This is a genomic window from Agrobacterium salinitolerans, from assembly GCF_002008225.1.
Classification (GTDB): Bacteria; Pseudomonadota; Alphaproteobacteria; order Rhizobiales; family Rhizobiaceae; genus Agrobacterium; species Agrobacterium salinitolerans.
This window is the reverse complement of the sequence record NZ_MRDH01000016.1, coordinates 114,431-156,131: the sequence shown is the minus strand read 5'-3', so window position 1 is coordinate 156,131 and position 41,701 is coordinate 114,431. Positions and strand designations below refer to the sequence as shown.

General features: G+C 57.8%; 37 protein-coding genes, 1 tRNA gene and 4 pseudogenes (1 of these 42 only partly in view). 21 read left to right on the top strand and 21 right to left on the bottom strand.

Annotated features, from left to right (window positions below; all coding sequences use genetic code 11):
• Window positions 1-120 precede the first annotated feature (120 nt).
• Entirely contained in the window at window positions 121-603 is a 483-nt protein-coding gene (hspL, locus tag BS627_RS12865) for a heat shock protein HspL (protein WP_003519731.1), read from the bottom strand.
• Between the two features lie 378 nt (window positions 604-981).
• On the opposite strand from hspL, the gene BS627_RS12855 reads away from it, so the two are divergent.
• Window positions 982-1,923: an alpha/beta fold hydrolase gene (locus BS627_RS12855; protein ID WP_077983611.1), complete on the top strand. Its 942-nt coding sequence runs from the start codon at window positions 982-984 to the stop codon at window positions 1,921-1,923.
• 20 nt (window positions 1,924-1,943) lie between these two features.
• Here BS627_RS12855 and hisN read toward each other — a convergent pair whose 3' ends face one another.
• Both hisN and BS627_RS12845 read right to left on the bottom strand, forming a co-directional pair.
• Window positions 1,944-2,720, bottom strand: coding sequence for a histidinol-phosphatase (hisN, locus tag BS627_RS12850; RefSeq protein WP_077983610.1), 777 nt, complete (start codon window positions 2,718-2,720; stop codon window positions 1,944-1,946).
• Between the two features lie 318 nt (window positions 2,721-3,038).
• A complete protein-coding gene (locus BS627_RS12845; protein ID WP_003519728.1) occupies window positions 3,039-3,923 on the bottom strand; it encodes an N-formylglutamate amidohydrolase in 885 nt (294 codons plus the stop codon).
• Window positions 3,924-4,105: 182 nt separating this feature from the next.
• Here BS627_RS12845 and cpdR point away from each other — a divergent pair, with 182 nt between their 5' ends.
• Window positions 4,106-4,468 carry a cell cycle two-component system response regulator CpdR gene (gene cpdR, locus BS627_RS12840; RefSeq protein ID WP_003497910.1) on the top strand — a complete coding sequence of 121 codons (363 nt, stop codon included), beginning with the start codon at window positions 4,106-4,108 and terminating at the stop codon, window positions 4,466-4,468.
• An 81-nt stretch (window positions 4,469-4,549) separates the two neighbouring features.
• Window positions 4,550-4,624 (top strand) — tRNA-Val (locus tag BS627_RS12835).
• A 166-nt stretch (window positions 4,625-4,790) separates the two neighbouring features.
• Here BS627_RS12835 and BS627_RS23920 read toward each other — a convergent pair.
• A pseudogene (locus BS627_RS23920) lies at window positions 4,791-5,192 on the bottom strand (transposase); the annotation flags it as partial.
• Between the two features lie 771 nt (window positions 5,193-5,963).
• Window positions 5,964-7,010, bottom strand: coding sequence for a LacI family DNA-binding transcriptional regulator (locus tag BS627_RS12825; protein WP_077983608.1), 1,047 nt, complete (start codon window positions 7,008-7,010; stop codon window positions 5,964-5,966).
• A 150-nt stretch (window positions 7,011-7,160) separates the two neighbouring features.
• On the opposite strand from BS627_RS12825, the gene BS627_RS12820 reads away from it, so the two are divergent.
• A complete protein-coding gene (locus tag BS627_RS12820; RefSeq protein ID WP_165691241.1) occupies window positions 7,161-8,108 on the top strand; it encodes a dihydrodipicolinate synthase family protein in 948 nt (315 codons plus the stop codon).
• A gap of 132 nt (window positions 8,109-8,240) precedes the next feature.
• Entirely contained in the window at window positions 8,241-9,548 is a 1,308-nt protein-coding gene (locus BS627_RS12815) for an Nramp family divalent metal transporter (RefSeq protein ID WP_205635500.1), read from the top strand.
• 417 nt (window positions 9,549-9,965) lie between these two features.
• Here the strand turns inward: BS627_RS12815 and BS627_RS25000 are convergent.
• From BS627_RS25000 to BS627_RS12800, 3 genes and pseudogenes are all read right to left on the bottom strand, one after another.
• Window positions 9,966-10,614, bottom strand: a pseudogene (locus BS627_RS25000) (hypothetical protein); the annotation flags it as partial.
• Window positions 10,605-10,948 (bottom strand): annotated as a pseudogene (locus BS627_RS24835) (helix-turn-helix domain-containing protein); the annotation flags it as partial. The pseudogenes BS627_RS24835 and BS627_RS25000, both read right to left, overlap by 10 nt.
• 130 nt (window positions 10,949-11,078) lie before the next feature.
• Window positions 11,079-11,825, bottom strand: coding sequence for a potassium channel family protein (locus BS627_RS12800; protein ID WP_420836197.1), 747 nt, complete (start codon window positions 11,823-11,825; stop codon window positions 11,079-11,081).
• Between the two features lie 289 nt (window positions 11,826-12,114).
• Between BS627_RS12800 and BS627_RS12795 the strand changes: the two genes are divergently transcribed.
• The 3 genes from BS627_RS12795 to BS627_RS24560 all read left to right on the top strand — a co-directional run bounded on the left by BS627_RS12795 (window position 12,115) and on the right by BS627_RS24560 (window position 15,634).
• Window positions 12,115-14,097, top strand: coding sequence for a BCCT family transporter (locus BS627_RS12795; protein WP_077983606.1), 1,983 nt, complete (start codon window positions 12,115-12,117; stop codon window positions 14,095-14,097).
• Window positions 14,098-14,175: 78 nt separating this feature from the next.
• A complete protein-coding gene (locus tag BS627_RS12790) occupies window positions 14,176-15,438 on the top strand; it encodes a DUF2254 domain-containing protein (RefSeq protein WP_077983605.1) in 1,263 nt (420 codons plus the stop codon).
• 55 nt (window positions 15,439-15,493) lie between these two features.
• The gene (locus BS627_RS24560) at window positions 15,494-15,634 is read left to right on the top strand and encodes a hypothetical protein (protein WP_165691239.1); all 141 of its coding nucleotides are present in this window, start codon (window positions 15,494-15,496) and stop codon (window positions 15,632-15,634) included.
• 84 nt (window positions 15,635-15,718) lie between these two features.
• Here the strand turns inward: BS627_RS24560 and BS627_RS12785 are convergent, their stop codons facing one another.
• Window positions 15,719-16,507 (bottom strand): DUF4394 domain-containing protein, encoded by a 789-nt coding sequence (locus BS627_RS12785; RefSeq protein ID WP_077983604.1) that lies wholly within the window; start codon window positions 16,505-16,507, stop codon window positions 15,719-15,721.
• Window positions 16,508-16,691: 184 nt separating this feature from the next.
• Here BS627_RS12785 and BS627_RS12780 point away from each other — a divergent pair, with 184 nt between their 5' ends.
• Together BS627_RS12780 and BS627_RS12775 are read left to right on the top strand one after the other, a co-directional pair.
• Window positions 16,692-17,243, top strand: a complete 552-nt coding sequence (locus BS627_RS12780; protein WP_077983603.1) for a sigma-70 family RNA polymerase sigma factor — start codon at window positions 16,692-16,694, stop codon at window positions 17,241-17,243.
• The gene (locus tag BS627_RS12775; protein WP_077983602.1) at window positions 17,240-17,944 is read left to right on the top strand and encodes an anti-sigma factor; all 705 of its coding nucleotides are present in this window, start codon (window positions 17,240-17,242) and stop codon (window positions 17,942-17,944) included. Before BS627_RS12780 ends, BS627_RS12775 begins: the two co-directional genes overlap by 4 nt.
• Before the next feature lie 6 nt (window positions 17,945-17,950).
• Here BS627_RS12775 and ggt read toward each other — a convergent pair whose 3' ends face one another.
• From ggt to BS627_RS12735, 8 genes are all read right to left on the bottom strand, one after another.
• Window positions 17,951-19,708: a gamma-glutamyltransferase gene (gene ggt, locus BS627_RS12770; protein WP_077983601.1), complete on the bottom strand. Its 1,758-nt coding sequence runs from the start codon at window positions 19,706-19,708 to the stop codon at window positions 17,951-17,953.
• A gap of 307 nt (window positions 19,709-20,015) precedes the next feature.
• The gene (locus BS627_RS12765) at window positions 20,016-20,897 is read right to left on the bottom strand and encodes a carbohydrate ABC transporter permease (RefSeq protein WP_077983600.1); all 882 of its coding nucleotides are present in this window, start codon (window positions 20,895-20,897) and stop codon (window positions 20,016-20,018) included.
• Window positions 20,894-21,982, bottom strand: coding sequence for a carbohydrate ABC transporter permease (locus BS627_RS12760; RefSeq protein ID WP_077983599.1), 1,089 nt, complete (start codon window positions 21,980-21,982; stop codon window positions 20,894-20,896). The genes BS627_RS12765 and BS627_RS12760 overlap by 4 nt, the downstream gene beginning before the upstream one ends.
• Window positions 21,983-21,995: 13 nt before the next feature.
• On the bottom strand, window positions 21,996-23,264 hold the full coding sequence (locus BS627_RS12755) for a sugar ABC transporter substrate-binding protein (protein WP_077983598.1): 1,269 nt from the start codon (window positions 23,262-23,264) through the stop codon (window positions 21,996-21,998).
• 227 nt (window positions 23,265-23,491) lie between these two features.
• Window positions 23,492-23,989 (bottom strand): DoxX family protein, encoded by a 498-nt coding sequence (locus BS627_RS12750; protein WP_077983597.1) that lies wholly within the window; start codon window positions 23,987-23,989, stop codon window positions 23,492-23,494.
• A complete protein-coding gene (locus tag BS627_RS12745; RefSeq protein WP_193600483.1) occupies window positions 23,986-24,768 on the bottom strand; it encodes an HvfC/BufC N-terminal domain-containing protein in 783 nt (260 codons plus the stop codon). Before BS627_RS12745 ends, BS627_RS12750 begins: the two co-directional genes overlap by 4 nt.
• The gene (bufB, locus tag BS627_RS12740; protein WP_077983595.1) at window positions 24,765-25,646 is read right to left on the bottom strand and encodes an MNIO family bufferin maturase; all 882 of its coding nucleotides are present in this window, start codon (window positions 25,644-25,646) and stop codon (window positions 24,765-24,767) included. The genes BS627_RS12745 and bufB overlap by 4 nt, the downstream gene beginning before the upstream one ends.
• A gap of 64 nt (window positions 25,647-25,710) precedes the next feature.
• On the bottom strand, window positions 25,711-25,998 hold the full coding sequence (locus tag BS627_RS12735) for a BufA1 family periplasmic bufferin-type metallophore (RefSeq protein WP_077983594.1): 288 nt from the start codon (window positions 25,996-25,998) through the stop codon (window positions 25,711-25,713).
• 306 nt (window positions 25,999-26,304) lie between these two features.
• Here BS627_RS12735 and BS627_RS12730 point away from each other — a divergent pair, with 306 nt between their 5' ends.
• Window positions 26,305-26,607 (top strand): hypothetical protein, encoded by a 303-nt coding sequence (locus BS627_RS12730; RefSeq protein WP_077983593.1) that lies wholly within the window; start codon window positions 26,305-26,307, stop codon window positions 26,605-26,607.
• A gap of 592 nt (window positions 26,608-27,199) precedes the next feature.
• The gene (locus tag BS627_RS12720) at window positions 27,200-27,655 is read left to right on the top strand and encodes a hypothetical protein (RefSeq protein ID WP_131829418.1); all 456 of its coding nucleotides are present in this window, start codon (window positions 27,200-27,202) and stop codon (window positions 27,653-27,655) included.
• Here BS627_RS12720 and BS627_RS12715 read toward each other — a convergent pair.
• Window positions 27,647-28,093, bottom strand: coding sequence for a MarR family winged helix-turn-helix transcriptional regulator (locus BS627_RS12715; RefSeq protein WP_077983590.1), 447 nt, complete (start codon window positions 28,091-28,093; stop codon window positions 27,647-27,649). The genes BS627_RS12720 and BS627_RS12715 overlap by 9 nt on opposite strands.
• 222 nt (window positions 28,094-28,315) lie before the next feature.
• Here BS627_RS12715 and BS627_RS24995 point away from each other — a divergent pair.
• Window positions 28,316-28,547 (top strand): annotated as a pseudogene (locus BS627_RS24995) (2-oxoadipate dioxygenase/decarboxylase family protein); the annotation flags it as partial.
• 455 nt (window positions 28,548-29,002) lie between these two features.
• Window positions 29,003-30,946 (top strand): methyl-accepting chemotaxis protein, encoded by a 1,944-nt coding sequence (locus tag BS627_RS12700; RefSeq protein ID WP_077983588.1) that lies wholly within the window; start codon window positions 29,003-29,005, stop codon window positions 30,944-30,946.
• Window positions 30,947-31,128: 182 nt separating this feature from the next.
• Here BS627_RS12700 and BS627_RS12695 read toward each other — a convergent pair whose 3' ends face one another.
• Window positions 31,129-32,028: a LysR family transcriptional regulator gene (locus tag BS627_RS12695; protein WP_077983587.1), complete on the bottom strand. Its 900-nt coding sequence runs from the start codon at window positions 32,026-32,028 to the stop codon at window positions 31,129-31,131.
• A gap of 119 nt (window positions 32,029-32,147) precedes the next feature.
• On the opposite strand from BS627_RS12695, the gene BS627_RS12690 reads away from it, so the two are divergent.
• The 6 genes from BS627_RS12690 (at window position 32,148) to BS627_RS12665 (ending at window position 38,494) form a co-directional block, all read left to right on the top strand.
• Window positions 32,148-33,080: a VOC family protein gene (locus BS627_RS12690; protein WP_077983586.1), complete on the top strand. Its 933-nt coding sequence runs from the start codon at window positions 32,148-32,150 to the stop codon at window positions 33,078-33,080.
• 141 nt (window positions 33,081-33,221) lie between these two features.
• Window positions 33,222-33,914 (top strand): hydrolase, encoded by a 693-nt coding sequence (locus BS627_RS12685; protein WP_077983585.1) that lies wholly within the window; start codon window positions 33,222-33,224, stop codon window positions 33,912-33,914.
• A 72-nt stretch (window positions 33,915-33,986) separates the two neighbouring features.
• Window positions 33,987-34,277, top strand: a complete 291-nt coding sequence (locus tag BS627_RS12680; RefSeq protein WP_077983584.1) for a XapX domain-containing protein — start codon at window positions 33,987-33,989, stop codon at window positions 34,275-34,277.
• A complete protein-coding gene (locus BS627_RS12675; protein WP_077983583.1) occupies window positions 34,277-36,259 on the top strand; it encodes an amidohydrolase in 1,983 nt (660 codons plus the stop codon). The genes BS627_RS12680 and BS627_RS12675 overlap by 1 nt, the downstream gene beginning before the upstream one ends.
• Window positions 36,260-36,458: 199 nt before the next feature.
• Window positions 36,459-36,899: a DoxX family protein gene (locus BS627_RS12670; protein WP_077983582.1), complete on the top strand. Its 441-nt coding sequence runs from the start codon at window positions 36,459-36,461 to the stop codon at window positions 36,897-36,899.
• Window positions 36,896-38,494, top strand: coding sequence for an MFS transporter (locus tag BS627_RS12665; RefSeq protein WP_077983581.1), 1,599 nt, complete (start codon window positions 36,896-36,898; stop codon window positions 38,492-38,494). Before BS627_RS12670 ends, BS627_RS12665 begins: the two co-directional genes overlap by 4 nt.
• A gap of 54 nt (window positions 38,495-38,548) precedes the next feature.
• On the opposite strand, the gene BS627_RS12660 is transcribed toward BS627_RS12665, so the two are convergent.
• Both BS627_RS12660 and BS627_RS12655 read right to left on the bottom strand, forming a co-directional pair.
• Entirely contained in the window at window positions 38,549-39,331 is a 783-nt protein-coding gene (locus tag BS627_RS12660; protein ID WP_077983580.1) for a pyrroline-5-carboxylate reductase, read from the bottom strand.
• 123 nt (window positions 39,332-39,454) lie between these two features.
• Complete coding sequence (locus tag BS627_RS12655) at window positions 39,455-40,306, bottom strand: LysR family transcriptional regulator (protein ID WP_165691238.1); 852 nt, start codon at window positions 40,304-40,306, stop codon at window positions 39,455-39,457.
• 130 nt (window positions 40,307-40,436) lie between these two features.
• Between BS627_RS12655 and BS627_RS12650 the strand changes: the two genes are divergently transcribed.
• Window positions 40,437-41,701 carry the 5' portion of an MFS transporter gene (locus BS627_RS12650; RefSeq protein WP_077983578.1) on the top strand. Its footprint extends 256 nt past the window's final position, so only the first 1,265 of its 1,521 coding nucleotides appear in the window; its start codon is at window positions 40,437-40,439; its stop codon lies beyond the right edge, outside the window.

The window sequence follows — 41,701 nt, the reverse complement described above, 5'->3', positions numbered from 1 at the left end:
TGTTCAGGAGCAGGTTTCTTCAACATGTCCCAATGAATCATAAACCCCCAGCTCACGCCAGGGGTTTGTCAGCAGTCTGACGGCCCCATGAAGGGGCCGTTCGTTTTGCATGAAGGAGGCTTAGTTGACCTGAGCCGGCGAAATCTGGGCTTCTATGGTCTTCGGCGCATCTGCGCTGTCGGACGAGATCGCAATGCGGCGCGGCTTCATGGCTTCCGGAATATTGCGGACGAGGTCGATGTGGAGCAGGCCGTTCTTCAGGGAAGCGGTCTGGACTTCGACGTGGTCGGCAAGCTGGAAGCGACGCTCGAAAGCGCGCGTGGCGATACCGCGATAAAGAAACTCGCCTTCCGTGGATTTCTCATCCGCGGATTTCTCGGCTTTTACAGTCAGCGCATTGGCGCGGGATTCGATGCTGAGTTCGTTCTCATCGAAACCAGCGACGGCCATGGTGATGCGATAGGTGTTCTCGCCGGTCCGCTCGATATTGTAGGGCGGATAGGACTGGGCCTGCTCGGGCTGGCCGAGGCCGTCAAGCATCGAGAAAAGACGGTCGAAGCCGACGGTGGAACGATAGAGCGGGGAAAAATCAACGTGACGCATGGTGTCCTCCTTAAGAAGCGACTGTTTGCGGTTAAGCCCGGCATCCCGTTCTGGCGACGGCCGGACATTTGGCGCGGTCCCGTTCTGGCGACCGCATGAATGAGATGGGAATGGCTTGCCGCCGCGTCAAGGGGCGTGAAAAGGCGAAAGCAACATGAACCATGGCTGAACGTCAGGTTCCGGCATCGTTCAGTTTGAGAGCCATAAAACATCGGTCATCGGAGACATTCTCCGTGGACAGAAGCAATAACGTCCCTTCTTCTTCTGTCTTATTCGCCGGAACCGCGACTGCTTTAACTGACGGTTCCGGCAATTTTTTCTTTGACCTTCCCGCGCCGCCGACCTATCCCGAAGAGGCAGAAAAGCCGGAAAAGACCGATGATCGAAGCCACATTGCGCGCCAGCGAAGACAACCCGGTTCCCGACAACCATACCGTCGGATATTTTACCGGCTATCGCGGCAAACAGCTTCGCTATGCGATCTTTCGCGCCAGCCGCCAGGTGGCCCGCGGAACCGTGGTTCTGCTGCATGGCAGGAACGAATGTATCGAGAAATATTTCGAAACGGTGAGCGATCTCACCGCCATGGGTTTCTGGGTTGCGACCTTCGATACGCGCGGGCAGGGCGGTTCCGAAAGATTGCTGAAAAAACCGGGCGCCGGGCATGTGCGAAGGTTCTCCGACTACCAGCGTGATATCGGCCTTTTTCTCGAACAGGTGGTGTTGCCGGATACGCGGCTGCCGTTCTTCATGATCGCGCATTCCACCGGCGCGCTTGCAGCGCTTGCCGCCGCGCCCGGCCTGTCGAACCGGATCGACCGTCTGGCGCTTTGCTCGCCCTTCATCGAGCTGGACAGCCAGCAATCCGTCCCCTCATCCGTCATTCGGGTGGTGGCGACGGCTCTAAGTCTCGTTGGCCTCGGGCGGGTTCAGCTCGGCAAGGATCAGCGCGAGCGGGATTTTGACGGCAATCCGCTCACCTCGGACTCCAGACGTTTTGCAAGAAATCTCTCGCTGCACAGGCAGTTTCCGGAGCTTTTCATCGGTGCGCCGACGGCGCGCTGGGTCTATGAGGCGCTGAAGACCATGGGACGGGTGGTCACTCAGGACCATCTGACGAATATCACCATTCCGACCCTCATTCTGGCGCCGATGCTGGATACCATTACGCCCTACAAGGCACAGGAAGAACTCTCACGCAATTTCCGGGCAGCGCAGCTTCTTCCGATCACCGGTGCGCGCCACGAATTGCTGCATGAGCGCGATGTTTTCCGCAAACAGGCGCTGGCGGCCATCGACGCCTTTTTCGCGCCGGAGTGATGGCCGCTTAAGCGGGCTGCCTAGAGTTTCGAGAGAATGGCAAGAGCTTCTTCGTGCACGGCCTTGGAGCCGGCCGCCAGAATGCGCCCGCCATTTTCCGGACGCCCGCCATCCCAGGTCGTCATGATGCCGCCGGCCTGCTCGATCACAGGGATCAACGCGCCGACATCATAGGGCTTCAAGCCGGATTCGATCACCAAATCGACGTGGCCGGCCGCAAGCAGGCAATAGGCGTAACAATCCACGCCGTAGCGGAAAAGGCGGACCTGATCCTGTACTTTTTCATAGAAGGGCTTTTCTTCCGCAGTAAAGATGTGGGGTGTCGTAGTGAACAGCACGGCGTCCGATAGCGACGCACAGTCGCGCGTGTGGATTTTCCGCTCGCCATCCGGCCCGAAATACCAGGCCGCTTCGCCATCGGCGAAATAACGCTCCTTCGTGAAAGGCTGGTCCATCATGCCCATGGTGGCGCGGCCGGCGGACTGGAAACCGATCAGCGTGCCCCAGACAGGCACGCCGGAAATGAAGGCGCGTGTGCCGTCAATCGGGTCTATGACCCAGATGTGATCGCGGTCGAGACCAATATTGCCGTGTTCTTCGCCCAGAATGCCATGCTGCGGAAAACGCTGTTCGATAAGCGCGCGAATAGCTGTTTCTGCCGCCTGATCGCCTTCTGTCACCGGATCATAGCCGCCATCCTGCTTGTTGGTGACGGCAATGCCCGTGCGAAAGCGGGGGAGCGTTTCTGCGCTGGCGGCATCGGCAAGTTTGAAGAAGAAATCCCGGTCGGGCAGCATGCGAAACCTCATTGCCTGGATATTTGGTCTGAATTTTGTGGGGCAATGCATAGACCGGAATCACATCCGCCGTCCACTCATACGAATGGCGGTGCCGGTGTTTCCATATTTTCAGCATAAGCCTAAAAAATATGCATATAAAAAAATGATTGACAATTGTGCAATTACTGCGTAGCGTGATCCTGCAGTCTTTGACTGTAAATACCCTCCTTGGGTGTTTCCTCCCTAGACTTGACCGCGCCAAGGCGCGGTTTTTTTTGTCCGGCGGGCCGCCAGACGATACGGGATAAAAATTGAAATAGCGGATGATTCGCGCTGCTATTCGGCAGCGAGCGACGTTTCTATCGCGTATTCGGAAACGAAGGCGCCGAGCTGGCGCATGAAGATTTCAAGCGACGCCTGAATGGCGGGAAAATCGGCTTTTTTCAAAAGCGTCTTTTCGTCCACGTAAAGCGCCCGGTTGACTTCGATCTGCAGCGCATGGAGAGAGCGGATGGGTCGGCCATAATGTTCGGTGATGAAGCCGCCGGCATAGGGTTTGTTGCAGACCGCGACGAAACCCAGTTCTTCAAGAAAATGCAGCGCGGCGCGGGAGACTTCCTGGGATGCGCTGGTGCCGTAGCGATCGCCTATGATTACATCCGGCCTTAGATTCGAGCCGGCAACGCGGATATTGCCCGGCATGGAATGGCAGTCGATTAGCACCGCCATTCCGAAATTGGCGTGGGTGCGAGACAGCAGGCGGCGCAGGCAGGCATGATAGGGCTTGTAGATCGTCTCGATCCGCGAAAGCGCCTCGTCGACCGGCAGGCGGTGGGCATAAATATCCATATTCTCGGCGACGATGCGCGGCACCGTTCCCAGGCCACCTGCGACCCGCATGGAGCCGATATTGGCATAAGGCGGAAGCGTGCCTTCGAACATGCGGGGATCGAGTTCGTAGGGCTCGCGATTGACGTCCAGATAGGCGCGCGGGAAATTCGCTTTGAGAAGCGGCGCGCCGATCTCCGGTGCCGCCGCGAACAGCTCGTCGACGAAGTGATCTTCGGAGCGGCGGATCTCGTGCGAATCGAGCCTTGCCGACTCCAGGAAGGAAATCGGGTAGCAGCGGCCGCTATGGGGGGAATTATAGACGAATGGCAGGGTTTGAACGGCAGGTTCCGTTACTTCAAACAGCTCATATTCACCCGTTATCCAGTCCATTCAGGGTCATTTACCATGTCGCAAAACTATCAGGATGTTCATGTTGCCAGTTACGGCGCGGCAAGTCCATACTATCGCCCAATCAGCGCTATACCGATTCACGCGTTCACAGGATATTTACCGTGAAAATCCTATAATCGGGCTAGGGTATTCCAAACATTGAGTAGTTACGGTCACTTATGATGAATCAGAAAATTCTTCTCGCTGAAGACGACAACGATATGCGCCGCTTCCTCGTCAAGGCGCTGGAAAAAGCCGGTTACAAGGTTTCTTCCTTCGACAATGGCGCCAGCGCCTATGACCGGCTTCGCGAAGAGCCCTTTTCGCTTCTGCTGACCGATATCGTCATGCCCGAGATGGACGGCATCGAGCTTGCGCGGCGCGCGACCGAACTCGACCCGGACCTGAAAGTCATGTTCATTACCGGCTTTGCAGCCGTTGCGCTGAATGCCGATTCGAAGGCTCCGAAGGACGCCAAGGTGCTTTCCAAGCCGTTCCATCTGCGCGATCTGGTGGATGAGGTCAACAAACTCCTTGTGGCGTAAGGCCTCTCAAAAAACCTTCACAAAACCGAAAAAAAGCAGTTGACGCATGAACCGGTTTTGTGGTCTATCCGCCGCCACGGAGGGCGTGTAGCTCAGCGGGAGAGCACTACGTTGACATCGTAGGGGTCACAGGTTCAATCCCTGTCACGCCCACCATCCGAATTTTGATATCATTGAGAAATCCCCTTCTGGGGATTTTTCATTTTTAGCGACTGACACGCTTCTGACACGTGAACTAGCCTTGGAACAGTGTAGGTCACAAGCCAAGCGACTCGAAATAAGCGTCTATGGCCATTCGACCTGCGCTCGAGTAATCCGGCGCGAGAAGCTTTGTCTGGCGTGCGACCGACAATTTGTGCCCGCGGTCGATCATTTCTTTGCGCCCAGCAATCCTGCCTTGCCGAGCGCACCGGATAAAAATCGTTCTCCAGTGTCAGTTCGCCGATCTCCGTGCAAACGCAGTTTGTCACATGGCGTGCAGCGTTTTGACGTCGACGGTTGGACCCGCCGGTTCCGCTTTGGCTTCATCGCCGAAAACGCCTGTCGCCCCCTCGAGGAGCTGGTCTTTCCACTGTTTGATCTGGTTGGCGTGCACGTCAAACTGCTGCGATAATTCCACCAGAGTCTGCTCGCCGCGGATCGTAGCGAGCGCCACCTTTGCCTTGAGAGCCAGGCTTTGGTTCCGGCGCGGTCGTCTCCTCGTGGTATCTCCTGTTCCTGGCATCTAAGCCGAAGTCAGGCAGAAATTCCACTTATTCTAGCGGTGCAGATTTCCCGAGCCATGTGTGGACGGCCCCGTTTTTGTAAGTGGAAAAAGTAAGTTTCGATGCGGTCGGGTGCAGCCATGTGTCAGGCCTCGACCTGCGGAGCACATGTGGCCGCGGGCCTTGATGAAGTCCGCAGATTGGATCCCAATCACCTCTATGCGCACGAAGCGCTTGGCTCGGAAGGGTTGTCCCAATCCCCGGCTCGACCGGTGCGTCATCAATACTCAGTCCTCATGCAAACCACTTCGAGAAGATATGCCTCGAATGTGGATAGGTATTACGCAACCGCCGCTGCGTAGGATTGCTTCCGGATCAGCAAGGCCCAGACGATGCTCGAGGCGCCCCGAGTGGAATAGCAACATTTGCTCCTCGGGATTTGCGGGGCCGGTCCTTGTCAACCTCAGCACGCATTTCATCAGCTGTGGTCTTGTGTCCCTGTCGGCCTCGGATGCGATCGCGCGATGAAAGCTACAATATTTTCCTAATCAGCGCGGCTCAGTGAAATAGCGCCGGCGATCCGTCATCGAATTCCAGGCGTCTAACAACGTCCCCGCCGTCCAGCCTGGAACATATTGGGAACATACGCCTGTTCGCAAGTTAAGTTTTTCATCATTGAAATCAAGGGCTCCACTTACAGATGTGATGGTCGCGGGTTCGATTCCAATCAAGACCGCTTACCTCGTAATCGCTCCGCCGTCGTTAACACTCACGGAATACACGTGTGTTGATCAGCGTCGAAGTCCGACGAGGGAGGTTGATTTACGTGGGATGAGGGTCGGAGCTGACAAGCGAATGCGGTCATCTGCAGATGCGGCACCGTGTGTCAGCAAGTCGAGTGCATTAGAGGCGATTTGTTCGAAAGGTACACGCACCGTTGTCAGTGGGGTCGGCAGATGACTGACGATTGGAATGTCGTTATAGCCGACTATTGACACATCATCCGGAACTGAAAGACCCAGGCGCGATAAGCTTGATAGGGCGCCAATTGCCGTATTGTCGTTGACGGCAAAAATCGCCGATGGCCTGTCTTTCAGCCGCATCAACGTTTCGCCTGCGTGCGCTCCTGCATCTATTCCGAAGGTTGAGGGTACGATCCAATCCGGGTGCACGGCGAGGCCAGCCTCGTCAAAGGCCTGGCGATAACCTTCGAGGCGCCGGCGGGCACTGGAGGCATAGGACGGGCCGGCAATCACTCCGATCTTACGATGCCCAAGATCGAGCAAATGTCGTGTCGCCAGATAGCCCCCTAGCCGATCGTCACCTATGGCCGAGAGATTTCTGCCATCGGTACGCAAGGCCAGTACAAAGGGAATGCCCCTCTCCACCAACGTATCTGCAAAATCGTCGCCCTCCCGCGCCGTCGAAAGGATCAGGCCGTCTACGCCCCGCTTCAAAAGCGATTCGGCGGCGAGACGATCTGCACCGGGCTGGTCGTCTGTCGTCGCTACGATAGCAAAACGGCCATTTCGGCTGCATGCTTTGGTCAGCGCTTCGTAAAGCATGGCCATGACGGTATCCGTCAGTCGCGGCACGATGACCCCGATTGTCTGCGTGCTCCCACGCCGCAAACTTGCGGCGGACACATCGCGTACGTAGCCCATGTCTTCTGCAATTTTTCGCACCCGGCGCGCTGTGTCGTTGTCCGAGCGCGGCAGCCGTTCGTCGAGTATGCGCGATACTGTGGACTTCGATACCCCCGCGGCCAATGCGACATCGATTATTGTCACCCGCGTCTGTCGGCTCGTCTCGTCCGTCTTTGTCTCAAAGTCGCTCATTACTGGCACCAATCAATATTCTGCACCGTGATCATGCACCAAAATGGGGATTGACTCCAACATATTCGGAAACGATAGTGGGAACGTTCCCGATAACGATCCCAACGCTGCTTTAGTAGTGGCAGCGAGCACAACAGGAGGAGATGTTCGATGCAAGCAATGGATTTGAGAGGTCTGAGCCCCGCTCCGGTAACCGTTTTCACCCGCGACGGTGAAGTCGACTACGCGGCCAATGCTCGCCTGGCCAAGTGGTTGGTCAGCATGGATGGCGTGAAGAGCCTAGTCATTCTTGGTCACGCTGGGGAGGGCACTTTCCTGACCGAGGAAGAGCGCCTGAAGCTCGTCAGAACCTACGTCGAAGCCGTCGATGGCGCGGTTCCGATTATCGCCGGCATTACTGGCGAAGGCACGAAGGTTGCAGCCGAAGAGGCAAAGAAGTGCAAGGCTGCTGGGGCAACCGGCGCGCTGGTCTATCCCAATCACGGTTGGCTGCGCTTCGGCTTCCAGAAAGGCGCGCCGCAGGATCGCTATAAGGCGATCTGGCAGGAATCCGGGCTTCAGTGCATCCTGTTCCAGTATCCGGATGCGACCAGGGCAAGCTACGACCTGGATACTCAGCTTGCGATCGCTACGCAGGATGGCGTTGTCGCGACCAAAAACGGCGTGCGCAATATGAAACGGTGGTACGTCGAGATTCCTGAGCTCAAGAAGGCAAATTCGAACCTTCAGATCCTCAGCTGCCATGACGAGTGGCTGCTTCCCACTATGTTCGATGTCGACGGTCTGCTTGTTGGATATGGCAACATCGCTCCAGAGCTTCTCATCGACCTGATTGCAGCCGGCAAGGCACAGGATTATTCCCGTGCTCGCGAAATCTTCGAGCGTCTGTTGCCAATCACTCGTGCCGTCTACCACCGCGGTTCGCATATGGAAGGCACCGTTGCACTCAAGCTCGGCCTCGTGCATCGCGGCGTGCTCGACCATGCAACGATCCGCGAGCCGCTGAAGAACCTGGGCGAAAAAGCGGAAGCTGAGATCTTCGCCGCGTTTGAAGCTGCCGGAATCGGTCGAGCCAAGGACTTGATCGCCGCCGAATAAGAACGCGGCCCCGTGCTCCTGGCGACGCGGGGCCAGTTCGCCCGTATTTGATGCAGGATCGACGCACAGCGTGAAGGAGCTGTATCAAGTTGGATGTCACGCCACCGCACGTTTCGGGAGGACGAAGTGTGTATGTGGCTCGAGGAGGAGGACACGCCTGTGCGTGAGCAAAATGATTCCGTGCTGCCGGCCATGCGCGCCGCAGCTGTCGAGAATTCGAAACCGTCTGCCTTGACCTGGAGCAAACGCCTGGCCCTTATAGGTCCGGCTTTCGTTGCTGGCGCCTGGCAGTTTGGTCCCGGCAATCTGACTTCGGCCGTGGAGGCTGGCAGCGCCTATGGCTATTCACTGATCTGGGTAATCGTCTTGTCGACGATCTTGATGATCGCCTTCACCGACATGAGCGTGCGTATCGGTATCATCGCCCGCGGCTCTGTAATTCAAACGATCAAGGACACGTTGGGCAAGCCCGTCGGTGTGCTGGCCGGTATCAGTGTCTTTTTCATTACTCTTTGCTTTTCCGTCGGAAATGCCGCGGGTTCAGGTCTTGCGCTCTCCATGCTTTTTGGGGGCTCATCGATCCTGTGGACGCTCGTTTGCAGCTTTGCCGTCGGGTTCATCCTGCTGATGCGCAACGTATACAGCGTTGTGGAGCGCATCCTGCTTGCTCTCGTCGCGATGATGGCAATTGGCTTTGTCTGCAGTGCCATCCTCGCACGACCCGATTGGGTCGCCAGCGCGACCGGTGTCATTCCAAGCTTCCCCCCAGGCGCCCAACTCCTGATTATCGCCCTTGTAGGGACAAACTTCTCCATCAATGCGGCGTTCTTCACCAGCTACGCTACGCGTGCCAAGGGGACGCGCGCCGACCAGTACCGGGACTCGACGGTCACCGACACGCTCCCGGGCATTATTGCGCCCGGCATAATGACCTGCCTCGTGATCATGGTCGCGGCCGCTGTGCTCGGCCATACGGGGGAGCGTGTGCAGACACTGATGCAGCTTGCCAATGTGTTTCAACCGTTGGCGGGGTCCGTCGGCAGCACGCTCTTTGTCCTTGGCTTCTTCGCCGCCGCCTTCTCGTCCATGCTCGCCAATTCAACCGCGGGCGGGACGCTACTCTCCGATGGCGTTGGTTGGGGCGGTTCGTTCGATGCCCTGCGGACGAAAATTCTGGTCGGATGCGTACTCGCCTTCGGCGCTCTGGTGGTCGTGCTTGCACCCGGGTCACGTGTCCAGTTGATTATCTTCGCCCAGGCAATGACGGTATTGGTGGCACCGTTCCTGGCGGGCCTGCTGATGATCATCTCCAATCGTCGGGAGATGGGCACGCTGCGCAACAAGCCTTTTCAGAACGTGCTCGGCGTCTGCGGTTTTCTGTCCATCCTGGCTGCAAGCGGACTTCTCATCTACAAGCTGTCGGGCATGCTTGGCAGTTGAAGGCGTCAACTGGCTCACTACATGCACGGGGTTGAGCCCCGTGCATGTTCACATTTATCAGCCTTCGGTGTCTGCTCCGAATTGTAGGCGTTGGATCTCATCCGCTTGTTCTTGATTACCGAGTTTTGATCTGTCGGCGACTGCGTCGATTGCGACGAATTTTTAGATTGTCGTAGGCGCGCGAGAAAACTACGGTGCCCCGCGTTTGTCTCCGTTCAAGACGGAGAACTGCTATTTCGGTGGCCGTGCTAACGTCCGCGACATCGCTAGATGAGGCGCTGCGGCGCAGCGCCGCCCAGGGCTGGACGACGACACGCTACGCTTCTTGACGGCCCTCGATGGGGCGATGTCACGGTAACGCCTTGTGAGGAGCGGTTGCGATAGACGCACATGCATGAACACCTCGCCAGTCAGCTACAAGCGCCATCGCTCAACCGGGCTGATATCGCCGAGATCATGACCATAAAGCGAGCGCGCCTGGTGCGGTAGCTTGTCCTTGAAATATCCTTCCTGCAACCGATAGCGCCGCTCAATGCGGCGCAGGATATTAAAGCTGGCAACGGAGCAGGGCACGCGCTCCCCCTGCATCCAGGATAGCAGCGTCTTGTTATCGAATGTCTCATCCAGATGAACAACAGCGCGGTGGAGCTGCCAATATGTGTCACCGAAACGACACATATGGTATATCAATGCGTCCTGAAAGCTCGCCGGATCATTTGTCGCTTCAAATAGTGCTTCCGGGAAAGGGCCTTATTGCTTTTGGTGCAGGCCCGCGCTGTGTCGACGCAGACCGGGCAAAGGCACCGTCGGTTGCCGCGCATTGCAGCTTCCTGGTTGAGGATGCAGAAGCTGCCTTCCTGGCGGGCGCCATCTTGCCCGAGCTAACTGTCGACTTTGGCGGTCGTCGTTCTTCGGCTGTTGGTGGTGCGCCGAGCCAGCGGATGATTGCATCCAAGCCTGGCCGGAGCTGCTTTTTCAGTTCTGCCGTCAGCTGGGCTTCGATCCCACGGGCCTGACTGATCATCGTCCAGTCGATATGGCCATTCAGAAGCGGTGGCGATGTGCGGGGACCTCTTTTCTCGCCTGATCGATGAAGCGGGGCCTCCTCGACTTCCCTTCTTGGCGAAAAAAGCCGTCGCCTTCTTCAGAATATCCCGCTCCTGACGCAAAATCTCATTCTCCCGCCGCAGCCGTTTGAGTTCAGCCGCCTTATCTTCATCGCCTTCACGACGTCCGGGATCATCCATAGCCACATCCCCGCTTCGGCTAAGCCATCGCGTCAGTGTCGACAGCCCGATTCCAAGATCATCAGCTATCTCGCGCCGCGTACGCCCGTTCGTTTCGGCCACGCGAACAGCCTCACGCTCGTATTCTTTCGTAGAGGCCACTTTCTTCGTCATAACGGTTTCCTTTCAACTCAAGAAAACCTCTCCACTTTTCCGAAGCAAGTCCATCATGAAGCCGCGCGCCTCGACTGGAGAGCGACCTAAGTAGTGATTGCCACAGACGCCGAGTCAGTAAGGACGCGTATTAGTCATTATTGTTTGGAATGTTGAGCAGGTGTCCGCAGGCCTTGCAATGGACCGCGTCAACCTCGTGCCTTTGCAGTCCGCATTTTCCGCACGGAAAGAGTACCTTGCGGGGGCGCGCGATCGACTGCGCCAACCTGACGAAGAGAGAAATACCGACAATCATCGTAACCACGGAGGTCAGTTTTCCGAGAGGTCCAGGAAGCGTAATGTCGCCGAAACCTGTCGTCGTCATCGTCGCGACCGTAAAGTAAAGGGCGTCGATGAAGCCGACTAAACCGCTCTGGTGATAGAAGAAGGTCGTGTAGACAAATCCTGTCACCATGAACAGGAAGACGAGGAAGTTAAGTGATGCGCGCGCAACGTCCTTGTAGTGATGGCAACCGAGCCGTTTCAGGATGACGGCGAAGAGCGGGCTTTCGCCCACGGCCCAGAGACGCATCGCCCTCAGGAAAGCAAAATTGAAAAGCGCGTTTGGAAACAACAACGTGGCAAGAATAACAAGATCAATCCAAGTCATCGGCCTCTTGAGGAGCGCGCCTAAAGAGCCAGTTGCGAATGCGCGTGCGAACAGTTCGGCAAGTATCCACACCGCGATCATGTAATCAATGATCAGATAGGAAGGCCCGCTGCGCAAAAATGGCCCGAAAATGAAGAACGAGATGATGCTGACATCGATAACAGCAAGCACAGCTTGCCAACGAAGTGCCCATGTGTCGCGCCCGCGCTCGATACGACGCAACTTCATCTGCAAGATTTCGAGACGAGACGAGACGGACCTTCTGGTTTTTGTCGTGAATATCATTTCTAACGGATAGGCGCGAGTGAAGACCGGGTCAATGCCAAGCAAAAGGCGCGTCATGCGGCAAGGCGGCAACGCTATTGACGAAGAAGATGGAGCCAAATCGTCGTTTCCGCATTCTCCAACAGCGGAAGATGTCCAGTCTGTGATGATCTTTTGCCGAAACTTGGGGTAAAATCAAAGAGCATATTTAAAATCCATCTGCTCATACGCATAAGGGAAGGCCATTGCAGCTATGAAATCGTTCATCATCAATCCGCCGGTGTTCTACGGGTCGGTGATTGTCATCACCTTGTTCGTCGCCATCGGTATCGTGCTCCCCGGCCAGGCGGAAGCACTTTTTGGTATCATTCAAGGTTCCATTCTCGGCGCTTTCGGCTGGTTCTACCTGCTTTCTGTCGGCGTATTTCTGGCGGCGATGCTGCTATTGTGTTTCGGCAGGTTTGGCCAGCTCAAACTGGGACCGGACGATTCAGTTCCCGATTTCCGTTTCCTGTCGTGGATTGCGATGTTGTTTGCCGCCGGGATGGGCATCGGTCTCATGTTCTATGCCGTTGGCGAACCGATGACCCACTATATGGCGCCGCCGACCGCCGAACCGAAAAGCGTGGCGGCAATGCGCGAAGCGATGACTGTGACTTTCTTTCACTGGGGCATACACGCCTGGGCGATTTACGCCGTCGTTGGCTTGTCGCTCGCCTATTTCGGTTACCGCTACAACCTTCCGCTGACAGTTCGCTCAGGCTTGTATCCATTGTTGAAGAACAGGATTAACGGCCCGATCGGACACGCGGTCGACATTTTTGCGATTGTCGGCACCATGTTCGGCATTGCGACATCGCTAGGGGTCGGCGTCGCGCAGATCAATGCCGGCCTCAACCACCTTGTCGGCTTGCCGATCAGCACCAGCGTACAGCTTGTCCTGATTGTCGTGGTGACCGGTATGGCCACCATCTCGGTTGTGACAGGCCTGGATAAAGGCGTGAGAATATTATCGGAGACCAATCTGGTTGTCGCCGTACTGCTCATGCTTTTCGTGCTGATCGCCGGACCGACGACACAGCTCTTCCGGGACTTCGTGCAGAATCTCGGCCTCTATCTCGATACGATCGTCCTGCGAACCTTCAACATTTACGCCTACGAGCCCACGCCCTGGATCGATTCGTGGACGCTGTTTTATTGGGCCTGGTGGATTTCCTGGTCGCCGTTCGTGGGAATGTTCATCGCGCGGATATCTCGCGGAAGAACCGTGCGCGAATTTGTTGCTGCCGTGCTGTTCATCCCGGCCGGTTTTACATTCTTCTGGATGACGGTTTTCGGCAACACGGCAATGTTCATTGATACAGGTGTAGCCGCGGGCGCTCTGGGCGCCGCCATCTCGAACGACGTTTCCGTAGGCCTTTTCCGCTTCTTCGAATATTTGCCTCTTTCTGGCGTCACTTCGACACTGGCGGTTCTGCTGGTCTCCATATTCTTCATCACTTCGGCTGATTCCGGGGCGCTCGTGGTGGATTCCATCGCCGCTGGCGGTGAAACGGAAACGACAACGGGCCAGCGGATTTTTTGGTGTTCGATGGAGGGGCTCGTTGCCGCATGCCTGCTGATGGCGGGTGGTCTCACCGCGTTGCAGTCCGCAACCGTCGCCAGCGCATTGCCTTTTACCGTGGTAATGCTGGCCTTGGTCGTGTCGCTGTATCTTGGAATGCAGCAGGATTTAGCGCAGCGTGAGGTGCACAGCAGCCGAAACGTTGGGCCCGCGGAGCCCGCTTCTGGTCAGACCTGGCAACGAAGGCTCGCTCTGATGCTGAGCACCACGACGGAGAGAGAAGTTGCGATCTTCATCGATGACAAGGTCGCACCCGCGCTTGACAAGGTTGCTGCCGAACTTCAGTCGCGCGGGAGGCCGACGGAGGTAGATCGGGAGGGAGCCGGCGTTGTCACCCTTCGATCTCCTGCGTCTGACGTCCGTGACTTTATCTATGGTGTATCGGTCCAGAAACATCGGGTTGCAAGCTTCACCACCATCCGCGCAGGCGAGGCAGAGTTTCGATACGAAGCGAGAACCTTTTTCTCCAGCGGCAATAGCGGTTACGATCTGATGGGCATGTCGCAGGATCAGATCATCAGCGATGTCTTGATTCAATTTGAACGCTACCTGCATCTGGTCAACTCGCCGGAGTTTCAGCTCGTCCATGGCGCGCCGGAACACACGGCATAATGTTCGGATTGCACGAGTTTTGACCACCCGGCACAAGCGACGGTCCGGGTGGTCGCTTTTGAAGGGAGCTGGCGAGTGATGAAGTCAAAGTGGCGGTGGTGGCTGGGCCAGATCGTTCGACGGATATGGTTCAGGGCAACGCTTTTTTCCATGGCTGGTGTCGTGACTGCTCTGCTTGCCGTCGCGCTTTCGCCTTACATCCCGCAAGAACTGCCAACAAAAATAGGCGCGGACGCCGTTGACAAGATTCTCGGTATTATTGCCTCCAGCATGTTGACGGTAACGACTTTCTCATTGAGCACAATGGTTTCCGCCTATTCCGCGGCCACCACCAACGTCACGCCGCGAGCCACGAAACTGGTCATGGAAGACAGTACGACACAGAATGTGCTGGCTACCTTCGTGGGCTCCTTCCTGTTCAGTCTGGTCGGAATAATTGCGCTTACGACAGGTGCATACGGGGATCGCGGACGCCTCATCCTTTTTGTGGTCACCATAGGCGTGATCGTTCTCATTATCGTCACGCTGCTGCGCTGGATTGATCATCTTTCGCGACTTGGGCGAGTGACCGAAACCACGGAGCGGGTTGAACGGACAACGATTGAAGCACTGACGGCATGGGTGGAAACGCCAAATCTCGGCGGCCACAGATTGCTTGAGGGTGACCCGAGATTAGGAGAGCCCAATACGCCCATTCACCAGAACGAGGTTGGCTACGTTCAACACGTCGATGCAACGCTTCTCTCCGAGATCGCCGAGGAGTTCGATTTTGACATTTTAATTGTCGCGATAGCGGGCAAGCTGGTTGCACCCAACACTCCGCTGGCCTGGGTTAACGGTGAGGTTCATGACAATGTTTACGAGCGTATCGCCTCGGCTTTTACTATTGGTAATGTCAGGTCGTTCGATCAGGATCCTCGCTTCGGGGCTGCGGTTTTGTCTGAAATTGCCTCCAGAGCGCTTTCACCGGCTATCAACGATCCCGGCACTGCGATTGATGTGATCTCCCGAGCGATACGCGTGCTGTCCGTCTGGGATTTGCAGGACAGCAAAACAAAGGTGGTGCATCCTCGGCTCTTCGTTACCCCAATTCGACTTGAAGACCTGTTTGATGACCTCTTCTTGCCCATCGCCCGAGACGGGGCGTCCATCATCGAAGTCGGGCTTCGATTACAGAAAGCCTTTCTTACCCTATCGAAATTCGGCGATGCGGAGTTCAAGAAGATTGCAATGCTGCACGCGGCAAGCGCTCTCAAGCGTTCTGAAGCAACTGCAATGATTGACGAAGACTTGGCCAGGCTACGACATACGGCAGCGCTGCTGAACAAAAACCAGGCGTAACAAGAATGTTTCGCCTGGCCTCTGCTTCCTGCGGAAGAATGAGAATTATAACCGAATGGCAAGACGTTCTCTTTGCGCCTTGGACTATGTTTTCCTGCAACTATTAAATTTACGGGGTGACGCCAAGATCGTTGCCATCAAGCAGCCGAACGGCGTCATTCACGTCATAGACAAGGTCCTGCTTACCGAAATGTAACCCTTTCGGCCGTGCAGATGGAAAGGGCTGGCTCCATTCAGGGGGCAGCCCTTTCATTCACGTTTTCATTGTCGCGACAAAGGCTCACATTGCGGGGAGAACGGTGATGTCGCGCAGCTCACCCTCGGCGCCGGTAATGGAACCAATTTCGGTCGCAGCGCCTGTTTCCAGATCGACGGTGTAAAGCATCTTGCCCGCGGCGAGATAGGCAGTGTTCTTGCCGCCTTCTTCTCCCTGGATATCAAAGGCATAGTTTGCCGGCATTTCCTTCAGGCCGAGCTTGCCGATCGCCTTCAATGTTCCGTCATTGGGTTTTGTCTGTTGGATCAGGGCACCGATGGTGGCATCGATATTGTACATTGCCGTTTTCTCGGGCTTGCCGGTCGAGTTGGTGTAGGCCGCAGCGACGATGTTTGGCGTTTCGCCCTTATGCATGTCGCCATCCTCGAAAGCGAGTGCGCCATCCACCGTGACGGCTCCGGTATCGGGATGCACGCGGTGATTTGTCGTGCCCGTCATGAAACGCAGACGGTCAGCGGCAGGATTGAAATCAACGACAACCGGCGCATCGGCAAGGGTAAGCATCTTGTCCATCTTGGCGACCTCGGTTGCAGCGCCGGTTTCGAGATCGATGGTGACAATGTTATGATCCGGCGTCACACCGACGACGGTCTTGTTGCCCGGACGAAAGTCGATGCCGACAAGCCTGTCTACACCAGTCACATCCATCGACTTCGTAACTGCGGGCTTCTCCGTATCGAACATGACGAGGGTCTTGTCTCCCATGAGGCCAAGGACCGGCGCTGAAACGGCAATGCCTGCCGATGCCGTCAGGGCCATTGAGGCGAGAAGAGTGAGGCGGATAGTGCGCATGTGTTTCTCCCGTGAATTGAGCCATTCGGAAGGCGTCGTTTGAACGCTTCCGTCTCTAGGACACGGGGGGCAACGCATTTGGATGCAGACAGGAAAAATTATTTTTTAAGTGCATCCATTAACCTGTCTGATGGGTATTATGCACAGTTGACGGTGCTTTCGATCACGAGTGGAAAGGATTCAAATGCAGACGGGCCCTGTGCCGAACGATCTCGACAGGGCGCTTGCAGCCTGCGCGAAAGGCGATAAAAGCGCCTTGCGCTTGATTTTCGATCGCGAGGCCGGACGTCTGGTCGCGGTCGCCCAACGCATTGTCAAGCGGCGCGAACTGGCCGAGGAGGTCGTTCAGGAGAGCTTTGTTCGGATCTGGACACATGCTCATCAATACCGTGCCGACCAGGGATCGGCACGAGGATGGATTTACGCGATCGTTCGCAACCGGGCACTCAATCTTGTCCGTGATACGAGACGCGAGCTCATCGTTGAGGATGTCGAGATGCTTCGCGATGGTGAAGAAGCAACGGAGGTGGTTGCAGTCTGGCAGAAACTCGACAGGAATTCGCGGCTCTATGAGTGTCTCGGAAGTCTCGATGAGACGAAACGCCAGGGAATCCTGATGGCCTATGTCGCGGGATACTCCCATGGGGAAATCGCCGGCAGGCTTCGCATTCCCCTGGGAACAACAAAATCCTGGATCAGGCGAGGGCTTATCGCTCTGCGGGAGTGCATGGCATGAAATTTGATCGCAAAGACATTCCCGATCTTGCCGACGACTACGTTCTGGGATTGCTGGACGCTCTCGAGGCCGAGGCTATTGAAGCTGCACTCGTGCATGATGATGCTCTGCGGGCGGCAGTCTCCAGAAGCCGCGAGCGTTTTCTTCCCCTCGATACCACTGTTGAACCTGCCGCAATCAAAGACGACCTGTGGGAAAAAATTGAAACCCGCCTGTTGCCGCAGACCGGCGCTGCATACGCTACGTCGCCCAAGACAGCAAACGACAATAGGTCTAACAGCTGGCGTGGCATCGCCCTCTCTGCCATTGCCGCGAGTTTCCTCCTGGCCGCGGGTCTGGCCTTCAGCCTTACCCGCCCGATCGATCCGCTCGTGATCGCCGTGCTCCTTGATGAGAACGGTCAGGTTAAGGCTGTTGTCGAGGATTTTGGAAACGAGAAGGCAACCGTGCGGATGCTGGCTGATTTTGCAGTGCCGCGCGACAAGACGATTCAGTTGTGGACCTTACCTTCGAAGGAGGTCGGCCCCGTTTCTCTCGGATTGATCGAGGGTGTGCGTTCAGCAAAGCTAGAAGGGCCGGCTCTGCCGGCTCCCAGAAGCGATCAGCTCTACGAAATCACCCTCGAGCAGGCGGGTGGTTCGCCAACCGGCAGGCCCACCGGGCCCATTCTCGCAAAGGGATTTGCTCGAATGCCACGATAGGTGTGTTCAGTCCCCGAGAACCGCTCCTTCGCGTCTTGGATCGGCGCTACCGGCCAAACCCTGGGCGGTCAGCTCGATCGCATGCAAACCGGAATTCATCTCACCCGGTTTCACCTCGTAACCCAGCGCCTTCAGCGGTCCTGCCAGCTCCTCCGCGCTGGTGTCTGCCTCGATGTCGTAGGTGCCGAACCGGTTGATGAGATGCGGCTGGGCGACGATCGCCTCAACCGGCATGCCCCAGTCGATATAGGCGATCAGCGCCTGCGCCACATAGCCGATGATCTGGCTGCCGCCGGGCGAACCAATAGCGAGCAGCGGTTTTCCATCTTTCATCACGATAGTCGGGGCCATCGAAGAGCGCGGCCGTTTGCCGGGCTCGACTCGGTTGGCGATCGGCAGGCCGCCATCGTGGGTCTTGAAGGAAAAGTCCGTCAATTCGTTATTGAGCAGGAAGCCATTCGTCATCAGACGCGAGCCGAAACCGCTTTCGATCGTCGTCGTCATCGAAACAACGTTGCCCTGCCTGTCGACGATGACGAAATGGCTCGTCGAGGGCAACTCAAGCGCGGCATCCCGGCCGAAAAGCAGCGCATGGTCCCATTCCGGCTCGCCGGCCTTGACGACATCTTTGGCCAAGGCCTTTTCGCCGTCGAGCAAGCTTGCCCTTTCGCCTAGATAGGCCTTGTCGAGCAGGCCCTTGACCGGTAGCGGCACGAAATCGGCGTCAGCGACGTAACGCTCGCGGTCGGCGAAGGCAAGACGCTGCGCATCGCCGATAATGCGCCAGCTTTCGACATTTTTGGGCCCCAGCGAGCTTAGATCGAAGTTCTCCGCCATGCCGAGTATCTGGCCAATGGCGACACCGCCAGAAGATGGCGGCCCCATGCCGCAAACATCAAGCGCACGATAGATAAAGCAGACAGGTTCGCGTTCGATGACGCGATAATTGGCAAGGTCGGAAAGCGACAGCACGCCGGCATTGTCGGCCGCCTCGCGCACGGTTTTGACAATGGCCTCGGCAATTTGCCCCTTGTAAAACGCATCTGCACCGCCTTTGGCGATCATTGCAAGCGTTTCGGCATAGGAAGGATTTTTCAACGAAGTACCAGCCTGCAACGCGGCCCCGGCGGTGTCAAAGAAATAGGACCGCGCCTCTGGATATGTCTTCAGCCGGTCACCCTCGGACGCGATCAGAGAGGCAAGGCGAGGCGACACCTGAAAGCCCTCGGTCGCCAGCGTTTCCGCCGGTTTCAGCAGGCTCGCCCATTCAGCCTTGCCATAGCGTTTATGAGCTTCCTCCAGAAGTCGCACCGTTCCCGGCGTTCCGACGGAACGGCCGCCGATGACCGCGTTCATGAATTTAAGCGGCTGGCCATTTTCATCCAGGAAGAGTTTTGGCGTGGCTTCCATCGGTGCCGTCTCCCGGCCATCCAACGTTGTCAGCTTGCCGCTTTCTGCGTGGTAATAAACAAGGAAGGCGCCGCCGCCGAGACCGGAGCTCTGTGGTTCAACGAGGCCCAGCACGGTCTGCACCGCCACCATCGCATCTATGGCGTTGCCGCCCGCCGCAATCACGTCGCGTCCCGCTTTGGTCGCCAGCGGATTGGCTGCGGCGACCATGAAGTTCTTCGACTCGACACGTTTGGCGGTGGCAAGCCCGGTTGCCCTTTCCGGCGCCACCGTGTCGGACGCCTGCTGGGCGGAGGCGATTGCGGTGGAAAACATCAAGGCGAGAACAGCCTCACAGAGAAATCTCATTTTCATCGGCCTCATCCTTCAAAGCGGCGCAAACCATGAATGTGAGAAGGGCAAATCTCGCAGGGCGCTTAAGATCAACTCTCGGGCGACTGCCCTTCCCGGTCAAACATTCGATTTTAATGGCAGTGTGATCAGTCAATCTGGAACGACGATCTGCCGGCGCCGTTCAGCGTTCAAGTTCGTAAGAAAACACAACAGCCTCCGGGTTGGCCAGAATATTCGGCGCCAATGGAATGCAGCAAGCTCCCGCAAGTCCCAGTTCATTTCTCACTATCGCCTTATGTCAGGCCTTCACCCCGTGCAGGATGAGGCGCTATCCCTTTATACCGCTCGCTGCGATACTGGAGATGAACAGTCTCTGCAGGCAGAGATAAAAAATCAGCACCGGCAGCGTGATGATGGTCAGATAAGCCATGACTTCACCCCAGGGCGTGTTGAGCTGGAAAAAGTATTGCAGCCCGACCATGACAGGTCTGTATGTCTCGGATTGAGTGACAAGAAGCGGCCATAGATATTGCTGGCTGTACATGACGAGAAATTTCAAGATCGCAGCGGTTGCGATCACCGGGCCGCTGAGCGGCATCACCACCTGCGCATAAATCCGCAGCCAGCCGGCCCCGTCGATGCGCGCCGCCTCCAGCAACTCCTTCGGGAGATCCTTGAAATATTGCACGAAAAGGAAAATCGTCAGCCCGTCTGCGATCCATGGGATGATCTGCACATGCCAGGAGTTGAGCCATCCCCAGGTAAACCCGTTGCTGCCAATCCATGGCAGGCTGTTGACTTCCAGCAGCAACGGCACGGCAATGGTTTCAAAAGGAATGATGAGCGTGGCGAGGATGATCGAGAAGAGAACGTCCTTTCCGCGCCAGTTCAAGAAGGTGAAGGCGAAGGCCGCAAGCGAGCCAAGCAGCAGGGCGAGAAATACGGTAACGCCCGTCACCAGCACCGAATTGAATATGAAGGTCGCAATCGGCGCCCGGGCGAAAGCTGCTGTATAGTTTTCAAACGAAAGCTCGCCGACCGGCAGAAAGGCTCGTATCGACGTGGCGTCATTCAGCAGCTGGTCGTTCGGTTTTAGCGACGAGAACCCCATGAACAACAGCGGCAAAATGAATATCGCCGCGAAGGCAAGCAAAAGTAGATAGTTGCCGATGAGAAAGCCAAGGCTTTTGCGTTGTCCGGCCCGCATCATTGCTTCTCCCTTGTGAGGTATCGCTGGGTCAGCGAAATGCACAGAACAAGCAGGAACAGCACGACCGAAATTGCGGAACCGGCCGCAATGTCCTGCTGGCGGTATCCTCGCTCAACCGCTTGATAGACGATGCTTTGTGTAGAATCGCGAGGGCCGCCTTTGGTCATCACGTCGATCTGCGCAAAAAGCGCAAAAGCCTGCATGGTAATGACGATGACAATCAACACCGCCGTGTTGCGCAGCAGAGGCCAGGTTATCATGTGGAACCTCTGCCAGCGACTAGCCCCTTCGATGTCGGCTGCTTCGTAAAGATCCGGAGAGATGGTTTGCAGACCGGAGAGCCAGATGACCATGTGGAACCCGACGCCCTGCCAGACCGACATCACCAGAATGGCCCATAAAGCGGTATCGGTTCTGCCCAACCAGTCGACAGGTTGAAACAGTCCGAAGCTCATGTAGCCCAAAAGGCTGTTCAAGAGCCCGTTATCGGCTGCATAGATAAACCGCCAGAGCAGCGCCACCACTACAACCGACAGCACCACCGGCATGAAGTAGATCGCGCGGAAAATCGTGACGCCGGGTATCTTCTGGTTCACCAGCAGGGCAAGAAACAGCGCCAGCGCCGCCTGAACCGGCGCGACGACCGCCACGAAAGCCAGCGTATTGACGAGCGCTGTTAAAAACACGACGTCGCGCGCCAGAATGACGACTTGATTGTCGCCCCAGGTGAAGCTCTTATATTCCCGCATCCCTTCCAGATGGGGATAGTCGGGATTGTTGCGGGTGAAATTGCGAATTCGCGGATAGGAGACGGAGCCATCCGCATCCTGGCTGATGCTGCCGTCCGCCTCTTTTTCCGGCTCGAGCGTCAGCACGCCGATCCCCAGCAGCCGGGTGTAATTTTCAACGCCGACAAACTCGGTCGGATTGGGAGATGTCAGCCGCTGGTTGGTGAAGGAAAAACCGAGCCCCAGCAAAAAGGGCGCGATCAGAAACAGCCCGATCAGCACCATCGCCGGGGCAGCCATGAACCAACCCGTGAAGCTGTCCCGGGTCAGTTTTCCCTTTGAAGAAAAGAGCGCCATCGATAACCTGCCCCTATTTGGGTCGGTAACCGGAATTGCGCTCTATATTATTGTTTATCTCGTCGGTTGCGTTATCCAGCGTATCGGCAACATCCGCGCCGTTGGCAATGTCGGAAAGAGCCTTGGAAAAGACCGGCGAGATGAAGGCGTAAGCCGGAGTGACCGGCCGCAATGTCCCCTGACGTTTGGACAGCTCGAAGAATACCTCAAGCGGGCCGCCCTGTTTGTAGTTCTTCGTCATCTGGGCAGCCGAAGACGTGGCCGGGATAAGACCGATCGCGTCGGAAAACTGCGCGAGATATTTGTCCTGTATGGCGAATTCGATGAAGGCCGATGCACCTTCGGGATGCTTGCTGGTGGCCGATACGCCAAACTGCCATGACCCGGCGCCGATCTTCGGGCCTTTCCCGAAATCGGGCGCAGGCAGGAACAACAGATCATCGCCGTATTTCTCCAGCGCCTTCACCGCAACCCAGTTGCCCATCCATTGCAAGGCGTGGCGACCTTCCAGAAATCCGGTTTCGTGATCGGCAGGCGATTGCGAGGTTCCCGGTGCGAGCTTCTTTTCGAACAGGGACTGCCACCATTCTCCGAACCTGACGGCGTTGTCTCCATTCAGCGCGCCCTCGGCGGTCTGGTTGTTTTCCTTGTTGATCAAGCTGCCGCCGAAACTCTCCAGAAACGGGCTGAAGGCATAGCTGTACCACTCGGTTTTATCGGCCATGCCAAGATCCAGCGCATATTCGAACTTGCCGGTGGCTGCGAGTTTTTCAAGCGCCGCGTTGAACTCTTCGCCGGTCCAGGGCTGTTCCAGCGTTGGAATACGAATACCATTTTCATCGAGAACGGATTTGCGGGCGAATACAGCTACGGCTGCATCCCACAACCCGACGGAATAGAGCTTGTCTCCCCACTTGCCCACGGCGCCGGGCAGGAAGTTCGCAAGCTTTGCCTCATCGATCTTTAAAGGTTGCAGATAACCGGACCAGGCCCAGTTCGGCATGTTCGGCCCATCGACATCCAAAATGTCAGGCAACTTGCTGGAAAGCGCAGCGGCGGTGACGGATTCGTTATATGCGGTTTGAGGGAACTCTTGTAACGATACCCTCCAGTCTGTCTGGGATGAATTGAAGTCCTCGATGATGCCGGTCAGGATCTTGCGCTCTTCAACGTTTCCGGCACCATGATACCACATCGTCAGCTCGGTCTGCGCCAGCGCAACGGTGGAAAAAAGCGTCGACAAGGCAGTGGCTGCCCCCACTAAAATGGCTTTTGCGATCATGGATAGTCCTCCTCCTGATGAAGGGTAACTTCAACATCCACAGATTGTTCCGCAAAAAAATGCGTTCTGGCATTGCGTCGTCTCGAGAACGCGACAGGAAGAAGCTTTCCAGGCATGAACATCAAGGAGAAACAACAAGGGGGCCGGGCCATGCCTGCGAAGGTCGACGTTGCCAGCACCACGCCCTGGAATTCAGGCGGCCGGGGTGTTCCACGATCAACGTTCGGTCAGTGTCGGCGCAATTTGACAAGGGCATCCAGCGCTATCCGGCCGCCGCCATAGACCACGAGGGTCAGCGCCATGGCAGCCCAGGGCAGATGGAAATTGGCCCAGCCATCCGGAACGGTAAGCTGGATCACCGCCGTCATCACCAGCAGACCCAAAGCGGCGTAACGGGTGAAAAGGCCAAGAACCAGCAGCACGGGCAGAACGAGTTCGGCAATGCCCGAGGCCGCCGCCATGACCAGCGGCATAGGGTAGGGGATCAGGTTGCCGAAGATATGCAGCCTGAATTCCTGTTCGAACAGATATCTGGCGCCGGTCGATAACGTCAGAAATCCGTCCCATTTGGTCAGTCCTGATTTGAAGAACGGAATTGCCAAGCCAAACCGCAGTGCCAAAAGCGGCAATGATTGCGGAATGGAGGCGAGCAGGCATTCGGCGTGGCGATGAAGTGCTGCAAGCGAACCGCCGAGGCTGCGTGCGGAGGCAAGTTCTGTGGTCATGGAAGGTCCCCTTCACGGTGTTCAACGGCGCTAAAAGCGCCAAGGCCGATCAGGCCAATCAAGGCCGATCCGAAATCAAACGAAGATGTTGCGGCCAAAGCCGTCTCAGCCGCTTCGCCAAGGCTTGCGCCGGCAAAGAGACGCGCCGCGAAGGCAACATCTGCCGATGGCAGGACGTTGATCTCGACCTGCATGGCCGGCCGCACGACAAGCACCGTTTCGGCTCGCCAGTCGACAGGCGGTGTCACGGTTTCGCCCTGGTGGGCGTTCCAGATGCTGCCGGCCGGAAACGGCGATTGCACAAGCCGGGCCGAAGGATGCGGGATAAGCACCCTATCGAGAAGGTGTTCGGGTGAAAGGGCGGCGAGTTGGGAGACTTCGAGCGGCGCTCTGTCTGCCGCGTGATAGGCCGTGCTCCACGCCGCCTCGATCCGCGCCACATCCGCGAGATAGGCGAGAGACGATGCTGGCGGGAAAGTCGCAACAAAATCCGGGAAATCGTCGCCGTACTGCATGATGAGCGGTGAGGCCGGTTTGCGGTCGGCGGCATAGGCACGGGCCATTCCGGCAAAGAACTCAACGCCAACCAGCCGTTTCGTCACTGGAAAACGTAGCCCCAACGCCGTCGTCAGCCCGACATAGACGTTGTTGCGATAGATGGCAAAACGCGAGGGATCGGCAGCACCGCGCGCGGTGGTGATACCGTACGGTAGCGGTTGGTCCGGATCGAGCAGGGCGGAGGCAAAGGCGCCTTGGCTTTCGTAAAACTGCATGGTCACGCCGCCTGGCTGGATCGGCTTTTCAGGGCCGCTTCGTTCAACAGGATGTCAGCGCGCACCGCTTCTGCCTGAAGCGTCGCAAAGTCTGGCACGTCGTTGTCCCATTCGATCAGGGTTGGCAAAGCGCCGCTGCGCGATAGCGTGTGCCGGTAAAGCTCCATCACATCGGATCTGACGGCGGTGCCGTGGGCATCGATCAGCAGCCGGTCTCCAACGCTGTCGATGGTCTCGTCATAACCGGCAAGGTGGATTTCACCCACCAGCTCGACCGGGAAACGGTCGATATAGGCGACCGGATCGAGGCGATGGTTCACCGCCGAGACCATGACATTGTTCACATCGAGCAACAGCCCGCATCCGGTTCGGCTGGCAATGGCGGTGAGGAAATCCACCTCATCGATGGTGCTTTCGGAAAACAGCACATAGGTTGATGGATTTTCAAGCAGCATTTGCCGGCCCAGCCATTGCTGGGTCTCATCGACATGGTCGGCGACACGCGACAGGGTTTCGGCCGTGTAGGGCAAGGGCAGAAGATCGTTGAGGAAACCGGTGTCATGGGTCGACCACGCCAGATGCTCCGAAAAGCTCTGCGGCCGGTAACGATCGATAAGGTCGCGAAGCCGTCTCAGATGCCCGGTGTCGAGGTCACGGGCCGAACCGATCGACAGGCCAACGCCATGCAGCGACAGGGGATAAAGCGCTGCAACGGCTTCAAGATAACGGTGCGGCGGGCCACCGGCGCCCATATAGTTTTCCGCGTGGACTTCGAAAAAACCGATATCCGGCCTTGCGTCGAGGATAGTGTCGTAGTGTTCCGGCTTGAGGCCGAGGCCAGCACGGGGTGGCAGGACGGTGGCGCGGTCGGCTGAAACGGTCATTGCTGGTCTCCCGGTTTTGACGGATGAGGAGGAGGCCCGGCAAGCGGGCCTCCGGTGTCGCGGCTCAGCTTTTAGACGGCTCCAGCATGCCCTTGTGGCCATCCACGTTCAGCGTGGTGCACGTGCCGGCGGGTACGGCCTTCCAGGCATTGCCCTGGTAATCCATGGTGGAGGTTCCGGCGCAGGTCGTGCCGGCGCCGGCAGCGCAATCATTCTGCCCCTTCAGGGCGATGCCGTAGCATTTCTCGTTTCCGGCCATCTTTTCCGGTGCCAGCGGCGCAGCAAAAGACACAGATGCGACAGCGCTTGCGAGTGAGCCTGCCAAAGCGAAGGTGAGCGTGGAACGGTTCATAAATGATCTCCTCTTGAATGTCCGCAGACCGTTCATCGGCCGCGTATGGCTGTATTCGATCTTTCCGGGAGTGACGTTACAGCGTGAGGCGAACACGAAAGCGTGACCGCAATCTGTGACCAACGATTTTCGTCTCAACGTTCGGTGCGCGTCATCACGGCCTGCAGAGGGCGTCGGCCGTCGCAGTATTTGATTTTCCCGCTCTCTCAACCCGAACCCGGTTTTCGCCGAGCAACTCGACATTGAAAAAAATATCATGTCGTGATATAAAATCGGTTGGGAGACTGTATCATTCGGGGGGAACAGATGAACGACGTCAGTGAGATTGCAAAATTGTCTTCGTTGCTTGAAACGCGACTTTTGCAACATGGCCTGATTGAAAGGCCGGGCGGTGCAGTTCGAACCCTACCCGCTGATTTTCTCGAAAAATTCGATGGGCTGATTGATAATTCAACGGAACTGGAAGGTCTTTTGCGGATTGGCTATGCGGCCAGGCAGGGCGAAACCCTATCGGCTCCGGTCGCGAGCGCCGCACGATTTATGATTCAGGAAGTGTGTGAAGCCCTCTTCGACCGGAATGAACTGCAAGCGTTTCGCCGGACACACTGATTGATGGGTGTGCGTGACATTTTGTGTTCTTCGGTTTCTCACTGTGGCTTTCGTCTTGTGCGCCCTGCTGAATTTGGTTGGTGCGCCAGCCGTTGCCCAGACTGACTGTGCCGCCGCCGCTGAAGCATTCATGCGTGGGACGTCGGACAGATTGCTGTCGGTAAGCTCCAGAGGCGATCAATGTGTCGTCACTTATCTGATGCATCGAAGAGACAAACGGCCGATTCGGGTATCGCAGGATTTATCATTGGGAAGGGCTGACATCCTTCAGGCCGGTGATGAGAAGGACTTCTCGCAAAATAACAACGTCGATGAGTAGCTGAATTACGACTGCGCCTCCTGAGATTGCGCGGTCGCCAGCCGATTGATCAGCGATCTGTCCGCTTGGGAACTCCGGTGCGGCCGGTTATCCCTCTTCAGTTTTGTCAATCGTTGTTGTCGGGCTAACATGTTTCTCGTCGCTTTATCCCGCCATACGTGTCGCGCAACACCTAAATGTGACCAAAATGTGTTCAGTACGGCCGGGCCGCGTCTGCCGCTTTATGTCACCCCGTGATATACTTCGCGGCTATCGGCTGAGGAGGATGTGGTCGTGTTTCATGCGGTGCCAACAACAACTCGGATATTGGCTGCAATCAAGGTTGCTGGCCGCGCGCTCGATGAAACCTACGGCTGGCTGATCTTGTGGCTTCCAATCGCTCCGGTAATCATAGTTGTCGGTGCAACGATGATTGCCTTGACTGGTGATAGTGTAACGCCACTCTGGTTAAGGCTGTTGGCCGGCCTCGTCACTGCGACAAGTATTTTTGTCATTATATTTGGTGGATTTTTCAGCGCGTTGTTTTTCGCAGGGGCGGCGTGGCGACTTGCGCGGTCGCCTCAGCCTGGCAAAAAATCGACCGGCTCCTCTCAGCTGGAGCTCGGTCGATGGTTTTGGGTGTCGGGCACTGTATTGACATTGCTGTGGCTGATTCCATTTGCGATTACCATGGAGAATATCGCTTCAATGGTCATATCGTCCGCGGTTGTGACGCAGCCTTTAGGTTAGTTCGTTCAGATCGCGCAGTTTCCCAAGGGATTCGACAAGCAGGTCTTGATTGGCCAAGAGTCCTTCCAGATGTATTCTGGCAAGCGTTCGCAAAATGTGTTCGCCCTTTGGGGTGAGGCTAATCAGAATGCTCCTTTTGTCTCTCTGTGACGGTGTTCTTTCCACCAGACCGGCCGCCGCCAACCGGTCGACCAATTGCACCGCCCCATGCGCCTGGATGAGCATCAGTTCCGAGAAATCCCGTATTCTCATTTTCCCTTCCGGTGCGGTCTTGATGACCAGCATGGCCTGGTATTGCTGAGAAGTGACGTCGGCTTTTGCGAGAGCAGCGCCACTGAGCGACAGGAAGCGCCGCATGGCAAGCCGAAAGCCGGCAAGTCCATCATAGAGAGTAGAGGGGAGTTCAGCGTCTTCTGCGACATCTCCAGCGAGGCTCATTCGTAAAACCCTTCCAATAATTCACGGTATGACACTACATTATTATGGTCCGATTTAGGAGGACTGTGCGCGCAGCAAACCCTATGAACACAGGCCGGAAATGACTTGGGGTCACTGCGGTTCCCGCGAACCCTAATCTGCCGTCGCGGCCATAAAAAGATGGCGAGTTGCAAGAAGGCTGGCGGCGGCTCGTCGCCGAGCGATCGATAGGGCCGCACGCGCATGTCCAACTATGTTTCCACCAGCGAGATCCGTGCAGCGTTTTCAAGCGCCATGTCAGAAATGTACCGTGAGGAGGTTCCTGCCTACGGCACGCCGATGGCACTCGTGGCACGCGTCAATGACGAGGCGCTGAAGCGCAATCCTTTCCGTGTCTTCGGATGCCGACTGTTTCGTAAAGGAGGTGCTGGAAACATTTCGTTGGCATGACAAGGCCAATGTCGATTTGCATATGCCTTTCGGAGAAGCCACGCGTTCCGAGGACTCCTATTACGTCGTTTATCCGGAGAGAAAGGCGAATAACCGCAACGTTGTGCTGTTCGGAGACTGGCTTATCAGGCAATCCCGAAAACATGCAGATCAAGAGGCCAATCTACCAGGCATTTGATATTCCATAAATCGTGATTTCGATGCTCGGAGCCGTCTGCGGCGCGGCGAATTGTCAGCACTTGCCTATCCCGGGTAACACTTCATTTAGTTATTTTGTGAAATCTAAAATACGCAGGTTCCAAGGTTTCATCGGCGGAGCCGGTAGAACAAGCGGACCCGGAACGACCCGCCCGGCGGCGACTCGAAAAAAGGCGTCCGCTTGTCGCCCTATGAGGGGCAACAGCTACCCGCGATGTTTCATTATATATTCTCCGGCCTCCCGCGAGGGCGGCTGGAGAAATGTTTGCCTTGAGGCCATTCATGTCTTTCCTGAACAATACCAAGATAAAAACAAAGGTCGTTTTTGTCATCGCGCTGATGAGCCTGATGTCGCTTTCCGGCATAGGCTACGTCAGCCTGCAATATAAAAGCACCGACAACGTCTATAGCGATTTCATCGGCCATGAGGCCCTTGCTGCGGTTCTGAACGCCAGAACCAGCGGAAACCTCAATGCGCTTGGCATGCAGATGCTTCGCGCCAGCCTTAACGACCCGACGAGCGCTGATTTCGAAGCCGCTGTCAAAACCTTCAGAGCCGACCGTAAGCAGCTTGAGGAACGTCAGAACAAGATCATGGAGCTGGTGCCGGCACGCACCGATGCCGCGCGCGATATCCTCAAGGGTGTTGTCGAAGTCGAGGAGATCGGCAATCAGGTCATCGCCCTCATGCAGGCAGGGCAACGCGCCGAAGCGCAGCAGATGGCGCTCAACGTGCTTCGGAAAATTGCCGAAGTCTCGCCAAAGATCAGCGCCGGCAATGAGCAGCTCATCCAGGTGATGAATGAGGGTAGAGAACGCCTTACCGCCAGCACCAATACGACGATCTGGACAGGCCTGATTACGCTCGCGCTCGTTTCGCTGGCCGTGATCGCACTTGGCCTGCTCATTTCCTCCCGGGGCATCACCACCCCGATTGCGCGACTTCGCGCGCGCATGGAATCGCTCGCGGCCGGCGATACGGCAAGCGAAATTTCCGGGATGGATCGCAGGGATGAAGTCGGCCAGATGGCGGCCGCGGTTCAGGCGTTTCGCGAGAGCGCAGTCGAACGCCTCCGCCTTGAGACTGAGACGGAAGCCAACCGGTCGACTTCGGAAAAGGACCGGATCGAGCGTGAAAAACAGAAGACCAGGGAGGCCGCCGACGTACAGTTTGCCGTCGACAATCTTGCCACGGCCCTTTCTAAAATAGCACAGGGCGACGTTACTTACCGGATCGTTCAGCCGTTCGTCTCCGGTCTCGACGGTATACGTGGTGATTTCAACCGGGCTGCGGAACAGTTGCAGTCGACCTTAAGCCAGGTGGCGCAGAACGCCCGCGGTATCGACGCCGGCGCCAATGAGATCAGGTCTGCGGCGGACGATCTGGCCAAGCGCACGGAGCAGCAGGCGGCTGCCGTTGAAGAGACTGCGGCTGCGCTGGAAGAGATCACCACGACGGTGAAGGACGCCACGAAACGGGCGCAGGAAGCGGGTCTCCTCGTCGGCCGCGCCAAAGTCGGCGCTGAAAAATCCGGAGAGGTGGTGCAGCAGGCCGTCGCCGCAATGGAGCAGATCGCAACATCCGCCAATGAGATTTCCAACATCATCGGCGTGATCGACGAGATCGCCTTCCAGACCAACCTTCTGGCGCTGAATGCGGGCGTGGAAGCTGCCCGTGCCGGTGAGGCGGGCAAGGGTTTTGCCGTTGTCGCGCAGGAGGTTCGCGAATTGGCGCAACGATCCGCCGGCGCCGCCAAGGAGATCAAGAACCTGATCACGACATCCAATGGTCAGGTTCAGCAAGGCGTGCAGCTGGTTGGTGAAACCGGCAAGGCGCTGGAACTGATCGTGACGGAGGTGCAGGAAATCAACCGGCACGTCGCCGCCATCGCGGAATCGGCGCAGGAGCAATCCTCCGGTCTTCAGCAGATCAATACGGCCGTGAACCAGATGGATCAGGACACCCAGAAGAACGCCGCCATGGTGGAGGAAAGCACCGCCGCCAGCCACGGGCTTGCACGCGAGGCCTCTTCGCTCAACGGGCTGATCGCCCAGTTCAAACTGTCCGAAGGCGGTTATGGCGAGACCTCCGCCCCCGTGCGCACGGCGTCGGTTGCCGACAGGCCCACAGCGTCTCCCGCGCGTGCGCTTGGCGGCAGGATAAGGGCTGCTTTTTCAGGCAATGCCGCGTTGAATACCGCCCCCGACAATTGGGAGGAGTTTTGATCCTTGCCCTGTCTTTACGGCGTCTTTAGCTGAGGCGCTGAAAGCGTGGCTCTAAAAATTGGTCCCGGTGATCGGAGGTTTCGGACTCCGATCACCGGGACCTTGCTTTTGGGCAATGTCAGCCGGCCCGTCGCGGAGCAGGAATTGTGGCCGTCCCGACCGGAGAAAACAGCGGTGCGACCCTAGCCCAGCATCACCATATGCGCGGGTAATTGCTCTTCGAAGAATTTCGAGAAAGTCGCGATGCGGGGCGGCAGTGCCTGATAGGGCGGATAATAAAGCGTCAGCCAAAGTTCCGGCGGAGCCCAGTCAGGCAGGACATGAACGAGCCGGCCGCTGCGGATATGTTCGGCAATGTGAAATCCCGGCAGCATGGCCACACCGGCGCCTTCCGCCGCCATATCGGCCAGAACCTCGCCATTATTGGCGCTGAATGCGCGGCCGGCCGAGATGGCGATGCTCGATCCGCCGTCCGACAGGACCCAGTTCTCCCGCCGGCTTTCGCCGCTATAGGCAAGGCAATCGTCAGGGGTCAGTTCGCCCGGATGTTCCATCTGCGTGAACCGGCTGCCCGGGGCCGCCACCAATATTCTCGGCACGGCCCTGATCTTGCGCCAGATGGTGAATTTGTCCGATGGGGCCGACGAAATGCGGATTGCCAGATCGTAGTCGTCATCCACGATATTGATCAGGCCGTCCGAGAGCGAAATCTCGAAGCACATTTTCGGATAGAGTTCCCGGAAGCCGGACAGGATCGGCGGAAGGACCGTCTTGCCGAGCCATGTCGGCGCGCTGATCCTCAGGCGCCCCTCATCGGCCTTGTGCGCGTTGCGGACATCGCGCCGGGCATTCTCCAGCGCCTCGACCGCCGGCTGGATCTGTGCGGCGAAGACGGCGCCGTTGGTCGTCAACGACACCTGGCGGGTGGTGCGGACGAATAATTGCACACCGAGATCGTCTTCAAGCGCGGCAATTGCACGGGTGACGGCAGCCGCCGTCATGCCCAGTTCGCGGGCGACCTGCGCGAAGTTGCGCTTTTCGGCCGCCATCAGGAAGGTTTTGAGAGCTTTATAATCGTTCATCGCTATTATTTCAAAAATCGCAATTCATTCGAGAGGAATATTGCAATTCCGCGAGGCAATCAAGCAGGTTACATCTTTATCCATCGAAACGGACACACCAAAGATGAAAGGCGCCGACGATGATCAAGGATATCAAGGGCCTGCACCACGTCACCTCCATGGCGTCGGATGCGCGGCAGAACAACAGTTTCTTCACCGATACGCTCGGCCTGCGCCGGGTCAAGAAAACCGTCAACTTTGACGAACCCAGCGTCTATCACCTCTATTACGGTGACGAGAAGGGAACACCGGGTACGGTCATGACCTATTTTCCCTTCGCCAACATGATGACCGGTCGTCCCGGTGTCGGCGAGGTGGGCGAGACGCAGTTTTCCATCCCGAAGGGTTCGCTGGGCTTCTGGAAAGAGCGTCTCATTGCCAAAGGCGCCGCCGGCATTCAGACCGACACGGTCTTTGGCGCCAATCGCCTGCGCTTCACTGGTCCCGATGGCGATGGCCTTGCACTGATCGAAACCGGCGATGACGCCCGTGCCGCCTGGCTGGCCGAGGGAATTTCCGAAGATAACGCCATACGCGGTTTCACCGGCGCACGCTTTAATTTGCATGACACTGCCGCAACCGAAGAACTGCTGCGTTTCATGGGTTATGATCGGACTGAAGTTGAAGGCAATGTGACACGTTTCGTCATTCCCGGCGGCAACGGGGCAGATACGATCGATCTTGCCGCCCTGCCCAAGACGCCCTTTGCCCGTCCGGGAGCAGGTTCTGTCCACCATATCGCCTTCGCGGTCGAAAACCGCGAGAAGCAGCTGGAAGTGCGCAAGGCGCTGATGGATACGGGCTATCAGGTCACCCCCGTCATCGACCGCGATTATTTCTGGGCGATCTATTTCCGCACGCCGGGCGGCATCCTGTTCGAGATCGCCACCAATGAACCCGGTTTCGACCGCGACGAGGATACCGCGCATCTGGGCGAAGCGCTCAAGCTGCCGAACCGCTACGAACCTTTCCGCAATCAGATCGAGGCGAACCTCGCTCCGCTTGCGGCATAAGGCGGGCTTTTGCTCCGCATCGACTGACTGAAGCATATCCAAGCCATTCAAGACGGCTGCCCCGCTGGCAGCCGACCGGCCAAGCCTTCTCAATTTCCATAGCCGCAGACCGGCAACAACCACCTGAACGGAGAACTGAAAATGTCCAAGCTCGAAGTCCTTACCCCCGCCAACAGCCAGCTCATCTTCATCGACCAGCAGCCGCAAATGGCTTTCGGTGTGCAGTCGATCGACCGGCAGACCCTAAAAAACAATGTCGTCGGCCTCGCCAAGGCGGCAAAGATTTTCAATATCCCGACGACCATTACCACGGTCGAAACGGAAAGCTTCTCCGGCAACACCTTCCCTGAACTGCTCGCGGTCTTCCCGGAAAACGACATTCTGGAACGTACTTCGATGAATTCCTGGGATGACCAGAATGTCCGCGATGCCCTGGCGAAGAATGCCGCCAACGGTCGCAAGAAGATCGTCGTCTCGGGCCTGTGGACGGAAGTCTGCAACACCACATTCGCGCTCTCGGCGCTCCATGATGTCACGGATTACGAAATCTACATGGTGGCGGATGCGTCTGGCGGCACCTCCGCCGATGCGCACAAATATGCCATGGACCGCATGGTGCAGGCCGGTGTCATTCCCGTCACCTGGCAGCAGGTGCTGCTTGAATGGCAGCGCGACTGGGCACGCAAGGAAACCTACGACGCCGTCACCTCGCTGGTGAAGGAACATTCCGGCGCCTACGGCATGGGTATCGATTATGCCGTCACCCATGTCCATGGTGGTGAAGAACGCGTCAAGCACGGCAAGCGCATCGGCCCGAACCCGGCCAAGAAATAAGCTTTCACCCGCGCCGCGCCGGCAGGATCGCCATCCAGCCCGGTGCGGCTTTCACCCGTCGAGGAGGTTCCCATGAAAGTCTATCTTCTGTCCCTTGGCGCCGGTCTGCTGGTCGGCATCGTTTACAGCCTGCTCAATGTGCGCTCTCCCGCACCGCCCGTCATCGCTCTCGTCGGTCTGCTCGGCATATTGGTCGGAGAGCAGATCATCCCCTTCGCGAAGACGATCGCCGGCAAGGAACCGGCCGCCGTTTCGTGGTTCAACCAGATCAAGCCGCACATGTTCGGCCATATGCCGAAGGGCGGCGCTGAAACAACTGGCCTTGCCGAAGTCAAGCAGCCGACCGAGCGGGAGAGAAGCTGATGACGACACGTCGCACCTTTCTTGGCGCGGCCTCGAGCCTTGCCTTTCCGAATCTGTTTTCACCGGCTAAAGCCGCTGATCCCATCAAGAGCGGAGGTTCTTCCATGCATCCAGATACGATCCTTCACAACGGCCGCGTCACGACGCTCGATCGCGGCAATCCGAATGCAACGGCGGTCGCCATCAAGGACGGACTGTTCCTGGAGGTGGGAAGCGACACCGAGGTCATGGCCCTTGCCGGGCCGGACACGAAGATCATCGACCTGAAGGGAAAGCGGGTTCTGCCCGGCCTGATCGACAACCACACCCACGTCGTGCGCGGCGGCCTCAACTTCAACATGGAACTGCGCTGGGATGGCGTGCGCTCGCTTGCAGATGCCATGGACATGCTGAAGCGCCAGGTGGCAATCACGCCGGCCCCGCAATGGGTGCGCGTCGTCGGTGGTTTCACTGAACATCAATTCGTCGAAAAGCGCCTGCCGACCATTGAGGAGATCAATGCGGCGGCGCCGGACACGCCGGTCTTCCTGCTGCATCTTTACGACCGGGCGCTGCTGAACGGCGCCGCCCTTCGCGCCGTCGGCTACACCAAGGATACGCCGAACCCGCCCGGCGGCGAGATCACCCGCGATGCGAACGGTAATCCGACCGGCCTGCTGCTCGCCAAGCCGAATGCAGGCATTCTCTATTCGACGCTCGCAAAGGGACCGAAACTGCCGCTCGATTATCAGGTCAATTCCACCCGCCATTTCATGCGTGAGCTGAACCGGCTGGGTGTGACCGGTGTGATCGACGCCGGGGGCGGCTTCCAGAACTATCCCGACGACTACGAGGTGATTCAGAAACTGTCGGATGAGAACCAGATGACGGTTCGGCTGGCCTATAATCTCTTCACCCAGAAGCCGAAACAGGAGAAGGAGGATTTCCTCAACTGGACGTCATCGGTCAAATACAAGCAGGGTAACGACTATTTCCGGCACAATGGTGCAGGCGAAATGCTGGTCTTTTCCGCAGCCGATTTCGAGGATTTCCGTCAGCCGAGACCGGACATGCCGCCGGAAATGGAAGGCGAACTCGAAGACGTCGTCCGGATACTGGCGGAAAACCGCTGGCCCTGGCGTCTGCACGCCACCTATGACGAGACGATTTCGCGCTCGCTGGATGTGTTCGAGAAGGTCAACAAGGACATTCCGCTGGAAGGACTGAACTGGTTCTTCGATCACGCGGAAACCATCTCGGAACGCTCCATCGATCGTATTGCCGCGCTTGGCGGCGGTATCGCGACCCAGCACCGGATGGCGTATCAGGGCGAATATTTCGTCGAGCGTTACGGCCAGGGCGTGGCGGAAGCCACACCGCCTATTGCCCGGATGCTGGAAAAGGGCGTGAATGTTTCGGCCGGTACGGATGCAACGCGCGTCGCCTCCTATAATCCGTGGGTATCGCTGTTCTGGATGGTGACGGGCAAGACGGTGGGCGGCATGCAGCTTTATCCGCGCGCCAACTGCCTCGACCGTGAGACGGCGTTGCGCATGTGGACCGAAAAAGTCACCTGGTTTTCCAACGAGGAAGGCAAGAAGGGCCGCATCGAAAAAGGCCAGTTCGCCGATCTCGTGGTGCCGGACAAGGATTATTTCTCCTGCGCGGAGGATGAAATCTCCTTCCTTACCTCCGAACTGACCATGGTCGGCGGCAAGATCGTCTATGGCGCCGGCGACTTCAGGACACTCGATGAAAGCAATATTCCGCCGGCCATGCCCGATTGGTCGCCTGTGCGAACCTTTGGAGGTTATGCCGCCTGGGGAGAGCCGCAGGGTGCTGGAAAGAACTCGCTCAGACGCGCAGCCATCACCTCTTGCGGCTGTGCCAGCGATTGCGGCGTCCATGGTCATGACCATGCCGGTGCCTGGACGTCGAAACTGCCGATTGCTGACCTCAAGGGGTTCTTCGGCGCGTTGGGCTGCTCCTGCTGGGCAGTCTGAGCCGATCTTAAAGACCCAACGGGCGGCACATGCCGCCGCCCGTTGGCATGAAAATCGACCGCAAACTCAATATTGCGAAAATAACAATTATATCGAAACTATTGATGCAATTGTTGGCGGTAATCCTTTGCGCCAATATCGCTCCATCAGATGAACGCAGCGCCGCTCGAACCGACCGGCCAGATCGCAGGAGCAAAAAATGACCGAGCCATCTTCAACCCTTCGACTTCGCGGCTTCCTAGCAAATGTCGTTGCCGCCCCCACCACAAAGACCCTTGCGCTTCTGGCGCTTTGCTCTGCCTATATTCAGGGGCCGCTGACCAAGATCTTCGACTTTCCCGGCGCGATCGCCGAAATGAACCATTTTGGCCTTCAGCCGGCGGCCGCATTCGCTGTCGTCGTCATCCTGTTTGAGCTTACCGCCTCCACTCTGGTCGTGTCGGGCTTCCTGCGCTGGGCCGGTGCGCTGGCGCTTGCAGGTTTCACGCTTCTGGCCACCTTCATCGCTTTGCGCTTCTGGGAAATGGCGCCTGGCATGGACCGCATGATGGCCACCAACGCCTTCTTCGAGCATCTTGGCCTTGCCGGTGCCTTCATCATCGTCGCCGCAATCGATCTCACGAAAGGAACAGGCAAATGAGTGCCGCAAAATCCTCCGCGAGCAGCTTTGCTCCCCTTGCTCAACCGGTTTTCGCCGTCCTCTGGGCGGCGACGGTGCTTGGCAATACCGGCAGCTTCATGCGCGATGTCGCCAGTTCATGGCTGATGACCGATCTTTCAGCCTCGCCGGCGGCCGTCGCCATGGTTCAGGCGGCAGGGACGCTGCCGATCTTTCTCTTGGCAATCCCGGCCGGCGTGCTGACGGATATTCTCGACCGCCGCAAATTCCTGATCGCGGTGCAGCTTCTGCTGGCCTCGGTCAGCGTCACCCTCATGGTTCTTGCTCACACCGGACTTCTATCCGTCAGCGCCCTGATCGGGCTCACCTTCCTCGGCGGTATCGGTGCGGCGCTGATGGGCCCGACGTGGCAGGCCATCGTGCCGGAACTGGTGAAGCGTGAGGATATCAAGAGCGCCGTGGCGCTGAACTCGCTCGGCATCAACATCGCCCGCTCCATCGGTCCTGCCGCCGGCGGCATTCTGCTTGCGGCCTTCGGTGCGGCCGTTACCTATGGCGCCGACGTTGCCAGCTATTTCATTGTCATCGCCGCCCTATTGTGGTGGCCGCGGGTGAAGAACGCCGACGATGCGCTGGCCGAAGGTTTCCTCGGCGCTTTCCGGGCAGGCCTTCGTTACACCCGCGCCAGCCGGCCACTGCATGTCGTCCTGCTGCGGGCTGCGATCTTCTTTGCATTTGCCAGTGCTGTGTGGGCGCTGTTGCCTTTGGTCGCCCGGCAATTGCTCGGCGGCGATGCGAGCTTCTATGGCATCCTGCTCGGTGCCGTCGGCGCCGGCGCCATTGGCGGCGCGCTGATCATGCCGAAGCTGCGCGGCCGTTTCGATGCCGATGCCCTGCTGCTGGGTGCGGCTCTCACCACTGCGCTCGTCATGGCGGGGTTGTCCTTCGCACCGCCAAAGTGGCTTGCCATCATCATCCTGCTCTTCCTCGGTGGCGCATGGATCACGGCGCTGACCACGCTGAATGGTGCCGCCCAGGCGGTTCTGCCGAACTGGGTGCGCGGCCGTGGCCTTGCCGTTTACCTCACCGTCTTCAATGGCGCGATGACGGTCGGCAGCCTTGGCTGGGGCGCTGTTGGTGAAGCGACAGGCGTTCCGGGTGCGTTGCTGATTGGCGCTGCGGGATTGCTGATTGCGGGCGTCGTCATGCACCGCCTGAAATTGCCTGCGGGCGATGCGGATATGGTGCCGTCCAACCATTGGCCTGAACCGCTCGTTGCCGAGCCGGTCGCCCATGATCGCGGCCCGGTTCTGATCCTGATCGAATATAATGTCGAAAAGCATCACCGCTCGGCTTTCCTGCATGCGCTGGACGAACTTTCCCAGGAACGTCGCCGCGATGGCGCCTATGGTTGGGGTGTGACGGAAGACTCCGCCGATCCCCAAAAGATCGTTGAATGGTTCATGGTGGAATCCTGGGCCGAGCATCTGCGCCAGCACAAGCGGGTTTCCCACGCTGATGCGGATTTGCAGGGCAAGGTGCTGGCTTATCATTCCGGGCTGGAAAAGCCTGTCGTGCGGCACTTCCTCACAATCAATCGTCCGGGGAAGGCATAAGACAGAAAGGGGCCGAAAGGTCCCTTTTTTGTTATTGCCGCTGCAACTATCCGGCTATTGCGTAATCCGCTCCAGCACGCGGCTCAATGCTTCTTTCAGAGTCCTTGAACCTCCCTTGCCGTTAAAGTCCAGCAGCACTTGCTCGTTGAGGCCGCCTTTGGTGGCGAATTCGCGGCTGGTCTCGCTAAAATCAGCCTTGCTTCCGGCCAATACCGCCACCTCGGAGAGACCGGCGAAGAGGGGAGTAATATAGGAACGGGCCTTTTCTTCTGGCAGACCGTTTTCAGCCAACCATTCGGTCGTTGTCTGCATGATGCCGAAATAGGTGGCCATCAGCGCGCTGGCGGCGGCCAGAAGATCGTATTCCGCTTTCGTCTCGCATTCCACCGCATTACCAAGCACGTTGAAGATTGCAGCCGTATCCGTATCGGCGGGATAAATGGCGGTGACGCCCTTGCGCCGGGCGACGAAGGGCAGCGGGATCGCCTGGGCGAGACGCACATCCGCGCCGATCCAGTCCACAAGCGTCTCGCGGCCGGTTGCGGCAACGACGCTGATGACTTTCTGCGCGTCCTGGAACCGGAGAGGCCGAATGACTTCCTCGGCTATCTGCGGCCGGATAGCCAGCATGACGGTATCGCAGCCATCGACGATTGCCTGATTATCGCCAGAGACGATCACCTGTGGGAAATCGGCGGCAAGCCTGGCGGAAATATCGGCACTGCGTTGTGACACCATCACATGTGGAACGGCGGCGGGCTTCGCGAGCAGGCCACGCACCATCGCGTCGGTGATGGCGCCGGTTCCGATAAAGCCGATTTTCTGGGGAAGTGACATGAAGTCTCCGCTGCGGCGATTGGACCGAGAGAAGCATCGGCCGTTTCATTTTTCGTCCGATGCTAAATTTTCTGCCGGGAATTGTCGACAAGCAGGCGACGCCAATCTGCGGGACCATAGTGATTATGCTGGGCGGTGCTCGCGAAATGCCGCGGCGAGTGTGCGTAACGCTTCCCGAGATCTGCCGTCCGTCAGGGTCGAGAACATGATGATTTCCGTGGAAGGCAGTGGCGGCAGGCCAAAACGCTGGCTGACCTCCACGGTGCCGGGTGGCGCAAGACGGCAGGAGAAGGCGGAAACCGCAAGGCCCGCCGAGACGGCGGCGGTCACCATCGACGATGTGCCGCCGAGAAACACTTCCGTCCACGCAATCGCAGCCGCATCCAGGGCGCGGGTGGCGATGTCACGCACGCCACAGGCGGGTGAGAGCGCCGCCAGCCGCAGCGGTTCACCCCGACGATATTCGAATTGCGGGGTCGCATACCAGCCGAAATGTTCCGGTCCGAGCACTTCGCCGTCGCGCCGGTCATCCTCACGCCGGATGATCGCGGCATCGATCTCCCCACGGTCGAAGGCGTCCAGCAAGGATCGGGAATGATCCATGCGCACTTCAATCGTGAGCCCGGGGTCGTGGTCGTTGAGACGTGCAAGCAGGGTCGGAACCTCCGGTCCCGCAACGTGGGCGGCAATGCCAAGGCTGAAGCGGCGGCGCGGCGAGGAAAGACCCGCCAGCGCCCGATCATGCGCGGCGAGAAACTCGCGGGCGGGGGCCAGAAACACCGCGCCCTGCGCTGAAAGCCGCACGGAGCGCGGCGTGCGTTCGAGCAGCCGCTGGCCGAGCCTATCTTCCAGCCGCTTGAGCTTGACGCTGATGGCGCCCTGGGTGGTACCGAGCGCTTCGGCAGCACGGGTGAAGCTCTGCATATCGGCGATGGCAACGAAGGCCTCGACGGCCTCAACATCCAGCGTGCTCATATCGATCATTCCAATTTGTTGTCTCTGAAATAGCCAATCATCCAATTCAGTTATGGTCAAGCTTTGTCTAGCGTACCTCCTCCACAGACCGGTTTTCGCAGTGGCGGACCGACCCATGAAAGGCTGAAGAATGACCCTTGCCGTTACCGCACCAGCAAACAGCAGAAGCGCCATGGCGCTCGCTGCCGTTTGCCTCTCCGCCCTGATGTTCGGGCTGGAAATTTCCAGCGTTCCGGCGATCCTGCCAACACTCGAACAGGTGCTGCATGCGGATTTCCGCCAGCTTCAGTGGATCATGAACGCCTACACGATCGGCGTGACGATGGTGCTGATGGCGACGGGGGCGCTGGCAGATCGCTTCGGTCGCAAACGTGTCTTCATCGCCAGCATCGCCGCTTTTGCACTCTCCTCTCTGGCCTGCGGAATGACGGAAAACGTCTCGGTGCTGATCGGCGCCCGTTTCCTTCAGGGGCTGAGCGGCGGAGCGATGCTGGTGTGCCAGATCGCCATCCTGTCGCATCAGTTCCGCACGGCACGTGAACGCGGCATGGCGTTCGGGTGGTGGGGTGTCGTCTCGGGCATGGGGCTGGGCTTCGGCCCAATCGTAGGCGGCGTCATCGTTGCGCTTTGGAGCTGGGAATGGGTTTTCCTCGTTCACGTCCTGCTCGGCGCGGGAACATGGCTGCTTGCCGCCGGCAGCGTTGGGGAATCGCGTGATCCGGAGGCGGCGCGTCTCGATCTTGCCGGCATGGTCACGCTTTCGGTCGCCGTTTTTTGCCTTGCCTTTTTCATCACCCAGGGACCCGCGCTCGGTTTTGTGAGCCCGACGGCGCTTCTGATCCTTGGCATTTCTCTGGCAAGCTTCATCGCCTTCGTGATTGCTGAAAAGCTTAGTTCAAGACCGATGTTCGATTTCTCCGTCTTCCGCATCAGGCCTTTTTCGGGGGCGATCATCGGCTCTGCGGCGATGAATATCAGCTTCTGGCCATTCATGATCTATCTGCCGATCTGGTTTCAGGCTGGCCTCGGTTATGACAGCGTCACCGCCGGCCTCGGCCTGCTTGCCTATACGCTGCCAGCGCTGGTGATGCCGCCCTTGGCGGAGCGCCTGTCGTTGCGCTACCAGCCGCTCCTCGTCGTTCCGGCCGGATTATTCACCATCGGCCTCGGTTTTATGCTGATGAAATTGGGAAGCGGCATCGAAAATGCGAGCTGGCTCACCATGCTGCCCGGCTGCATCCTCGCCGGTATCGGGCTGGGGCTGACCAATACGCCCGTCACCAACACCACCACGGGTGCGGTTTCTCCCGCCCGTTCCGGCATGGCCTCGGGCATCGACATGAGCGCACGGATGATTTCGCTCGCCATCAACATCCCGATCATGGGCTTTATTCT

What these genes read in the sequence shown, in the direction of transcription:
- BS627_RS12700 (WP_077983588.1), top strand. Translation starts at nt 29,003, where the DNA reads ATGTCTTTCCTGAACAATACCAAGATAAAAACAAAGGTCGTTTTTGTC.
- BS627_RS12795 (WP_077983606.1), top strand. Translation starts at nt 12,115, where the DNA reads ATGAAATCGTTCATCATCAATCCGCCGGTGTTCTACGGGTCGGTGATT.
- BS627_RS12780 (WP_077983603.1), top strand. Translation starts at nt 16,692, where the DNA reads ATGCAGACGGGCCCTGTGCCGAACGATCTCGACAGGGCGCTTGCAGCC.
- BS627_RS12825 (WP_077983608.1), bottom strand. Translation starts at nt 7,010, where the DNA reads ATGAGCGACTTTGAGACAAAGACGGACGAGACGAGCCGACAGACGCGG.
- cpdR (WP_003497910.1), top strand. Translation starts at nt 4,106, where the DNA reads ATGAATCAGAAAATTCTTCTCGCTGAAGACGACAACGATATGCGCCGC.
- BS627_RS12765 (WP_077983600.1), bottom strand. Translation starts at nt 20,897, where the DNA reads ATGATGCGGGCCGGACAACGCAAAAGCCTTGGCTTTCTCATCGGCAAC.
- BS627_RS12855 (WP_077983611.1), top strand. Translation starts at nt 982, where the DNA reads ATGATCGAAGCCACATTGCGCGCCAGCGAAGACAACCCGGTTCCCGAC.
- BS627_RS12785 (WP_077983604.1), bottom strand. Translation starts at nt 16,507, where the DNA reads ATGCGCACTATCCGCCTCACTCTTCTCGCCTCAATGGCCCTGACGGCA.
- bufB (WP_077983595.1), bottom strand. Translation starts at nt 25,646, where the DNA reads ATGACCGTTTCAGCCGACCGCGCCACCGTCCTGCCACCCCGTGCTGGC.
- BS627_RS12670 (WP_077983582.1), top strand. Translation starts at nt 36,459, where the DNA reads ATGACCGAGCCATCTTCAACCCTTCGACTTCGCGGCTTCCTAGCAAAT.
- BS627_RS12655 (WP_165691238.1), bottom strand. Translation starts at nt 40,306, where the DNA reads ATGAGCACGCTGGATGTTGAGGCCGTCGAGGCCTTCGTTGCCATCGCC.
- hspL (WP_003519731.1), bottom strand. Translation starts at nt 603, where the DNA reads ATGCGTCACGTTGATTTTTCCCCGCTCTATCGTTCCACCGTCGGCTTC.
- BS627_RS12815 (WP_205635500.1), top strand. Translation starts at nt 8,241, where the DNA reads ATGTGGCTCGAGGAGGAGGACACGCCTGTGCGTGAGCAAAATGATTCC.
- BS627_RS12690 (WP_077983586.1), top strand. Translation starts at nt 32,148, where the DNA reads ATGATCAAGGATATCAAGGGCCTGCACCACGTCACCTCCATGGCGTCG.
- BS627_RS12820 (WP_165691241.1), top strand. Translation starts at nt 7,161, where the DNA reads ATGCAAGCAATGGATTTGAGAGGTCTGAGCCCCGCTCCGGTAACCGTT.
- ggt (WP_077983601.1), bottom strand. Translation starts at nt 19,708, where the DNA reads ATGAAAATGAGATTTCTCTGTGAGGCTGTTCTCGCCTTGATGTTTTCC.
- BS627_RS12790 (WP_077983605.1), top strand. Translation starts at nt 14,176, where the DNA reads ATGAAGTCAAAGTGGCGGTGGTGGCTGGGCCAGATCGTTCGACGGATA.
- BS627_RS12665 (WP_077983581.1), top strand. Translation starts at nt 36,896, where the DNA reads ATGAGTGCCGCAAAATCCTCCGCGAGCAGCTTTGCTCCCCTTGCTCAA.
- BS627_RS12755 (WP_077983598.1), bottom strand. Translation starts at nt 23,264, where the DNA reads ATGATCGCAAAAGCCATTTTAGTGGGGGCAGCCACTGCCTTGTCGACG.
- BS627_RS24560 (WP_165691239.1), top strand. Translation starts at nt 15,494, where the DNA reads ATGGCAAGACGTTCTCTTTGCGCCTTGGACTATGTTTTCCTGCAACTA.
- BS627_RS12675 (WP_077983583.1), top strand. Translation starts at nt 34,277, where the DNA reads ATGACGACACGTCGCACCTTTCTTGGCGCGGCCTCGAGCCTTGCCTTT.
- BS627_RS12775 (WP_077983602.1), top strand. Translation starts at nt 17,240, where the DNA reads ATGAAATTTGATCGCAAAGACATTCCCGATCTTGCCGACGACTACGTT.
- BS627_RS12730 (WP_077983593.1), top strand. Translation starts at nt 26,305, where the DNA reads ATGAACGACGTCAGTGAGATTGCAAAATTGTCTTCGTTGCTTGAAACG.
- BS627_RS12735 (WP_077983594.1), bottom strand. Translation starts at nt 25,998, where the DNA reads ATGAACCGTTCCACGCTCACCTTCGCTTTGGCAGGCTCACTCGCAAGC.
- BS627_RS12760 (WP_077983599.1), bottom strand. Translation starts at nt 21,982, where the DNA reads ATGGCGCTCTTTTCTTCAAAGGGAAAACTGACCCGGGACAGCTTCACG.
- BS627_RS12680 (WP_077983584.1), top strand. Translation starts at nt 33,987, where the DNA reads ATGAAAGTCTATCTTCTGTCCCTTGGCGCCGGTCTGCTGGTCGGCATC.
- BS627_RS12715 (WP_077983590.1), bottom strand. Translation starts at nt 28,093, where the DNA reads ATGAGCCTCGCTGGAGATGTCGCAGAAGACGCTGAACTCCCCTCTACT.
- BS627_RS12750 (WP_077983597.1), bottom strand. Translation starts at nt 23,989, where the DNA reads ATGACCACAGAACTTGCCTCCGCACGCAGCCTCGGCGGTTCGCTTGCA.
- BS627_RS12800 (WP_420836197.1), bottom strand. Translation starts at nt 11,825, where the DNA reads ATGAAGTTGCGTCGTATCGAGCGCGGGCGCGACACATGGGCACTTCGT.
- BS627_RS12845 (WP_003519728.1), bottom strand. Translation starts at nt 3,923, where the DNA reads ATGGACTGGATAACGGGTGAATATGAGCTGTTTGAAGTAACGGAACCT.
- hisN (WP_077983610.1), bottom strand. Translation starts at nt 2,720, where the DNA reads ATGCTGCCCGACCGGGATTTCTTCTTCAAACTTGCCGATGCCGCCAGC.
- BS627_RS12660 (WP_077983580.1), bottom strand. Translation starts at nt 39,331, where the DNA reads ATGTCACTTCCCCAGAAAATCGGCTTTATCGGAACCGGCGCCATCACC.
- BS627_RS12695 (WP_077983587.1), bottom strand. Translation starts at nt 32,028, where the DNA reads ATGAACGATTATAAAGCTCTCAAAACCTTCCTGATGGCGGCCGAAAAG.
- BS627_RS12685 (WP_077983585.1), top strand. Translation starts at nt 33,222, where the DNA reads ATGTCCAAGCTCGAAGTCCTTACCCCCGCCAACAGCCAGCTCATCTTC.